Source organism: Mycobacterium sp. IS-1742, assembly GCF_001500125.1.
In the GTDB taxonomy this organism is placed as follows: Bacteria; Actinomycetota; Actinomycetes; order Mycobacteriales; family Mycobacteriaceae; genus Mycobacterium.
In genome coordinates this window covers 170,184-219,441 of the sequence record NZ_LQIV01000044.1, presented here as the reverse complement: position 1 = coordinate 219,441, position 49,258 = coordinate 170,184, and the positions used below count along the sequence as shown (strand labels likewise).

41 protein-coding genes and 2 pseudogenes (1 of these 43 running past the window's edge) are annotated in these 49,258 nt (G+C 69.5%); 14 read left to right on the top strand and 29 right to left on the bottom strand.

Annotation, left to right across the window (positions count from 1 at the left end):
* The 7 genes and pseudogenes from AU196_RS25715 to rpmF all read right to left on the bottom strand — a co-directional run.
* Positions 1-76 (bottom strand): annotated as a pseudogene (locus AU196_RS25715) (MspA family porin); the annotation flags it as partial.
* A gap of 386 nt (positions 77-462) precedes the next feature.
* Complete coding sequence (locus AU196_RS25935) at positions 463-621, bottom strand: hypothetical protein (protein WP_197415883.1); 159 nt, start codon at positions 619-621, stop codon at positions 463-465.
* 156 nt (positions 622-777) lie between these two features.
* Entirely contained in the window at positions 778-1,323 is a 546-nt protein-coding gene (locus AU196_RS24015) for a MogA/MoaB family molybdenum cofactor biosynthesis protein (RefSeq protein WP_172800610.1), read from the bottom strand.
* Between the two features lie 23 nt (positions 1,324-1,346).
* Entirely contained in the window at positions 1,347-2,678 is a 1,332-nt protein-coding gene (locus AU196_RS24010) for a S1C family serine protease (RefSeq protein ID WP_059097578.1), read from the bottom strand.
* Between the two features lie 90 nt (positions 2,679-2,768).
* Positions 2,769-4,295, bottom strand: a complete 1,527-nt coding sequence (locus tag AU196_RS24005; protein WP_059097577.1) for a HAMP domain-containing sensor histidine kinase — start codon at positions 4,293-4,295, stop codon at positions 2,769-2,771.
* Positions 4,295-4,981: a response regulator transcription factor gene (locus AU196_RS24000; RefSeq protein WP_059097576.1), complete on the bottom strand. Its 687-nt coding sequence runs from the start codon at positions 4,979-4,981 to the stop codon at positions 4,295-4,297. Before AU196_RS24000 ends, AU196_RS24005 begins: the two co-directional genes overlap by 1 nt.
* Before the next feature lie 67 nt (positions 4,982-5,048).
* Positions 5,049-5,222, bottom strand: a complete 174-nt coding sequence (gene rpmF, locus AU196_RS23995; protein WP_059097575.1) for a 50S ribosomal protein L32 — start codon at positions 5,220-5,222, stop codon at positions 5,049-5,051.
* 251 nt (positions 5,223-5,473) lie between these two features.
* Between rpmF and AU196_RS23990 the strand changes: the two genes are divergently transcribed.
* From AU196_RS23990 to AU196_RS23960, 7 genes are all read left to right on the top strand, one after another.
* Entirely contained in the window at positions 5,474-7,162 is a 1,689-nt protein-coding gene (locus tag AU196_RS23990) for an acyclic terpene utilization AtuA family protein (protein WP_157546637.1), read from the top strand.
* Complete coding sequence (locus tag AU196_RS23985) at positions 7,159-8,337, top strand: acyl-CoA dehydrogenase family protein (protein WP_059097573.1); 1,179 nt, start codon at positions 7,159-7,161, stop codon at positions 8,335-8,337. The genes AU196_RS23990 and AU196_RS23985 overlap by 4 nt, the downstream gene beginning before the upstream one ends.
* 79 nt (positions 8,338-8,416) lie before the next feature.
* Positions 8,417-10,009, top strand: coding sequence for an acyl-CoA carboxylase subunit beta (locus tag AU196_RS23980; RefSeq protein ID WP_059097572.1), 1,593 nt, complete (start codon positions 8,417-8,419; stop codon positions 10,007-10,009).
* Positions 10,010-10,100: 91 nt separating this feature from the next.
* Positions 10,101-12,068 carry an acetyl/propionyl/methylcrotonyl-CoA carboxylase subunit alpha gene (locus AU196_RS23975; RefSeq protein WP_059097571.1) on the top strand — a complete coding sequence of 656 codons (1,968 nt, stop codon included), beginning with the start codon at positions 10,101-10,103 and terminating at the stop codon, positions 12,066-12,068.
* Positions 12,065-13,234: an acyl-CoA dehydrogenase family protein gene (locus AU196_RS23970; RefSeq protein WP_059097570.1), complete on the top strand. Its 1,170-nt coding sequence runs from the start codon at positions 12,065-12,067 to the stop codon at positions 13,232-13,234. Before AU196_RS23975 ends, AU196_RS23970 begins: the two co-directional genes overlap by 4 nt.
* Before the next feature lie 13 nt (positions 13,235-13,247).
* Positions 13,248-14,015: an enoyl-CoA hydratase family protein gene (locus tag AU196_RS23965; protein ID WP_059097569.1), complete on the top strand. Its 768-nt coding sequence runs from the start codon at positions 13,248-13,250 to the stop codon at positions 14,013-14,015.
* A gap of 253 nt (positions 14,016-14,268) precedes the next feature.
* Complete coding sequence (locus AU196_RS23960; protein ID WP_059097568.1) at positions 14,269-14,862, top strand: DUF1707 SHOCT-like domain-containing protein; 594 nt, start codon at positions 14,269-14,271, stop codon at positions 14,860-14,862.
* Here AU196_RS23960 and AU196_RS23955 read toward each other — a convergent pair.
* From AU196_RS23955 to AU196_RS23940, 4 genes are all read right to left on the bottom strand, one after another.
* Complete coding sequence (locus tag AU196_RS23955) at positions 14,859-16,166, bottom strand: PE-PPE domain-containing protein (protein ID WP_231737696.1); 1,308 nt, start codon at positions 16,164-16,166, stop codon at positions 14,859-14,861. The genes AU196_RS23960 and AU196_RS23955 overlap by 4 nt on opposite strands.
* 236 nt (positions 16,167-16,402) lie before the next feature.
* Positions 16,403-17,740, bottom strand: a complete 1,338-nt coding sequence (locus AU196_RS23950; protein WP_059097566.1) for a PE-PPE domain-containing protein — start codon at positions 17,738-17,740, stop codon at positions 16,403-16,405.
* Positions 17,741-17,845: 105 nt separating this feature from the next.
* Complete coding sequence (locus tag AU196_RS23945; protein WP_059097565.1) at positions 17,846-19,831, bottom strand: VWA domain-containing protein; 1,986 nt, start codon at positions 19,829-19,831, stop codon at positions 17,846-17,848.
* A gap of 53 nt (positions 19,832-19,884) precedes the next feature.
* Entirely contained in the window at positions 19,885-21,267 is a 1,383-nt protein-coding gene (locus AU196_RS23940; protein ID WP_059097564.1) for a sigma 54-interacting transcriptional regulator, read from the bottom strand.
* A 79-nt stretch (positions 21,268-21,346) separates the two neighbouring features.
* On the opposite strand from AU196_RS23940, the gene AU196_RS23935 reads away from it, so the two are divergent.
* Positions 21,347-23,083, top strand: coding sequence for an LpqN/LpqT family lipoprotein (locus tag AU196_RS23935; protein ID WP_059097563.1), 1,737 nt, complete (start codon positions 21,347-21,349; stop codon positions 23,081-23,083).
* A gap of 100 nt (positions 23,084-23,183) precedes the next feature.
* The gene (locus tag AU196_RS23930; RefSeq protein ID WP_059097562.1) at positions 23,184-24,302 is read left to right on the top strand and encodes a GGDEF domain-containing protein; all 1,119 of its coding nucleotides are present in this window, start codon (positions 23,184-23,186) and stop codon (positions 24,300-24,302) included.
* A 10-nt stretch (positions 24,303-24,312) separates the two neighbouring features.
* On the opposite strand, the gene purH is transcribed toward AU196_RS23930, so the two are convergent.
* The 5 genes from purH to sfnG form a co-directional block, all read right to left on the bottom strand.
* Positions 24,313-25,884: a bifunctional phosphoribosylaminoimidazolecarboxamide formyltransferase/IMP cyclohydrolase gene (gene purH, locus AU196_RS23925; protein WP_059097561.1), complete on the bottom strand. Its 1,572-nt coding sequence runs from the start codon at positions 25,882-25,884 to the stop codon at positions 24,313-24,315.
* Complete coding sequence (gene purN / locus AU196_RS23920) at positions 25,881-26,510, bottom strand: phosphoribosylglycinamide formyltransferase (RefSeq protein WP_059097560.1); 630 nt, start codon at positions 26,508-26,510, stop codon at positions 25,881-25,883. Before purN ends, purH begins: the two co-directional genes overlap by 4 nt.
* 19 nt (positions 26,511-26,529) lie before the next feature.
* Positions 26,530-27,930 carry a cell division protein PerM gene (locus AU196_RS23915; protein ID WP_059097559.1) on the bottom strand — a complete coding sequence of 467 codons (1,401 nt, stop codon included), beginning with the start codon at positions 27,928-27,930 and terminating at the stop codon, positions 26,530-26,532.
* 56 nt (positions 27,931-27,986) lie between these two features.
* Positions 27,987-28,874 (bottom strand): DUF5336 domain-containing protein, encoded by an 888-nt coding sequence (locus AU196_RS23910; RefSeq protein ID WP_059097558.1) that lies wholly within the window; start codon positions 28,872-28,874, stop codon positions 27,987-27,989.
* 145 nt (positions 28,875-29,019) lie between these two features.
* On the bottom strand, positions 29,020-30,177 hold the full coding sequence (gene sfnG / locus AU196_RS23905; protein WP_059097557.1) for a dimethylsulfone monooxygenase SfnG: 1,158 nt from the start codon (positions 30,175-30,177) through the stop codon (positions 29,020-29,022).
* A gap of 110 nt (positions 30,178-30,287) precedes the next feature.
* On the opposite strand from sfnG, the gene AU196_RS23900 reads away from it, so the two are divergent.
* Complete coding sequence (locus AU196_RS23900) at positions 30,288-31,136, top strand: LLM class F420-dependent oxidoreductase (protein WP_059097556.1); 849 nt, start codon at positions 30,288-30,290, stop codon at positions 31,134-31,136.
* On the opposite strand, the gene AU196_RS23895 is transcribed toward AU196_RS23900, so the two are convergent.
* From AU196_RS23895 to sucC, 3 genes are all read right to left on the bottom strand, one after another.
* Positions 31,137-32,696, bottom strand: a complete 1,560-nt coding sequence (locus tag AU196_RS23895; RefSeq protein WP_059097555.1) for an acetyl-CoA acetyltransferase — start codon at positions 32,694-32,696, stop codon at positions 31,137-31,139.
* A gap of 122 nt (positions 32,697-32,818) precedes the next feature.
* A complete protein-coding gene (gene sucD / locus AU196_RS23890; RefSeq protein ID WP_059097554.1) occupies positions 32,819-33,721 on the bottom strand; it encodes a succinate--CoA ligase subunit alpha in 903 nt (300 codons plus the stop codon).
* 12 nt (positions 33,722-33,733) lie between these two features.
* Positions 33,734-34,897 (bottom strand): ADP-forming succinate--CoA ligase subunit beta, encoded by a 1,164-nt coding sequence (gene sucC, locus AU196_RS23885; RefSeq protein WP_059097553.1) that lies wholly within the window; start codon positions 34,895-34,897, stop codon positions 33,734-33,736.
* A 263-nt stretch (positions 34,898-35,160) separates the two neighbouring features.
* Here sucC and AU196_RS23880 point away from each other — a divergent pair, with 263 nt between their 5' ends.
* Positions 35,161-36,243, top strand: a complete 1,083-nt coding sequence (locus tag AU196_RS23880) for a M23 family metallopeptidase (protein ID WP_059097552.1) — start codon at positions 35,161-35,163, stop codon at positions 36,241-36,243.
* On the top strand, positions 36,244-36,900 hold the full coding sequence (locus AU196_RS23875) for a hypothetical protein (RefSeq protein ID WP_059097551.1): 657 nt from the start codon (positions 36,244-36,246) through the stop codon (positions 36,898-36,900).
* Here the strand turns inward: AU196_RS23875 and pcrA are convergent.
* Positions 36,897-39,257, bottom strand: coding sequence for a DNA helicase PcrA (pcrA, locus tag AU196_RS23870; RefSeq protein WP_059097550.1), 2,361 nt, complete (start codon positions 39,255-39,257; stop codon positions 36,897-36,899). The genes AU196_RS23875 and pcrA overlap by 4 nt on opposite strands.
* Positions 39,258-39,455: 198 nt before the next feature.
* On the opposite strand from pcrA, the gene AU196_RS23865 reads away from it, so the two are divergent.
* Positions 39,456-39,752, top strand: a complete 297-nt coding sequence (locus AU196_RS23865; RefSeq protein ID WP_059097549.1) for a chorismate mutase — start codon at positions 39,456-39,458, stop codon at positions 39,750-39,752.
* Between the two features lie 63 nt (positions 39,753-39,815).
* Here AU196_RS23865 and AU196_RS23860 read toward each other — a convergent pair whose 3' ends face one another.
* Complete coding sequence (locus tag AU196_RS23860; protein ID WP_059097601.1) at positions 39,816-41,885, bottom strand: SGNH/GDSL hydrolase family protein; 2,070 nt, start codon at positions 41,883-41,885, stop codon at positions 39,816-39,818.
* Between the two features lie 108 nt (positions 41,886-41,993).
* Positions 41,994-43,442 carry an NAD-dependent succinate-semialdehyde dehydrogenase gene (locus AU196_RS23855; protein ID WP_059097548.1) on the bottom strand — a complete coding sequence of 483 codons (1,449 nt, stop codon included), beginning with the start codon at positions 43,440-43,442 and terminating at the stop codon, positions 41,994-41,996.
* 62 nt (positions 43,443-43,504) lie between these two features.
* Here AU196_RS23855 and pgi point away from each other — a divergent pair, with 62 nt between their 5' ends.
* A complete protein-coding gene (pgi, locus tag AU196_RS23850) occupies positions 43,505-45,157 on the top strand; it encodes a glucose-6-phosphate isomerase (RefSeq protein WP_502687286.1) in 1,653 nt (550 codons plus the stop codon).
* Positions 45,158-45,168: 11 nt separating this feature from the next.
* Here pgi and AU196_RS23845 read toward each other — a convergent pair whose 3' ends face one another.
* The 7 genes and pseudogenes from AU196_RS23845 to AU196_RS23820 form a co-directional block, all read right to left on the bottom strand.
* Positions 45,169-45,909 carry an SDR family oxidoreductase gene (locus tag AU196_RS23845; protein WP_059097546.1) on the bottom strand — a complete coding sequence of 247 codons (741 nt, stop codon included), beginning with the start codon at positions 45,907-45,909 and terminating at the stop codon, positions 45,169-45,171.
* Positions 45,910-45,978: 69 nt separating this feature from the next.
* Positions 45,979-46,446: a zinc finger domain-containing protein gene (locus AU196_RS26230; protein ID WP_231737699.1), complete on the bottom strand. Its 468-nt coding sequence runs from the start codon at positions 46,444-46,446 to the stop codon at positions 45,979-45,981.
* A 153-nt stretch (positions 46,447-46,599) separates the two neighbouring features.
* A pseudogene (locus tag AU196_RS26225) lies at positions 46,600-46,842 on the bottom strand (DNA-formamidopyrimidine glycosylase family protein); the annotation flags it as partial.
* 16 nt (positions 46,843-46,858) lie between these two features.
* The gene (locus AU196_RS23835; protein ID WP_059097544.1) at positions 46,859-47,254 is read right to left on the bottom strand and encodes a phage holin family protein; all 396 of its coding nucleotides are present in this window, start codon (positions 47,252-47,254) and stop codon (positions 46,859-46,861) included.
* 18 nt (positions 47,255-47,272) lie between these two features.
* Positions 47,273-48,010 (bottom strand): precorrin-6A synthase (deacetylating), encoded by a 738-nt coding sequence (gene cobF, locus AU196_RS23830; RefSeq protein ID WP_059097543.1) that lies wholly within the window; start codon positions 48,008-48,010, stop codon positions 47,273-47,275.
* A 27-nt stretch (positions 48,011-48,037) separates the two neighbouring features.
* Positions 48,038-49,090, bottom strand: coding sequence for a YihY/virulence factor BrkB family protein (locus AU196_RS23825; protein WP_059097542.1), 1,053 nt, complete (start codon positions 49,088-49,090; stop codon positions 48,038-48,040).
* Between the two features lie 88 nt (positions 49,091-49,178).
* Positions 49,179-49,258: the 3' end of a thiamine pyrophosphate-requiring protein gene (locus AU196_RS23820; RefSeq protein WP_059097541.1), read on the bottom strand. It continues 1,645 nt past the right edge of the window; 80 of the gene's 1,725 nt are visible here — the last part of the coding sequence; its start codon lies off the right edge, out of view — the gene reads right to left on this strand; its stop codon occupies positions 49,179-49,181.

The window sequence follows — 49,258 nt, the reverse complement described above, 5'->3', positions numbered from 1 at the left end:
TGGAGGTGCCCGTGCTCGTGAACAGAGCCGCGATGGCCGCAACCAACGCGATCAACACCCGACTGATTGCCTTCATGTTCTCCCTAGCTGTTATGGACGGTGACGTGCGCACCGAGTTGTTGTTGGGTGCCTGGCCCTACCGCTCCACCACACACCTTGCAAGTGCAACTTGTGGGGAAAATTAGAGACCCCACAGATTGCTCTTACGCCTAGCTCATCGTTGACACGAGAAACATATAGGTGGACCTATGGAGCGGCAACGCGGGCGGTGCGGCGGCCGAACCGGGGCTGCATGCGGATCAGTATTTGCTGGGTATCCGCGGTCGACCCCGCCCATCGCCGCCCCGTGCACGCGCCCGGCGTGCGTCCCAAGATCCGTGCACTCGCAGCTACCAGGAGCGGTGCGCCGGGTGGGAGATTCCTTCACCAGGCATATTCCGCCGAATCGTACTAATCCGGCCTTCAATCATGGTGAGGCGGAATGTTGTCGCGCAGCCAGCGGTCGTGCTGGGCCTCGTCCTCGCCCGCCCGGTCGTCGCGTTCGTCGGACGACGTCTCGGGCAGCGTCTCGCCGAAGATCTTGTTAACTGAATCCCGGGAGGGCTTCGCATGCTCGGTCACGGGAATCCTTGTCTGTGGTCAAGATCACAAATGGTATGGGATTTCTGTTCACCTGCCCGTAACGCTGCAGACAGTCGCCGTAACGTAGCGAACCAAAAAGACGCCGGACGACGCTGAAGGGGCGTCGTCGCGGCGTCTTGGCAGGACGAAGAGACGTCAGATTTCCAGGCTGGATAGCTGTCCGATGATTTGCACGGCCAGCGGGCTCAGGGTGGCCATGCCGTCACGCACCGCGGCCCGCGAGCCGGCGATGTTGACCACCAGGGTGCTGCCCGAGATACCGGCCAGCCCGCGGGACACCCCGGCGTCGACGATGCCGGCGGACAGTCCCGATGCGCGCAGCGCCTCGGAGATACCGAGCAACTCGCGGTCGAGGATGTCCCGGGTGGCTTCCGGAGTCACGTCACGCGGCGTGACACCCGTGCCGCCGACCGACACGACGAGGTCCACGCCGCCGATCACGGCGGTGTTCAACGCGTTGCGGATCTCCACCTCGTCGGCGGAGACCACGACGACACCGTCGACGACGAAACCCGCCTCACCGAGAAGCTCGGTGACCAACGGACCGCTGTGATCCTCTTCGTCGCCATGGGCGGTGCGGTCATCGACGACGACGACGAGCGCGCGGCCCACCAACTCCCCTGGCTGTTCCATGACCTCAACCGTATATGTGGGCACGGACAGCGGCGCAGCCACTCGCAGTGTTCCCGGTCGGGTGCCGGTGGTCACTGCTGCATCTTCCCGAGCGTCACCTGCACGCTCTGCGGCTTACCCGACGGGTCGAGGTACGTCAGCGTCACCTTCTCGCCCGGTGCCTTCGACCGCACGGCCGCCACCAGCGCGTCGGCGCTGTTGATCACCCGGTCGTCGACCTTGGTCACCACCACGCCGCTGGGCAAACCCGCGGCGGCCGCGGCGCCTCCGTCGTTGACCTCGACGATCTTCGCGCCGTCGGTGGCGGCGTCGTTGCTGACCTGCACCCCCAGCGAAGCATGCGAGGCGCTGCCGTTCTGGATCAACTCATCGGCGATGCGCTTGGCCTGGTCCACCGGGATCGCGAAGCCCAGGCCGATCGAACCGCTCTGCGCCTGCGCCGAGTCACCGCCCATGGTGGCGATCGCCGAGTTGACGCCGACGAGCTCACCGTTCATGTTCACCAGTGCGCCGCCCGAGTTGCCGGGATTGATCGCGGCGTCGGTCTGGATGGCGTCGAGAACCGTGTTCTGGTTGCGCGTGTCGCCGCCTGCGGCGACCGGCCGGTTCAGCGCGCTGATGATGCCGGTGGTGACCGTCCCCTCCAGGCCGAGCGGCGACCCGATGGCGACCACGTCCTGACCGACGCGCAGATCGCTCGACGACCCCAGCGTGATCGGCGTGAGGCCCGAGACGTTCTCCGCGCGGACCACCGCGATGTCGCTGCTGGGATCGGTGCCGACAACGGTGAACGACGCGCTGCGGCCGTCGGAGAAGATCACCTTGGTCTGCGCGCCGCCTGGTGCACCGGGCCGGTCGGCGGCCGCGGCCACGACGTGGTTGTTGGTCAGGATCAGACCATCGGAGGTGAGGATGATCCCCGAACCCTCCTCGGAGGCCCGCCCGAGGTTCGTCTCGAGCTTCACCACGCTCGGCACCACCTTGGCGGCCACCTGTTCGACCGAGCCGGCAGGCAGGGCCGCGGCGGGCACGCTCGGCGCCGCACCCGTGATCGAACTGCCGAAGGAGGGCCGGTCTTGCTGGACCATCGTCGCCACACCGCCGCCGATACCGGCGGACACCACCGCCACGGCGAGCGCACCGGCCGTCAATGCCCCTGCGCGTGAACGCTTTTGGACAGGACGCGGCTGCGGCACCACCGCGGTCGGCTGGGCGGCGCCGCGGTAGGGGTCGTACGGTGCCCGGAACTGCTGCTGCGGTTGGGCCGCGTACCGCCAGTCATACGGCTGTTGCTGCGGATACGCGTCCGGCCGCTGGGCATGCGGGTACCCCGTGTCAGGGCCGACCTGTCGATGATCCGGCTGCTGTTGCGGCGGCGGCGAATACCTCGGGTGGTTCGTCATGTCGCGTCGATGCTCTTCCTCGTATGTGATCCAACAGTTCGTTCAACGAAGGACTTGCTCCCACAGTGCCCAGCGGGACTGAGAATCCACTTAGAGTTCCCTGGAAGCCTGCCGGGACCGGCCGTTGGCCGACTTCCCGTTCGGCGAGGCCTCGTGGATCCCCTGCGGCATCGGGCCGGTTCCGTCGCCGCCGTCCACCGACAACGGACGGCCCGGCAGCATCACGTAGAACGACGTGCCCGGCGGGTTGCCACCGGGCACGGTGTCCGCGACCCGCAGGGCGCCACCGTGTTTGAGCACGACCTGTTTGACGATCGCCAGCCCGAGTCCCGAGCCGGGCATCGCGCGTGCGGCGGTCGACCGGTAGAAGCGCTCGAACACCAGCCGCCGCTCGGCCTCCGGGATGCCCGGGCCCTGGTCGGAGACGACGAGTTCGGCGTGCACCGGATCCGTCTGTGTCAGGCGCACTCCCACACGACCGCCGGGCGGGCTCCACTTCGCCGCGTTGTCGAGCAGATTGAGCACGGCGCGCGCCAGACCCGCCGCGTCGCCGTAGACCTGCCAGCCGACGATGTCGACGTCGAACTCGATGTCGTTGCGCCGCCGCCGAACTCGCTCCAGGCTGCGATCCACCACGTCGGCCATGTCGACGGTCTCGTAGACCACCCCGCCCGCGTCGTCGCGGGTGAGGTCGACGAGATCGCCGACCAGGGTGGACAGTTCCTCGATCTGCGCGATCACGTCGGAGCGCAGACCGGCCATCTCCTCCTCGGGCAGCCGAGGGGCGCCCGGCGCCTGCGAGGCCATCAGGAGTTCGACATTGGTGCGCAGGGACGTCAGCGGTGTGCGCAGTTCGTGGCCGGCGTCGGACACCAGCCGCGCCTGCCGTTCCCGCGACTCCGTCAACGCGCGCAGCATCATGTTGAAGGCCTCGGTGAGACGGGCGAGTTCGTCGCTGCCGAACACCGGGATGGGTCGCAGGTCGTCGGTGCGGGCCACCCGTTCGGCAGCCTGGGTCAACCGGCCGACCGGCCGCAGCCCCGCTCTGGCGACCATCCCGCCCGCGATGGCCGCGACCGCGACCCCGACCCCGCCGACGATCAGCAGCACCGTGCCGAGGCGGCCGAGCACCTGGCCCGTGGGCGCGAGGCTCTTGGAGATGAGCAGTGAACTGCCGTTGGTGAGGTGGACCGCCAGGATGCGCTGATGATTCGCGGTGCGCAGCGACAGCAGCAGCTCACCGGAGATGACGTCCTTCTCCGCCTCACCGAGCGGCAACGTCTGCCCTTGCTGGTTGGCGGTGTAGATGGACCGGCCGGGGTTGACCAGCATCGCGTTGACGTCGGAGTAGGCGGTGCCCTCGATCGCCTTACCGGGGTCGGCCGCCAGCGACCCGCTCTCGATCAGCAGCCGGGCGCGGCTGTGCAGTTGGTTGTCGATGTCGTCGTAGAGGGCACGGGAGACGACGGCGTAGACCGCGACGGACATCAGCACGACCACCATCGCCACCATCGACATCGCCAGCAGCATCACCCGCCACCGCAACGACAACGAACTGGTGTTGCGCGGCGGTTTGAGCCGCGTAGGCGGAGGGACGGGAGGATGCGGCAGGGTCATCAGGGCGGCGTCTCGCGGAGCACGTACCCGACACCGCGCACGGTGTGGATGAGTCGCGGCTCCCCGGACGCTTCGGTCTTACGGCGTAGATAGCCGATGTACACCTCGAGTGCGTTCCCGGAGGTCGGGAAGTCGAAGCCCCACACTTCCTCGAGGATGCGGCTGCGGGTGAGCACGCGGCGCGGGTTGGCGATGAGCATCTCGAGCAACGCGAACTCGGTGCGGGTGAGGCTGATCTGCCGGGAACCCCGGGTCACCTCCCGGGTGACGGGGTCGAGGGTGAGATCCAGGAACGTCAGCGCGGGCGAGTCCGGGCCCTCGTCGGGCGAGGTGCGCCGCAGCAGGGCCCGCATCCGCGCGAGCAGTTCCTCCAGCGCGAACGGTTTGGGCAGGTAGTCGTCGGCGCCGGCATCCAGTCCGGCGACGCGCTCGGACACCGAGTCGCGGGCGGTCAGCACCAGGATCGGCAGGTCGTCGCCGGTGCTGCGGAGCTGCCGGCACACCTCCAGGCCGTCGAGCCGGGGCATCATGACGTCGAGCACGACGGCGTCGGGCCGGTCGTTGGCGATCAGGTCGAGAGCTTCGACGCCGTCCTGGGCCAACTCGACCGAGTAGCCGTTGAAGGACAGGGACCGGCGCAGGGACTCTCGCACCGCACGATCGTCGTCGACGACAAGAATGCGCACAGGCACAGTTTCACCTCAACGCCTGAGAGAGCGCTGAGAGGCGCGCCGCTACGGCCCCGAGTTCGTGTCAGCGACGATCGAGGTCGATGAGGCCGAGGCGGGCGGCCTTGAGCAGGCGACGCGGCACCTTGTGCTGCTGACCGGCGACGGTCACACCGACGAGTTCGGCGGGCTTGGCCTTCCACTGCGCGCGACGGCTACGAGTGTTCGAACGCGACATTCTGCGCTTGGGCACAGCCATGATCGAGCTTCTCCTCTGACAGGTATTGGGTGCCACGCGGAACCCGGTTGAGGGCGGGGCGCCGGCAAGTGCTCTTCAGGATAGCCGGTGAGCTGCGCCGCCTCCAAAACCCCGGGCGCCGGGGACGGCCCCGGGGACACCAATCGCGGCCAAAACCTTGACCTGGGACCGGCAGTACCGGCTAACCTACCGGTTGGTTGGCAGGTCGATGACGATGGGAGCCGGCATGGGAGTGCGGATTGGCTGATCCGGTGCGCATCGGCAACTGCTCGGGCTTCTACGGGGACCGGCTGGCCGCGATGCGCGAGATGCTCACCGGCGGCGAGCTCGACTTCCTCACCGGCGACTATCTCGCCGAACTGACCATGCTCATCCTGGCGCGCGACCGGGCGAAAAACCCCGACCGCGGCTACGCCAAGACGTTCCTGGCGCAGCTCGAGGACTGCCTCGGCGTTGCCGTCGAGCGCGGGGTGCGCATCGTCGCCAACGCGGGCGGCCTCAACCCGGCCGGGCTGGCCGCCGCGGTGCGCGGGCTGGCCGACCGCCTCGGCCTGTCCGTCAACGTCGCCCACGTCGAGGGCGACGACCTGATCGGCCGCGCCGGCGAGCTCGGGTTCGGCACGCCGCTGGCGGCCAACGCCTACCTCGGGGCCTGGGGCATCGTCGACTGCCTCAACGCCGGCGCCGACGTGGTGGTGACGGGCCGCGTCACGGACGCCTCGGTGACGATAGGGCCCGCCGCCGCGCACTTCGGCTGGACACCCACCGACCACGACGCGCTCGCCGGAGCCGTCGCCGCGGGTCACGTCATCGAATGCGGGGTGCAGGCCACCGGCGGCAACTACTCCTTCTTCACCGAACTCGCCGATCTCGCCCACCCCGGTTTCCCGATCGCCGAGATCCACGCCGACGGCTCGTCGGTGATCACCAAACACCCGGGCACCGGCGGCGCCGTCACCGCCGAGACCGTCACCGCACAACTTCTCTACGAGATCTCCGGGGCGCGATACGCCAACCCCGACGTCACGCTGCGCGTCGACTCGCTGCGGGTGGACGACGACGGGCCCGACCGGGTCCGCATCAGCGGGGTGCGCGGCGAACCACCACCTTCGACCCTGAAGGTGTCGCTCAACACCATCGGCGGGTTCCGCAACGCGATGACGTTCGTGCTCACCGGGCTCGACATCGATGCGAAGGCCGGGCTCGTCCGGACCCAGCTCGAGGCGGGGCTCACGACGCGGCCTGCCGAACTCGAATGGACACTCGCGCGCACCGACCACCCCGACGCCGACACCGAGGAGACGGCCAGCGCCCTGCTGCGCTGCGTGGTCCGCGACCCGGACCCGGCCGTGGTGGGACGCCAGTTCTCGGCTGCCGCAGTCGAACTCGCGCTCGCCAGCTATCCCGGCTTCCACGTCACCGCCCCGCCCGGCGACGGGCAGGTCTACGGCGTGTTCACCGCGGGCCGGGTCGACGCCGCCGAGGTCCCCCACATCGCCGTGCACGCCGACGGCACCCGCACCGACATCCCCGCCGCCACGGACACCCTGGAGTTGGCGCCGGTCGACGAGCCCGCACTGCCCGAACCGCTGCCGGCCGGGCCGACGCGGCGCACCCCGCTGGGACTGATCGCCGGCGCGCGCAGCGGGGACAAAGGCGGCAGCGCCAACATCGGGGTGTGGGTGCGCACCGACGAGCAGTGGCGCTGGCTCGCCCACACCCTGACCATCGACCTGCTGCGCACACTGCTCCCCGAGACCGCCGACCTGCCGGTGACCCGCCATCTGCTGCCCAACCTGCGGGCGATGAACTTCGTCGTCGACGGCATCCTCGGACAGGGCGTGGCGTACCAGGCGCGGTTCGACCCGCAGGCCAAGGGACTCGGCGAATGGCTGCGCAGCCGTCATCTCGACATTCCCGAGGAGGTGCTGCCCCGGTGAGCATCTGGCACACGCCCGAGCGCGACGCGTTGCGGAAGACGGTGCGCGCGTTCGCCGAACGCGAGGTGCTGCCGCACGTCGACGAATGGGAGCGCGCCGGCGAGTTGCCCCGCGACCTGCACCGCAAAGCCGGTGCGGCGGGCCTGCTGGGGGCCGGCATGCCCGAATCGGTCGGCGGCGGTGGCGGCGACGGCGCGGACGCGGTGATCATCTGCGAGGAGATGCACCACGCCGGCGCCCCCGGCGGGGTGTTCGCCTCGCTGTTCACTTCCGGCATCGCGACACCGCACATGGCGGCATCCGGCGACGAGCGGCTGATCGACGCCTACGTCCGGCCGACGCTGCGGGGCGAGTTGATCGGCGCGCTCGCGATCACCGAACCGGGCGGCGGTTCCGACGTCGGGCACCTCACCACGCGGGCCGAACGCGACGGCGACTCGTACGTCGTCAACGGGGCCAAGACCTACATCACGTCGGGGGTGCGCGCGGACTACGTCGTCACCGCGGTGCGCACCGGCGGCCCGGGCGCCGGCGGGGTCTCGCTGCTCGTGGTGGACAAGGGCACACCCGGATTCCAGGTCACCCGCAAGCTGGACAAGATGGGCTGGCGGTCGTCGGACACCGCCGAACTGTCCTACACCGACGTCCGCGTCCCGGCCGCAAACCTCGTCGGCGCGGAGAACACCGGTTTCCTGCAGATCGCGGGCGCATTCGTCTCCGAGCGGGTGGGCCTTGCGGCGCAGGCGTATTCGAGTGCGCAGCGCTGCCTCGACCTCAGTGTGCAGTGGTGTCGCGACCGCGAGACGTTCGGGCGGCCGCTGATCTCGCGGCAGTCCGTGCAGAACACGCTGGCCGAGATGGCGCGGCGCATCGACGTCGCCCGGGTGTACACCCACCACGTCGTCGAGCGGCAGCTGGCCGGAGCCGCTGCGGCGGCGACATCGGAACCCGGCGAGGCGAACCTCATCGCCGAGGTCTGCTTCGCCAAGAACACCGCCGTGGAAGCCGGCGAGTGGGTGGCCAACCAGGCCGTGCAACTGTTCGGCGGCATGGGTTACATGGCCGAGAGCGAGGTCGAGCGGCAGTACCGCGACATGCGGATCCTCGGCATCGGCGGCGGCACCACCGAAATCCTGACCGCACTGGCCGCGAAGACGCTTGGATACCAGTCATGAACCCCGCGAACGTGCACCCACTGCGAAAGATCGCGGCAGATCTCGCAACAGCCGCACGCTCGGCGACGCAGGAGGCGCAATGGCGCTGAAGTCCACGCTCGATCCCTCGTCGCCGGGCTTCGTCGAAGCCGCCGACGCCATGGCCGCCAAACTCGCCGAACTCGAGTCCGAACACGCCAAGGCGCTGGCAGGCGGCGGCACCAAGTACGTCGAACGCCACCACGCCCGAGGCAAACTCACTGCCCGCGAACGCATCGAGCTGATCCTCGACCCGGATTCCCCCTTCCTGGAACTGAGCCCGTTGGCCGCGTGGGGCAGCGAGTTCACCGTGGGCGCCAGCGTGGTCACCGGCATCGGCGCGGTCAGCGGCGTCGAATGCCTGGTGGTCGCCAACGACCCGACCGTCAAGGGCGGCACCAGCAATCCGTGGACATTGCGGAAGATCCTGCGTGCCAACCAGATCGCGCTGCAGAACCGGCTCCCGGTGATCTCACTGGTCGAGTCGGGCGGGGCCGACCTGCCGACGCAGAAGGAGGTCTTCATCCCCGGGGGGCAGATGTTCCGCGACCTCACCCGGCTCTCGGCGGCGGGAATCCCGACCGTCGCCCTGGTCTTCGGCAACTCCACCGCCGGCGGCGCGTACGTGCCCGGTATGTCCGATCACGTGGTGATGATCAAGGAGCGCTCCAAGGTGTTCCTGGCCGGACCGCCGCTGGTGAAGATGGCCACCGGCGAGGAGTCCGACGACGAATCACTGGGCGGCGCCGAGATGCATTCCCGCACATCCGGTCTCGGTGACTACTTCGCGGTCGACGAACTCGACGCGCTGCGGATCGGCCGGCGCATCGTCGCGCGGCTGAACTGGCACAAGCAGGGTCCGGCACCGGCCCCGGTGACCGAGCCCCTGTTCGACAGCGAGGAACTGCTCGGCATCGTCCCACCCGACCTGCGGATCCCGTTCGATCCGCGCGACGTCATCGCCCGCATCGTCGACGGCTCGGAGTTCGACGAGTTCAAGGCGCTGTACGGCTCGTCGCTGGTGACGGGGTGGGCGCGGCTGCACGGCTACCCGATCGGCATCCTGGCCAATGCCCGCGGTGTGCTGTTCAGCGAGGAGTCGCAGAAGGCCACCCAGTTCATCCAGTTGGCGAACCGCTCGAATACGCCACTTCTCTTCCTGCACAACACGACCGGATACATGGTCGGCAAGCAGTACGAGGAAGGCGGGATGATCAAGCACGGCTCGATGATGATCAACGCCGTGTCCAATTCGACCGTGCCGCACCTGTCGCTGCTGATCGGCGCCTCCTACGGCGCCGGCCACTACGGCATGTGTGGACGCGCCTACGACCCCCGGTTCCTGTTCGCCTGGCCGAGCGCCAAGGCGGCGGTGATGGGCGGGACGCAGTTGGCCGGCGTGATCTCGATCGTCGGCCGCGCGGCCGCGGAGGCGCGGGGCCAGGTCGTCGACGAGGACGCCGACGCTGCACTGCGGGCGGCGATCGAGGCGCAGATCGAGGCCGAGTCGCTGCCGATGTTCCTGTCGGGTCGCCTCTACGACGACGGGGTCATCGATCCCCGTGACACCCGCACCGTGCTGGGAATGTGCCTGTCCGCCATCGCCAACGGTCCGATCGAGGGGACGTCGAACTTCGGCGTCTTCCGGATGTGAGCGCCACAGTGGCCCGCGAACGTGAGCTCGTGCGCGAGATCTCCGACATCGCTCGCACACAAGCTCACGTTCGGCAGGCGGAAAGGCAGTCATGATCACCCGAGTGCTCGTCGCCAATCGCGGGGAGATCGCCCGCCGCGTGTTCGCCACCTGCCGCCGCCTCGGTGTCGGCACCGTCGCCGTGTACACCGATCCCGACGCCGGCGCGCCGCACGTCGCCGAGGCGGACGCGCGGGTGCGGCTGGAGGGCAACACCGGTTATCTCGACAGCGCCCAGCTGATCGCGGCCGCGCGCGCCGCCGGGGCGGACGCCGTCCATCCGGGTTACGGATTCCTCTCGGAGAACGCCGAATTCGCCGCTGCCGTGCAGGACGCCGGGTTGACGTGGATCGGCCCGCCGGTCGCCGCGGTCGCGGCGATGGGGAGCAAGATCGAGGCCAAGAAGATGATGGCCGCGGCCGGGGTGCCGGTACTCGACGAACTCGACCCCGCAAGCGTGACGGCCGATCAGCTGCCGGTGCTGGTGAAGGCGTCCGCGGGCGGCGGGGGCCGTGGCATGCGAGTGGTGCGCGACCTCGACACCCTCGCCGGTGAGGTCGAGGCCGCGCAGCGCGAGGCGCAGTCGGCGTTCGGTGACCCCACGGTGTTCTGCGAGCGCTACCTCGCCGCGGGCCATCACGTCGAGGTCCAGGTGATGGCCGACGGGCACGGCGCCGTGTGGGCGGTCGGCGAGCGGGAGTGCTCGATCCAGCGCAGGCATCAGAAGATCGTCGAGGAGGCACCGTCGCCGCTCGTCGAACGCACCCCGGGGATGCGGGCCAAGCTGTTCGACGCGGCCCGCCTCGCCGCCGAGGTGATCGGCTACACCGGCGCAGGCACTGTCGAGTTCATGGCCGACGCCGACGGCGACTTCTACTTCCTCGAGATGAACACCCGGCTGCAGGTCGAGCACCCCGTCACCGAGGCCACCACCGGACTCGATCTCGTCGAACTGCAGCTCCTGGTCGCCGACGGTCACCGGCTCGACCCCGAACCGCCTGTCGCACAAGGTCATTCGATCGAGGTGCGCCTGTATGCCGAAGACCCGTCGCGCAACTGGCAGCCTCAGGCCGGCACCGTGCACCGATTCGACGTGCCGGGCGCCGCGGTGCGGTTCGAACCGCAGCGGCGCGCCGGCGTGCGGGTGGACTCCGGCGTCGTCGACGGCTCGGTGGTGTCGATCTTCTACGATCCGATGCTCGCCAAGGTGATCTCCTACGCGCCGACCCGCAGGCAGGCCGCGGCGATCCTGGCCGACTCGCTGCTGCGCACCCGCTTGCACGGGGTCCGCACCAACCGCGACCTGCTCGTCAACGTGCTGCGACATCCGGCTTTCCTCGACGGGGCGACCGACACGGCGTTCTTCGACACCCACGGCCTCGCCGAACTCGCCGCGCCCACCGCCGACGGCCGGGCCGCCCGACTGGCCGTGCTGGCCGCGGCGCTGTCCGATGCGGCCCGGAACCGGGGTGAGGCAACGGTGTTCGCCGCCGTCCCGAGCGGCTGGCGCAACCTGTCCTCCGGTCATCAGACCAAGCGGTACCGCGACACCGCGGGCGAGGAGCACGAGGTGCGCTACCGGTTCACCCGCAGCGGTGTGGAGTTCGCCGGCCACGACGACGTGCACCTGGTGTCGGCGACCCCGCAGCGGGTGGTGCTGGCCGCAGGCGGCGTCGAATTCCCGTTCGACGTCGCCCGCCACGGTGACGCGGTGTTCGTCGACTCGGCGCTGGGCGCCGCGGAGTTCGCCGCGTTGCCGCGCTTCCCCGACCCCGAGTCCGCCGTCGCGCACGGCTCGCTGATCGCGCCGATGCCCGGCGCGGTGGTGCGGGTCGGTGCGGCCGTCGGGGACACCGTCACCGCGGGCCAACCACTCGTGTGGCTCGAGGCCATGAAGATGGAGCACACGCTGACCGCCCCCGGCGACGGTGCGCTCGCCGAACTGACCGTCACACCAGGCCAGCAGGTCGAGGTCGGTGCCGTCCTCGCCCGCGTGCAGACCGAAGGAGAAACCCCATGACCGGCTTCGTCGAGACCGACGAGCAGCAGGCCCTGCGCCAGGCGGTGGCCGCGATGGCCGCCAACTACGGCCAGGACTACTACCTCGAGAAAGCCCGCGCGGGCGAGCACACCGATGAACTGTGGGCCGAGGCGGGCAAGCTCGGCTTCATCGGGGTGAATCTGCCCGAGGAGTACGGCGGGGGCGGCGCAGGCATGTACGAGCTGTCGCTGGTGATGGAGGAGATGTCAGCGGCCGGATCGGCGCTGCTGATGATGGTGGTCTCCCCCGCCATCAACGGCACGATCATCAGCAAGTTCGGCACCGACGAGCAGAAGCGGCGCTGGCTGCCCGGCATCGCCGACGGCTCGATCACGATGGCGTTCGCGATCACCGAACCCGACGCCGGGTCGAACTCGCACAGGATCACCACCACCGCGCGCCGCGACGGCGGCGACTGGATCCTCAACGGCCAGAAGGTCTACATCTCCGGCGTCGACCAGGCGCAGGCGGTGCTGGTCGTGGGACGCGCCTTCACTGAAGGAGCCCACAAGTCCGAATCTCTTCGACCCGCGCTGTTCGTCGTGCCGACCGATACCCCGGGCCTGAACTGGACCAAGATCGAGATGGAACTGATCAGCCCCGAGAACCAGTTCCAGCTGTTCCTCGACGACGTCCGCCTGCCCGCCGACGCGCTGGTCGGGTCGGAGGACGCGGCGATCGCGCAGTTGTTCGCGGGCCTGAACCCCGAGCGCATCATGGGCGCGGCGAGCGCGGTGGGCATGGGCCGCTTCGCGATCAACCGCGCGGTCGACTACGTCAAGACCCGGCAGGTGTGGAAGACGCCGATCGGCGCTCACCAGGGTCTGTCGCACCCGCTCGCGCAGAACCACATCGAGATCGAACTGGCCAAACTGATGATGCAGAAGGCCGCGGCGCTCTACGACGGCGGCGACGACGCCGGCGCCGCGGAGGCCGCCAACATGGCGAAGTACGCGGCGGGCGAAGCGTCGGTGCGCGCCGTCGACCAGGCCGTGCAGTCGATGGGCGGCAACGGGCTGACCAAGGAGTACGGCGTGGCGGCGGCGGTGACCGCATCACGGCTCGCCCGCATCGCCCCGGTCAGCCGCGAGATGATCCTCAACTTCGTCGCGCAGACGTCGCTCGGCCTGCCCCGCTCGTACTGATGGCGGCCCGCTGATGTCCGATCTGGTGCGTTACGCCGTCGACGGCGGCGTGGCCCGGCTGACGCTGGACTCGCCGCAGAACCGCAACGCCCTGTCGACGGTCCTGGTCGAGCAGTTGCACGACGGGCTGCGCCGGGCCGCCGCCGACGCCGGCGTGCGGACCGTCGTGCTCGGCCACACCGGCGGCACGTTCTGCGCGGGCGCCGATCTGCGCGAAGCCGCCGGACGGGAACCGGGTGACGTCGCGGTCGACCGGGCCCGGGAACTGACGGGGACACTGCGGGCGATCCTCGAGTCGCCGGTACCGGTGATCGCCGCGATCGACGGGCACGTGCGGGCCGGCGGTCTCGGCCTCGTCGGCGCCTGCGACATCGTGGTGGCCGGACCGGCCAGCACGTTCGCGCTCACCGAGGCCCGCATCGGCGTCGCGCCGTCGATCATCTCGATGACCCTGCTGCCGAAGATGACGCCGCGGTCCGCGGGCCGGTACTTCGTGACCGGCGAGACGTTCGGCGCGCAGGAGGCCGAGCGCATCGGGCTGGCGACCGTGGCGACCGACGACGTCGAGTCCACGGTCACGGAGTTGGCCGCACAGATCGGCCGGGGATCACCCCAGGGCCTGGCGGCGTCCAAGGCGCTGACGACGGCCGCGCTGCTGCGGGCGTTCGACCGTGACGCGGCGGCGTTGGTCGAGCAGTCCGCCGCGCTGTTCGTCTCCGAGGAGGCCCGCGAAGGGATGCTGGCCTTCCTCGAGAAGCGCCCGCCGCGATGGCGGATCTGACGCGGCGCGGCGCGTGGACGGCGATCGCGGCGAACAATGTGGTTGAAATCGCAGCGATCCGGAAGCGTCGAGGCGCGTTACACATCGGGCCTCGAATGACGCCGATAAGCCCAGCGTACGAGGATGGCTTTGCGGCGGGACCACCGCGAGGCGGCAGCAACTTCGACGGCCTAGATGGTTCGCCGTCACGAGTGAGGGCACAGTTTAGCCAACACTGTTGCATGTGCCAGCGTTCGTCGTAGGCTCGTCTCTGATGAGCACACCTGCAACGCCGCGGAACGGGTCGAAGCGCGCTGCCGACACCGATCGAATTCAGGTCGCGCAGTTGCTCACTGATGCCGCGGCGCAGGGACGCCTCCAGATGTCCGAGTACGAGAGCCGCCTGACCAAGGCGTACGCCGCCCAGACCTACGACGAGCTCGCGTCGTTGAGCGCGGACCTGCCGGGTGCGATGACCACACCGCGCGGTACCGGCCCGTGCCGTCCTGCGCCGTCGACAGTGTTGCTGGCGATCATGAGCGGGTTCGAACGACGCGGCCGGTGGAACGTCCCGTGTCGGCTCACCACCCTGGCGTTCTTCGGCGGCGGTGTCGTCGACCTGCGCTATGCGGACTTCACCGCCCCCGAGGTGGACATCCGGGCGTACTCGGTGTTCGGGGGGCAGACGATCCTGGTGCCGCCGGAGGTCAACGTCGACCTGCGCGGCGTCGCGGTCATGGGCTCGTTCGACCACAGCGTCTCCGGCGACGGCACCCCAGGGGCGCCGTGCGTGCGGATCGGTGGATTCGCGCTGTGGGGCAGCGTCGCGGTCAAGCGCAAGAAGCGCAAGCAGGCCGCCGCCGGCTAATCCGTCTCGTCGCCGTTGGCCGCGTCGTCGGTCTTCGCCGCGGTCGACGCGCCGCCGGTCACCTTCTTGACCACGTCGTTCAACCGGTCGGTGAATCGCTGGCCGAGCTTCTTCGCGGGCGTCTCGGATCCCGAGGAGGAACCGTCGTCGTTGCCCTCGTCGTCCTCGGGCAGGACTTCCTCGGCGTCCTTGTCGGTGAGTTCAGTCGTCGAACGCTCCGTCGTCGGCTGCTCGACGAGCGTCGACAGCACCGGCAGGTTGGCCGCTTCGTCGACGGGTTTGGTCACGAAGTTCGTCGGCTGGGAGAAGTCCTCCCGCGCCGTCTCCGCACCGTCGCTCAGGCCCTCGTCGATCGAATCCGGAACGCCGCCCAGGTTCAGCAGCGATGAACCGGGTTGCATCGGTCGGACCACGGTGGGGTCGACCGGAATCGCCGGGTTGTCCTCCATACCCAGGCCGTCGGCGTAGCCGGCGTTGACCAGTTCGGTCAGGGTGGGCTCCAGCGCATCGGCCACGATGTCGCCACCGGGCAGCAGGCGCAGCGGACGCACCAGGGGCAGACCGTCGGATTCGAAGGTCACGTAGGTGGTGGTGCCGTCCACCGGCGTCTGGCTCACGATCTCGCCGTCGGAATTCAGGACGTAGTGGTAGTGGGGGCCGTCCGGAGTCTTCGCTTCCGTCATGATCGCGTCCGGAACTTCCGCGGTCTGCTGCGCTCCGTAGCCGTAGAGGTAGGCGACCAGGCTGTTGCCGAGGGCGAACGGGTTGAGCGGATCGACCGGGGCGCTCGAGTTGATGTTGTACTCGTACGCGACATCCAGCACGGGAACACCCGTGTCGGTCGGCGTGGGTGCGGCCGAGGTCAGCAGCAGCGGCGCGAACGGCGAGTACGTGGTCCAGAAGCCACCGCCCGCGCGGTTGGTGTTGTTGTCGAGGATGACCAGGTCGATGTTGTCCCGGTCCTCTTCAGAGAGCATCCCCAGCGCGGTGCCCGTCTGGCCGGCGCCCCAGCCCGACGACAGCACGACGGTGCCTCGCGGGTCGTCGTCGGCGGCCCTGATCGCGTCCGCGATGCCCTGCGGCCCGAGGAAGAACGGGACGATCTGCTGTTCGCCGTAGCCGTCGTCGGCGTAGTCATTGCCGTAGTACGTGGTGCCCGCGAAGATCTGCGACGTCGAGTTGGCGGGCGTGATCAGCGCGATCAGATCGACCGACGGCGCGACAGCCGTCGTCGCCCCGGTCATCAACGCCGACGACAGGCCGGTGGCGCCGACCGCGGCGGCGGCGAGACCACCGGGGGCCATGAGCCGCCCGACCGATGACCGACGTCCGGATGTGCGCACAGTGCGATGCTTCGCCATCGAATCCCCTCAAGAAGCTGCGATCCGTCCCGTGGGCCTCCCACTTCCTCACCGGACGGCGTGAATTGAGCAAACGGTAGCGCAGCTGAGGCGATGATCAACAGAGGTGAACGCGAACCGAAAATGCGATGTGCGCGTAGTCAAATAAATTGCCGTCCGCGCGACGGACCCGAGAACCGCTACTCCGTCGCGTCGTCGGTGTCCGCGGCCGGCTCGGACGATTCGGCAGACTCGTCCACCGCGCCGGTGTCCCGCGTGCTCGTCTTCTTCGGCGCCGGCTTCGTCCACTGCTTGATCGTGTTCCGGATGACGGTGCCGACAGGGTTCGACCGCCGGGGCCGCGGTGCGGTGGAGTGCGCGGCGTCGGTGTCCGCATCGACCTCTTCCACTGCGGCGGACAGGTCGTCGGCCGTCGTCTCCGGCGTGACGGTCGTCGTGACGGTCCGCCTGCGGTTGTTGTCCGGATCGGCGAGGTTGCGCAGGAACGTCGCGGTCTCCCGCGGTGTGGGCAGCAGCGCGGCCGGCCGGTAGACGTCCGGATCGGCCAGCGGATCGTTGCCCGGGTAGCCGAAGTTGACGAGGTCGGTCAGCGGATCCTCGATCGCGTCGGCGAACCGGTTGCCTGCCTCCCCGCCGTAGGTGCGCAACGGCTGGAGCAACGGCAGCCCGTCGCGGCGGTAGCTGATGTAGGTGGTCTGGCCGACCTGTTTGACGACGACGGTCTCACCGGACTCGAGCACCACCGTGGTGTCCTCACCACCCTCGATCGACGCCCGGCAGATGCTGTCGCACTCCGCGTCGGTGAGGTCGAGATCGCCGTCCGCGGTGACCGGCAGGTCGACGTCGTTCTGGTTCAGCCGGTTGTCGAAGTAGGTCGCCAATGAGTTCGCCATCGCGAACGGGTTGAGCACATAGGCCGGGGTGTTGCCGTTGATGTCGTACTCGTAGCCGATGTCGATCACCGGCGCGCCCGGCGATGTGGGTGTCGGCAGCGGGTTCACGCCGATGACCGCGAACACCGGGTAACGGGTGCCGAAGCCGCCGTTGGGCCGTGCCACGCTGTTGTCGAGGACGTAGACGGCGTTGGTGGCGACGCCGTCGACGCCGCCGGTCGCGTCGAGATAGGTGAGCAGCAGGCTCACGTTGGCCGCCCCCCAGCCGGAGGACATGACGACGTTGTGCTCGTCGGGGCGCGCGCGGAGCGCGTCGTACACGCCGAACGGTCCGGTGAAGAAGTTGACCGTGATCCGGTCACGTCCCTCGGCGAACGTGCCGCCGTAGAAGTCCTCGATACCGGCGCCGGTCGGGTTGGTCGAACTGCCCTCGGTGATCAGGGCCGACAGCTCGTACATCGACGAGGCGACGGTCTCCGGGCTCACGACCGCGACGCCGCCCGCGGTGGCGACGCTGGCGACGATCACACCGCTGAGCGCAGCGGGTAGCGCCGCCCGACGAAGGCGTCCCGGCGGGGTGCGCTCGGCGCTCCGTCGACACGGTTGGGCGCGGTGGTTCGCCATCGATTCCCCTCAGGCCTGTGACAGTCCGCCACGGGCCTTCCCCACCCGACCGGACGCTGCGAAGTCAGCAAACAATAGCGCACAACGTCCGGAAGTGCGTAGGAGTCACCGCCTCCGGCGTGAGGTGAGGTAGTCGCCGACCACGGCGGCACCGAGTCCGTCGAGGTCGGGCTCCACCACCCGGCCCTGGACCCGGCGGGCCACCTGGTCGATGAAGCGGGCCAGGCCGGGGTCGCTGCCCAACCGGAAAATCGTGACCTGGGCGCCGAGGCGGGCGACTTCGTCGAAACCGCGCACGGTGTGGGCGATGGTCCGGGGGTGCGGCGGGTAGTCGAAGAACACCTGGGCGCCGTTGCCGCCCGCTCCGAAGTCCTCGAGGTGGGCGGTCGGCTCCCCGTCGGTCACCACCAGCACCACCGGCTGGGCGTTCGGATGCCGGCGCAGGTGCCGGGTGGCCAGGGCCAGCGCGTGGTGCAGGTTGGTGCCCTGTTCGTAGACGCCCTCCAGACCGGTCAACTCGGCGGCGCTGACAGTCCGCGCGTACCGTCCGAACGCGACGATCTGCAGCGCGTCGGAGCGGAACCGGGTGCTCACCAGGTGGTTGAGCGCCAGCGCGGTCCGCTTCATCGGCAGCCACCGGTTCTCCATCACCATCGAGAACGAGGTGTCCACCAGCAGCGCCACCGCGGCCTGCGTCCTGGTCTCGGTCTCGGAGATCTCGACGTCCTCGACGGTGATGCTCAACGGAATCTCGCGCTCACCCGTACCGGCCTGGCGCAGTACGGCATTCGTCAGCGTGCGGGTGACGTTCCACGGCTCGGTGTCCCCGAACTGCCAGGCACGCGTCGCTCCCGTCAACTCGCCCGCGGCCCCGGCCCGCCGGGTGTCGCGCTCCCCGTGCCTGCCGGAGAGCTGTTGGGCCACGTCGCGCAGTGCGGCCTGGCCGAGCTGGCGCATCGCCTTCGGCGAGAGCCGCCACTTGCCGTCGGATCCGCGGTCGAGGAACCCCTGGTTCATCAGGGCGCGTTCGAGTTCGGCCAGCGTCCGCGCGTCGACGGCGGCCTGGTCGCCGAGCTGGCGTGCCAGCGCGTCGAGGTCGACATCGTCCATCGAGGCGCCCGCGTAGCTCTGCGACAGCTGCTCGGCGAGCTGTTCGAGCTCACCGATGTCGGCCAGCGCCTGCGCCCCCTCCCCCATCCCCAGCGGGTTGTCGCCGGAGAACTCCGACGACCCCGTCCAGTCCTCGCCCGGACGGGCGGCCTGCAGGTGCGAGTCGAGCCGGTTGAGCGCGTTCATCAGCGACGGCGACCCGAATGCCTGCTGCGCCAGCGCGTCCAGTTCGGCGCGCTGGTCGGGTGAGAGGCTGTTGCGGAAGCGCTGTGCGGCCGCGGCGCGTTTGGCCAGCGAGTCGAGCAGTTCCTCGACGTTGCGCGGGTTCTCCGGGAAGAACTCCCCGTGCTTGGCCATGAAGTCCTGAAAGTCTTCGGGGGAGTCCTGGCCCTTGGCGTGTTTGTCCAGCAGATCGTTGAGGTCGTCGAGCATGTCGTTGACGCGCTGGCGGTCCTCGTCGGTGGCGTTCTCCAACGCCTCCTTCATGCCCGCGAAGCGCTGGTCGAGCATCTCGCGGCCGAGCAGATCCTTGATCTGGTCGTACTTCTCGCGCGCTTCGGGGCTGCGCCACTGGTAGTCGGACAGCTCCTGGACGGCCTTGGCGGGCGACGGGGACAGCGACTCGATCTGCATCTCGGAGAACCGCGCGTCGTCGTCGAGGGCGCGGGCGAGCTCCTTGCGTTCGGCGAGCACGGCCTCGTCGAGCAGCTTCTTGATCTCCTGCAGGGTGCCGTCGAGGTTGTTGCGCTGCAGCAGCTCCCGACGCCGCCGGTTGGCTTCGGCGGCCAGCCGGTCGGCGCCGCGCATGTTCTTGGTGCCGCGGCGCAGCAGCTCGGACAGGGCGCGCCGGGGTGAGCTGCCCTCCATCACGTCCTCGCCGATCTGCTCGAGCGCCTCACGCAGGTCGACCGGCGGGGCCAGCGGATCCGGCCCGCCGGTGTAGCGGGAGTACCGGGAGGAGCGCCCGTGCCGCTCAGCCATGGCCGCACTCCTCAACGCGGCTCGTCCCTCGCCGCTTGATCGTCGTACGGCTGTCAGCCATAGACGGTTTCGCCTTCGCCGGAGACCTTGTCAATCCGCTTCGCCAGGTACAGCGCCTCCAGCGCCAGCTCGACGGCCGCGGCCCGCTCACCGTCGGTCTGCGCGTCGAGCCGGGTGGCGATCGCGTCGATGACGGGCAGATCCGGCAGCGCGGCGAGAACGTCCTTGGCCGAGACCCGCTCACCCGTCGTCACCGGGGATCCCTCCTCGACCGCGGCGACCAGCGGTCCGACGTCGAGTCCACCGAGCAACCGCTGCGCGGTGTCGGCGGTGGCGCGGCGCAGCAGATGCTCGAGCACCGCCTGTTCACGGCCCTCCTCGCCGGATTCGAATTCGAGCTTGCCGCGCAGGACGTCGATGACCGTGCCGAGGTCGACCACGCGGGCAACCGGCTCCTGCTCGCCGAGGATCGTCGACCGGTGCCGGGCGGCCGCGGCGACGGTCTCGGCCGCGGCGATCGCGAACCGCGCGGAGACACCCGAACGCTGGTCCACCGACTGCGATTCGCGCAGGTTGCGCGCGAAGCGGGCGAGGATCTGCAGCAGGTATTCGGGCACCGACGCCGCGAGTTGCGCCTCCTGGGTGATGACGCCGACCTCGGCGTCGAGCCGCAACGGATAGTGCGTGCGGATCTCCGCGCCGAACCGGTCCTTGAGCGGGGTGATGATGCGGCCGCGGTTGGTGTAGTCCTCCGGGTTCGCGCTGGCGACGACGAGAACGTCCAGCGGCAGCCGCAGGGTGTAGCCGCGGACCTGGATGTCGCGCTCCTCCATCACGTTGAGCATCGACACCTGGATGCGCTCGGCGAGGTCGGGCAGCTCGTTGACGGCGACGATGCCGCGGTGCGCACGCGGGATCAGACCGTAGGCGATGGTCTCCGGATCGCCGAGGCTGCGGCCCTCGGCCACCTTGATCGGATCGATGTCGCCGACGAGGGCGGCGACGCTGGTGTCGGGGGTGGCGAGCTTTTCGGTGTAGCGCTCGCTGCGGTGCCGCCACGCCACCTTCAGGTCGTCACCCGAATCGGCGACCCGCCGGATCGACTCCGGGGTGATCGGGCTGTACGGGTGCTCGCCCAGTTCCGAACCCTCGATGACGGGCGTCCACTCGTCGAGCAGTCCGGTCAGTGCGCGCAGGAGCCGGGTCTTGCCCTGGCCGCGCTCACCGAGCAGCACGATGTCGTGTCCGGCGATCAGTGCCCGCTCGAGTTGCGGGATCACCGTGTCCTCGAAACCCAGGATTCCGGGCCACATGTCCCGGCCTTCGGCCAGTCCGGCCAGCAGATTCTCCTGGATTTCCTGTTTGACGCCCCGCTCGCGATGGCCGGAGGCGCGTAGCTCACCGACGGTCCGGGGCAGATCATGAGGTTGGGTCACCTCTCCACGCTACGACTGCGCGCCGGATGCGGCACCGCTTCCCCCGTGAGCGAACTATGACGGCCGGTAGTCTGCGCCCATGCCGTTGGAAACCGGTCAGGTCTTCGCGGGGTACACCATCGTTCGGCTGGTGGGCACCGGCGGCATGGGCGAGGTGTATCTCGCGCAGCATCCTCGACTGCCGCGGCAGGACGCGCTCAAGGTGCTGCCCGCCTCGTTCTCCGCCGACGACGAGTACCGGCACCGCTTCAGCCGCGAGGCCGATCTGGCCGCCGCGCTGTGGCATCCGCACATCGTCGGGGTGCACGACCGCGGGGAGTACGACGGCCGGCTGTGGATCTCGATGGATTTCGTCGACGGCCACGACGCCGCCCGGCTGCTCGTCGACCGGTTTCCGAACGGGATGCCCGCCGCCGACGTCGTCGAGATCGTCACCGCCGTCGCGGACGCACTGGACTACGCCCACCAACGGCAGCTGCTGCACCGCGATGTGAAGCCCGCCAACATCCTCATCACCGGTCCGGACCGGGCGCATCGGCGAATCCTGCTCGCCGACTTCGGCATCGCCCGCCACGCCGAGGACAACACCGGCCTGACGTCGTCGAACATCGCCGTCGGATCGATGAGCTACAGCGCGCCCGAGCAGTTGATGGGCCACCCCATCGACGGCCGGGCCGATCAGTACTCACTGGCCGCGACGGCCTACCGGTTGTTCACGGGCAGCCCGCCGTTCCCGCACAGCAACCCCGCGGTGATCATCAGCCACCACCTCAACACCCCGCCTCCGCGACTCGGGGACAGCCGCCCGGAACTGCGGGTGTTCGACGCGGCGATGGCCCGCGCACTGGCCAAGGATCCCGCGGCACGGTTCCACTCCTGCCACGATTTCGCCGTGGCCCTGGCTCAGGCGGCCGATGGTCCTACCGCGCCGCCGTCGTGGGGCGCGTCGCCGACGGGGCAGGCGGGTCCGCCACCGGGCGTCTCCTACCCGGGGCCCCCGATCTCGGCGCCGCCCGCCCAGCCTTCCGCCGGGCCCCCGGGCCCACCGGTGCTGGTCTCGCCGTGGATGCCCACCGGCGCACCGCATCCCGGCGCGCAGTACGGGCCTGCGCCGGGGCGGCCGCCGAAGCGCCGCCGCAGGGGCCTGCTCGCCGCGGGCGTCGCGCTCGCCGTCGTCGTGCTGGTCGCGGCGGTGGTCTCGGTGGTCGCGCTGAGCGGGTCCGACGACGCCGCGCCGAACCCCACCCCGACGACCACCACCGCGCGGCCCCCCGCGACGTCGGTGCGCGCCGACGGATCGGCCTACACGATCGCCGACTACATCCGCGACAACCGCATCGTCGAGGCGCCGATCCGCCGGGAGACACCCGACGCCCCGGTCGTCACGCTGCCGATCCCACCCGGCTGGTCCGACGCGGGGTCCCGCGCGCCGTCCTGGGCGTATTCGGCGATGGTGTTCGACGGGCTGCCCGCGAACGTCGACCCGCCGACGGTGATCTCGCTGATGTCCGAACTGTCCGGTGACGTCGATGCCGCCCGGATCCTCGAGTACGCCCCGAACGAACTGAGGACCCTGCCCGCCGCCAGGACGGGTGCGGCCACCCCCGTCACCCTCGCCGGATTCGGCGGGGTGCAGGTCGAGGGCACCTATGAACGCGACGGCCGCCCGCGGGCGACCTGGCAGAAGACCGTCGTCCTCGACACGGCCGACGGCCTGTTCATCCTGCAGGTCAACGGCGACGCGCCGGCGGCCGAGAGCCGGCTCATCACCGATGTGGGCGCGGTGGTCGACCGGCAGACCACGATCGCACCCTGACCGCTCGCGCCCGACAGTTGCGCCGGCGCGTTTGCCGGGCCAAGCTGCAGTTGTCGACGTCATCAACAGGTTGAGGTCGACCGTCAGCTCGAGGGGGTTCATGACGAGCGCAGTGCGCGAATGGTGGCGCCAACCCGACCACTATTACTGGCTCACCGCATTCCTCGCGGCGCGAGGCGCGCAGCGCGGGATCTGCCGGGTGGTGGCGGGGGCACTCGTCGGATTCGCCGTCGTCCTCCTGGTGTCGCTGGCCAGCCCGGCGGGCCCGACCGGCACGGGCGGACGCATCGCGACCGTGGTCATCTCGCTGGCCCTGGTCGGCATGGCGATCGGCTGGCTGCGGGAGGGCTGGCCCACCCAGCGTCAGTCGGCCGGGTTCGTGGTCGCGGCGGCCCTGGCGATCAGCGCGGGGTGTCTGGTCAAGAACGATCCGTTCAACGGCATGTTCGGCGCGGCGACGTTCGCGGTCCTCGCGGGGTACATCGCGTTCTTCCACACACCGCGGATGATGGCCTTCAACTTCGTCGTGGCGCTGCTCACCACAACCGTGCTCGCCCTCCGGGTCGCCCTCGACGGGGATCCGGCGCTGGCGATCTCGACGCTGGTCTTCCTGGTCATCGTCTACCTCGCCACCCCGTCGGTCTGCCATGCGCTGGTGCACCTGCTGGGTATCGACGTGCTGAACGCCGACATCGATCCGCTGACCGGGCTGTACAACCGCGACGCCTTCGACCGCGCCGCCGCGGCGTACATCAGCTCCCGCAACCGCGACGACGACCGCTTCTTCGTCCTCGTCGTCGTGGACCTGGACAACTTCGCCCTGCTGACCCAGGCCAAGGGCAGGCAGGCCGGCGAACGGGCCCGCGTCGCCGCCGCGCAGACCCTGCGCGAGACCACCCGGCAGAACGCGGTGATCGCCCATCTGCCCGAGACGGAATTCCTGATCGCCGACAGCTTCCCGACGACCGACAGCTCAGCGCTCGTCGAGCGGGTGCGCGGCGCGATCCGCACCACGCCGCCGCGGACGTCGGCGAGCATCGGGGTGGTCAGCACGCCGATGCAGGCGCTCGCCGAACGCCCGCCGGAGCAGGTGCTCGAGGAGTTGCTCGAGATCGCCCGCTCGGCCGTCGTCGTGGCCCGCCGCGCCGGGGGCAATCAGGCGCACCACATCGAATGTCCACCGCTGCGGGCACTCAAGGACGACGAACCGCCGCTGTAGCGGCGGGCGATCAGTGCGCGAAGTGCCGCGCGCCCGTGAGGTAGAGCGCGACACCGGCCTTGGCCGCCGCATCGGTCACCACGTCGTCGCGCATCGAGCCGCCGGGGTGCACGATCGCCTTCACGCCCGCGTCGGTGAGCGTTTCCAGCCCGTCGGGGAACGGGAAGAACGCATCCGAGGCGGCGACGGAGCCGCGCACCCGGTCACCGGCGCGCTGCACGGCCAGCCGCGCCGCGTCGACCCGGTTGACCTGCCCCATCCCGACGCCCACGGTGGCGCCGTCGGCGACCACGACGATGGCGTTCGACTTCACCGCCCGGCAGGTCCGCCAGGCGAACGCGAGGTTGGCCAGGGTGGCCGGGTCGGCCGGGTCGCCGGTCGCGAGTGTCCAGTTGACCGGATCGTCGCCCGCGGCGTCGAGCGCATCGCGCTGCTGCACCAGCAGGCCGCCGCTGATCTGTCGCAGTTCGGTTCCGGCGGTGGGAGGTTCGGACGCCACCAGGATGCGGATGTTCTTCTTGCGCGACAGGATCTCCACCGCGCCGGGCTCGTAGGCCGGGGCGATGATGACCTCGGTGAAGATCTCGGCGACGGTTTCGGCCATCTCGACGCTGACGGCGGTGTTCGTCGCGATCACCCCGCCGAACGCCGACAGCGGGTCGCACTCGTGGGCCTTGCGGTGCGCATCGGCCACCGACACCGACGAGATCGCGATACCGCACGGGTTGGCGTGCTTGATGATCGCGACGCAGATCTCCTCATGGTCGAATGCGGCGCGCCACGCCGCGTCGGCGTCGGTGTAGTTGTTGTACGACATCTCCTTGCCGTGCAACTGCTCGGCCTGCGCCAGCCCCGGCCACGCGGTGGCGTCGCGGTAGAGCGCCGCCTGCTGATGCGGGTTCTCGCCGTAGCGCAGCACGGCGGCGCGCCGCCAAGTGCCGCCCACCCACGCGGGCAGCTGCTGGGCGGGCTCCTCCGGCGCCAGCGTCGAACCCATCCATGACGCGACCGCCACGTCGTATTCGGCGGTGTGCCGAAACGCCAACGACGCCAAGATCTTTCGCTCGGCGAGCGTGAATCCGCCGGACCGCACCGCGGCCAGCACCCCGTCATAGCCGTTCGGTTCCACGACCACCGCCACGCTGGGGTGGTTCTTGGCGGCTGCGCGCACCATCGACGGGCCGCCGATGTCGATCTGCTCGACGCACTCGTCGACCGACGCGCCGGACTCGACGGTCTCGCTGAACGGGTAGAGGTTGACCACCACGAGGTCGAACGCTTCGACGCCGAGCTTCCTGAGCGCCGCGACGTGTTCGGGTTTGCGCAGATCGGCCAGCAGTCCGGCGTGCACGTGCGGGTGCAGGGTCTTGACGCGGCCGTCGAGCACCTCGGGGAAGCCGGTCACCTGCTCGACCGGGGTGACCGGGACCCCGGCGCCCGCGATCGTCTTCGCGGTCGAACCGGTGGACACGATGGCGACGCCGGCCTCGTGCAGCCCGCGGGCCAGTTCGGTCAGCCCGCTCTTGTCGTAGACGCTGATCAGTGCGCGCCGGATCGGCTTCTTCGTCCCGTCATCGCTCATCCTATGGTCGCCTTTCGTCCGGTCCAGGTCACGCCGCGCTGCGCCATCGCGGCCAGGACATCCACCAGCAGTCGTCGTTCGACCACTTTGATGCGCTCGTGCAGGGTCGCCTCGTCGTCACCGTCGCGCACCGCCACACTCTCCTGCGCGAGGATCGGGCCGGTGTCCATCCCGGCGTCGACCAGGTGCACGGTGCAGCCGGTCACCCGAACGCCGTAGGCGAGGGAGTCCGCGACGGCGTGCGCCCCGGGGAAGGCGGGCAGCAGGGCGGGGTGGGTGTTGACCACCCGGCCGGGGAAGCGGCCGAGGAATTGCGGCCCCAGGATCTTCATGAAGCCGGCGGACACCACGAGGTCGGGTTCGTGTTCGGCGGTCGCGGCGGTGATCGCGGCGTCCCACGCCCCGCGGTCGGGGTGGTCCCCCAACCGGACCGTGTAGGTGGGCACCTCGGCGTCGGTGGCGATGTCGAGTGCGGCGCATTTCCGGTCGGTCCCGACGGCGACGACGCGCGCCGGATAGTCGCCGACGGCGGACTCGAGCAGCGAGGCGAGCAGCGATCCGGTGCCCGAGGCGAGCACGACCAGCCGCGCAGGTGCGCTCGGAGGCACGCGAAGCGGTTGCTGCACGCGCAGCAGCCTAGTCGGCTCAGCGGCGCGGTTCGTCGTCGGTAGGGGCACGGCCGGTGGGGGCACCTCCGGCGCCGGCGTCGTCGGCGATGAAGTGCTCCTCGGGGTCGAACGCCGCCGCGGAGTCATCCGATGCGGGCGGTTCGGCATCCGGCAGGGGGTCTCCGGGGGTGTCAGTGGTCTCGGGGTCCGGGTCGAGGATCGGCCCGGTCTCGGCGTCGCCGAGGTCGCGCTCGGACGCCGGCTCCGGATCGGGATCGGGTGCGGGGTCGGCTACACGGACGCGCCGCGGCCGACGGACGATGCCGCCGGTCATCGCGACGGTCAGCCCGCCGATCACCGTGAACCACAGGAAAACCCCCGGTCCGAACGTGGTCTGGTCGACCCCGACGTGACCGAAGTTGCCGAGCCGCCCGCTGCCCGCGGCGCCGAGCAGCGCCATGGTCAGGGCGGCGAGGGCCGACGCGACGACGAGCTTCGCCGCGGCGACGTGGATCGGTGCGGGCCGGCGGGCGACCTGCTGACCGACGGCGACCGCGGAGGCGGCGCCGATGATCAGCAGCGCCACCCAGACCGGTCCCAACGGCGGTGTCGGCACCGCGGCCAGAATGGGCAGCGCCGGGACGTCCCCACCCAGCACGGTGAACGAACTGAACGTCGCCAGGCCGATGTGCGCGCTCGACCCGACCGCGACCGCGGCCGCGCCCACGACGACGTTGGGCAGGTACAGCAGCGACAGCACCGTCAGGCTGAACTGGCCGAAGACCGAATCGGTGATCGCGAACAGCTCGTGCATGGTCGACCAGTGCACGATCAGTGAGCCTGTGGTGACGACGCCGCACAGACCGGCGAGCGCCAGCACACCGGCCGCGGCCGCGCGGAACGCGTCGGGCAGCCAGTCGGGCAGCGGCGAGGTCTGCACCGTGCGGCGACCCACCTTCGACGCCACCCCGATCGCCGCGCCGATCAGGTGGACGGCCAGCACCCCGCCGAACGCGCGCAGCGCCGACGGGGTCTGCAGCTCGGTGAGCACCGAGGCGGCGTCATGGATGACGGCCAGTGCGATCGCCGCGATCAGCAGCGGCCCGCCGAGCGCGGAGGCGACCACCCAGCGGGTGACGAACCACGAGCCGTACGGCGACGTCGCCGCCGCGGTGGTGCGGGCGGTCCCCCACACCATCATCAGCACGGGCAGCAACGGCATCGCGCCGAGTTCCCGGCCGCCGATGGACACCGGTACCTGGTGCACGCCCAGCCACATGCTCGCGATGGCGCCGAAGGCACCCGTCATATCGCTGTTCGCGATGAGCAACTGCAACAGCGTCACCGCCGCGATGACGACGAGCGCCACGACGGACGGCCCGAACGCGACCCGCAACAGTTCGCGGGCCTGGCGGGTGCCGACCGGCCGGTTGTCCACTAACTGGGCCCCTCGCACAGGCTGGCGTGCGCGCTGTTCACGCACGCGCGGTCAGGTTACGAGGGGTTCTGGCCGGACTGCTGCTGCGTCGACGGCGGCTGCTGGCCTTGGCCGGAACCGCCGCCCTGCTGCTGCTGAGGCTGACCGTAGGTCGGGAAACCGGTGGGAGGGGTCGGCGGACCGCTCTGCTGTCCCGGGGTCTGGAAGCCGCCGGTCGACGGTCCCCCGCCGCCCGGGTAGCCGCCGCCGTACTGCGACGGGTAGCCCGGGCGCTGCTGCTGCGGCGCCTGCTGGTGCGAGCCGGTGAGGTGCTGCTGCGGCTGGTGCGCTCCGGAGTGCGGCTGACCGTAGTAGCCGCCGGGTCCACCGGGACCGCCGTACTGGCCGTACTGCTGCTGTTGCTGGTCGTACTTGGGCCGCGGTGCGGGCGGGGTGAGGACGCCGGTGTCGAAGAGCAGCGCCGCGACGGCCGCCCCGGCCTGCAGCAGCGACAGGATGATCAGTGCGTAGAGCGCCCAGCCGATCGAGGCCTCGGACGGCTTGTTGATCAGTTCGGCGATCACCAGCAGCAACGCCAGCACCGACAGCACGGCCGCGATCGCGACGTAGGTGCGCCCCTTCGACAACAGCGTCACCCCGGCCAGCAGGCCGGCGGCCAGCGCCGAGATCACCGCCAGCCCGATGCCGAGCGTCGAACCGCTGACGGTGCCGCCCTGGCCGAGGAAGTCCGAGGCGCTGACCTCGAAGATCGGCCCGAAGTTGCAGAGGTAGACGAGCAGGCCGAGGGCCGCGACCACCATGAGCAGGTAGGCGGGCAGCTTGTTCGGGCCTTCGCCGGAGGCAGGCGGCTCGGGCAGCTTGCCGAAGTGCTGCGTCGGCGCCGAGAACTGGGTGGTGGGCTGATTGGCCGGTGGATATCCGGGGCTACCGGGTGAGTAGGTCATGACCTCTCCTGTGCTGATCGGGCGTCTGACGTGGGCAACGCGTGCGCATGAACACGGACCACCTGAGCAATTCGCTCTCCCACGCTAGCGCACCCACGCTCGTACCCGGCGCACGACGGTGTCTAACCCCGCCGCCGCCGCCGCCTCACACGGCCGCGAGCGCCGGGCTGTCCGCCGAGGACGCTTCGGACGCCTCGATCTCACGCACCAGCGGCAGCACCCGCGCACCGAAGTACTCGACCTCCTCCTGGAAGTGCAGGAAGCCGCCGAGGATCAGGTCGACGCCGCGTTTGCGGTATGCCGCAATGCGTTCCGCGATCTGCTCGGGTGTGCCGATCAGCTGGGTGCGGAAGCCGTCGTTGTACTGGACCAGATCCTCGAACGACGAATCCGCCCACATCCCCTTCTTGTCGGCCGTCGAGTTCCCGGCCTGCTGCACGGCGTTGCGGAAACCCTCCACGGCCGGCTTGTTGGCCTTCTCGACGATCTCCTCGAGGACGTCCCTGGCCTCCCGCTCGGTGTCGCGGGCGATGATGAATCCGTTGAGCCCGACCTTGACCTCCCGGCCCGCGCCTGCTGAATTGCCGGCACCGCCGGCAGCCCGGGCGTGGTCGCGCACCTCGACGATCTGTTCGGTGATGCCGTCGAAGTCCTTGCCGTTGGAGAAGTACCAGTCCGCGTAGCGGCCGCCGTTGCGTCGCGCGGCGGTCGAGTTGCCGCCCTGGAAGAGTTCCGGGTTGGGCCGCTGGGGGGTGTTGACGGGTTTCGGCTTGAGGGTGAAGTCGTGAATCCGATAGAAGTCGCCCCGGAAGTCCACGTCGTCCTCGGTCCAGATCTTGCGCAGCACCTGCAGGAACTCGGCGCTGCGGCGGTAGCGCTCGTCGTGTTCGAGCCACGGCTCGCCGAGGTGGGTGAACTCGTCCTTGAACCAGCCGGAGACGACGTTGACGGCGAACCGGCCGTTGCTCAGCTGGTCGGCGGTGGCGCCGAGCTTGGCCAGGACCGCGGGGTGCCACAACCCGGGGTGGACGGCGGCGATGACCTTGAGCCGCTCGGTGGCCAGCAGCAGGGCCAGGCTGAAACTGGTCGACTCGTGCTGGAACTCGGCGCCGTAGCTGGCCTCGTACCGGACCTGGCTCAGCGCGTATTCGAAGCCGTTGTTCTCCGCTGTCTGCGCGAGTTTCCTGTTGTATTCGTAGTTCCAGTCGGTGCGCTGCTCGATGTCGCTGGTCACCAGGCCGCCACTGACGTTGGGCACCCAGTAGGCGAACTTGACGTGGTCGGCGATGCGTTCGGTGCTCATGGATACATGGCAGCAATCGCCCCATCCGTCGTCACGTATATGGATCGGCGCGATCCGAATGGCCCACTTTCGCGCTTGCCCTTCTTACTAGAACACGTTCTAATTCGTGCATGGACTTCGGGCTCGTACTCTTCACCAGCGACCGCGGCATCGCCCCGGCCACGGCCGCAAAATTGGCCGACGATCACGGCTTCCGCACCTTCTACGTGCCCGAGCACACCCACATCCCGATCAAGCGCGAGGCCGCCCACCCGACCACGGGCGACGAGACGCTGCCCGACGACCGATACATGCGCACGCTCGACCCGTGGGTGTCGCTCGGCACGGCGTGCGCGGTGACGTCGCGGGTGCGGTTGTCCACGGCGGTGGCGCTGCCGGTCGAACACGATCCGATCACGCTGGCGAAGTCGATCGCGACGCTCGATCATCTGTCGGGTGGCCGCGTCAGCCTCGGTGTCGGATTCGGTTGGAACACCGACGAACTCGCCGACCACAAGGTGCCGCCCGGCCGCCGGCGCACCATGCTGCGGGAGTATCTGGAGGCGATGCGGGCGCTGTGGACGCAGGAGGAGGCGTCCTACGAGGGCGAGTTCGTGAACTTCGGGCCCTCGTGGGCGTGGCCGAAGCCCGTGCAGTCCCACATCCCCGTGCTCGTCGGCGCGGCGGGCACGGAGAAGAACTTCAAGTGGATCGCGAAGTCCGCGGACGGCTGGATCACCACACCGCGCGACTTCGACATCGACGCCCCGGTGAAACTGCTGCAGGACACCTGGGCCGCGGCCGGTCGCGACGGCGCCCCGCAGATCGTCGCGCTGGACTTCAAGCCGGACCCCGACAAGCTGGCGCGCTGGCGGGAGCTCGGGGTGACCGAGGTGCTGTTCGGGCTGCCCGACAAGGGCGAGGCCGAGGTGGCGGCGTACGTCGAGCGGTTGGCGGGCAAGCTGTCGGCGCTGGTGTAGCTACGCCAACGTCGCGCGGTTCCTGTCGCCGTCGGCGCGCACCTCGATCGCCGCGCCGAGCGGATCGCCGTCGCTCATCAGCGCGACGAGGTCCTCGTCCTCGGTGATGGCCATGAACCGCGACCCGTCCTCGTCGAGGCGGCCGATGACGATGCCGGTGCGCACCGGCCAGTCGTAGCGCACCGTATACGTCTCGACGGTGCCGCGGCCGTCGACGTGACGGGCCACCGGCACCGTCGGCAGTGCGGCGATGTCGGCCTGCAACTCCTTGCTCCGGTCGGCGGCCCAGTCGGCGGGTTCGGTCGAGTACACGCCGACCGAATACTTGCTCATCACACCGCCGTTGGCGCCGACGAGCCCGAACGCACCCGGGGTGTCCCGCATCGCGACGACGGTCTCGGCGATCGCGTGCAGCGAGTAGCTGTTCCCCGGCCCGCCGAAGTACGGCAGCCCGCCGGTGAGTGTCAGACCGCGCGGATCGTCGGCGTCGAGCCCGAACTCGTCGCACACCGCGAACACCGGGAACGGAAAGCAGCTGTACAGGTCGAAGGTCGCCACGTCGTCGATGTCGATACCCGCCACCCGAAGCGCTTCGGCCACAGCCTGTTTCGCCGAGATGCTGACCCCGATGTGTTCGCGGTCCAACAACGCCTGTTCGGTCTGGTCGGCGTGCCCGCGCAGGTAGACCCACTTCTCCTCGGGCACCCCCAGCCGGCGGGCCGCCTCCACCGACATGACGATCGCGGCCGCGCCCTGGTTCACGGTGTCGCGGGCGACGAGCAGCCGCGGGTACGGATCGCAGATCATCCGGTTCTCGTCGGTGACCGTGACGATCTCGTCGACCGAGCGCTCAACCGGTGAGGACGAGTACGGGTTCTTCGCGGCCACCGCCGAGAAGGGGGCGAACAGTTCGGCCATCTCCCGCCGGTACCCCGAGACCCCGAGACCCCGGGCCGCGCGCCGCGCATTGTCGAGCAGCCCGTACTGGACGGGCGCGCCCGTCAGTCCGTGCGCGACGGTGTAGTCGCTCATGTACTGCTCGAACCCGTAACCGCGGTCCTCCAGCTGGCCGCCGACGTGTTCGGTGAAGTCCGGCTTGTCGAACTTCTCCCCCGTCGCTTCGCTCGCCCTGGCACGACTGGAGAAGTACTTCGCCGTCGAGCCGGGTTCCGAGCCGACGACGAGCGCCGCCTCGATCTCACCGGCCGCAATCGCCCCGGCGAACTCGGTCATCAGTTTCTGCGGGCCGTTGCCGCCGATCGGTTCGAGGACCGCCCGCGCCGGATCGGCGCCCACCCGTCGGGCCACCGAGCGCAGGTAGTTGTCCGAGGCGCCGAGCGGCGGGTCGGCGAACGGCGTGCAGATCTCGAACTGCCGCAGCCCGGCGAACACCTCGATCGCCCGCGCGACGGCGGCGGTGTCGGCGCCGGTGTCGGCCAGCGCCGCGCGGGTGGCCTCGGTGGCCAGGTCGACCGCCGACATGCCGCGGTAGCCGTCGTCGTCGATGCGTTCGGTAAACTGCCCGACCCCGACGATGACCGGCGTGCGCGGATCGACCATGACAAACCTCCTGGCAGGTGTTACTTCGGCAGGCTAATAGACGCAGTGCCCCCAGACGAAACTGCGGCCAGATCACGAACCCCGGAGGGAACGCGATCTGGCCGCAGTCTGGGCGTGAGTGGTTACTGGTTCTGCAGGATCTCGCGGGCGAGCTGCGCCGTCTCCGACGGGGTCTTGCCGACCTTCACACCGGCCGCCTCGAGCGCTTCCTTCTTCGCCGACGCGGTGCCCGACGAACCGGACACGATCGCACCGGCGTGGCCCATCGTCTTACCCTCGGGGGCGGTGAAACCCGCCACGTAGCCGACGACCGGCTTGGTGACGTTGTCCTTGATGTAGTCGGCCGCACGCTCCTCGGCGTCGCCGCCGATCTCGCCGATCATCACGATCACCTTGGTGTCGGGATCCTTCTCGAACGCCTCGATCGCGTCGATGTGCGTGGTGCCGATGACCGGGTCGCCGCCGATGCCGATCGCGGTGGAGAAGCCGAAGTCACGCAGCTCGTACATCATCTGGTAGGTCAGCGTGCCGGACTTCGACACCAGGCCCACCGGACCCGAGTCGGTGATGTTGGCGGGCGTGATGCCGGCCAGCGCCTCGCCGGGGGTGATGATGCCGGGGCAGTTGGGGCCGATGATGCGGGTCTTCTGCCCCTTCTCCACGTTGTAGGCCCACGCGTATGCGGTGTCCTGCACCGGGATGCCCTCGGTGATGACGACCAGCAGCGGGATCTCGGCGTCGATCGCCTCGATGATCGCGTCCTTGGCGAACTTCGGGGGCACGAAGACCACCGACACGTCGGCGCCGGTCTCCTTCATCGCCTCGCCGACGCTGCCGAAGACCGGCAACTCGACGTCCTTTCCGTCCTTGTCGACGTGGCTGACCGTCGTGCCCGCCTTACGCGAGTTGACGCCGCCGACCAGCTGGGTGCCCGCCTTGAGCATCAGCGCGGTGTGCTTGGTGCCCTCACCGCCGGTGATGCCCTGGACGATGACCTTGGAGTCCTTGTTCAGAAAGATCGACATGTGGCAGGTCCCTTACTTGTTCGCCAGCTCGGCGGCCTTGTCGGCGCCTTCGTCCATGGTCTGCGCGAGCACCACCAGCGGGTGGTTGGCGTCGGCGAGGATCTTGCGGCCCTCCTCGACGCGGTTGCCGTCGAGGCGCACCACGAGCGGCTTGTTGGCTTCCTCGCCGAGGATCTCGAGTGCCTTGACGATGCCGTTGGCGACCGCGTCGCACGCGGTGATGCCGCCGAAGACGTTGACGAACACGCTCTTGACCTGGCTGTCATTGAGGATGACGTCCAGCCCGTTGGCCATCACCTCGGCCGAGGCGCCGCCGCCGATGTCGAGGAAGTTGGCCGGCTTGACGTTGTCGTGCTTCTCACCGGCGTAAGCGACCACGTCGAGCGTCGACATGACCAGGCCCGCGCCGTTGCCGATGATGCCGACCTGCCCGTCGAGCTTGACGTAGTTGAGGTCGTTCTCCTTGGCCTTGAGCTCCAGCGGATCGGTGGCGTCGCGGTCCTCGAACTCGGCGTGCTCGGGGTGCCGGAAGTCGGCGTTGGCGTCGAGGGTGACCTTGCCGTCGAGCGCCAGGATCTGATCGTCGGGCGTGCGCACCAGCGGGTTCACCTCGACCAGGGTGGCGTCCTCACCGACGAACACCTCCCACAGCTTGGCGATGGTCACCGCGGCGGCGTCGAGCACCTCGGCGGGCAGGTGGCCCTTCTCGGCGATCTCGCGGGCGAAGGCCTCGTCGACACCCTTGGTGGCGTCGACGGGGATGCGGGCCAGGCGGTCGGGCTTGGTCGCGGCGACCTCTTCGATCTCCATGCCGCCCTCGACCGAGCACATGGCCAGGTAGGTGCGGTTGGCACGGTCGAGGAGGAAGGAGATGTAGTACTCCTCGGCGATGTCGCTGGCCTCGGCGACCAGCAGCTTCTTCACCACGTGGCCCTTGATGTCGAGGCCCAGGATGTTCTGCGCGTGGTTGAAGGCGTCGTCGGCGGTGGCGGCGTACTTCACGCCACCGGCCTTACCGCGGCCGCCGACCTTGACCTGGGCCTTGACCATCACGGGTTTGCCGATCTCCTCGGCGATCGCCTTGGCGTCTTCGGCGGTGTCGGTCACCCGGCCAGGCGTGGTCGGGACGTTGTGCTTGGCGAACAGCTCCTTCGCCTGGTACTCGAAAAGGTCCATGGACTCACTGTCTGTCTGCGTTGACGGTCACGATATTTCGGAAGGTTTGCACCCAGGGGGCTCGTGGGAACTGTATCCACACCGGCTGAGCCGGTCGTCACCGCCCACCGCTGATGTGGGAGATCTCACCGCGCCGCGAACGTGATCCATCTCACAGTTCTCGATCACGCCCGCTCTCGGGTTGCCACGCTCATTGGGATTTGGTTAACGTGCCATCTGGTCTTGATAGGTAACGGTCAGATCACGACAAAGGATTCTTCAGGTTGGCAGCGCATCGTTCGTCCCGGTCCCGCGAGGGAGCCTCGACGAATGCTCGCCAGCGCCAGACGGTTTCGATTCCCGCCGAGCGCGCCGCCGAAGTCACCGACATCATCCCGTTCAACGAGTTCGGCGGCCTGGGTGACCTCGACTTCCGCGACAGCACCGCCTTCGATCGCGAGGCGCAGGTCATCGGCGCCCCCGAACTCGACGATCTGCACGACACCGACGACCTGATCCCGCTGCGGCTGGCAATCCCCGCGCAGTTCCGCGTCGAGGGCGACGCCGCCGCTTCCCGCCGGTCCCGCGCCTACCGCGACAGCCACACCGATGTCAGCGACGGCACCGCCGCCACCGACATCATCGACCTCCGCGCCCGCCGCGGCGCGCACCGCAAGGAGGCCGAGGGCCCGGTCAAGAGCCGCCTGATGATCGCCGCGATGGCCGCGGGCGCGACCGCCGCCGGCGCCTACTCGATGACCCAGAACACCGCTCCGGCCACCACCGACACGGTGCTGGCCTCGGGTGAGACCACCGTCGAGGGCGCGTCCATCACCGGATCCGTCGACGGCATGCAGATCGTGTCGGTCGCCTCGACCGCCAACGCCGCTGTGCACACCGAGGAGATCCAGAAGGCCGCCGCCTTCGCCCAGGAGCGCGCCGAGCGCGAGGCGCGCCAGATGAGGCCCCTCTACGTGATGCCCACGAAGGGTGTCTGGACGTCCGGATTCGGTTACCGCTGGGGTGTGCTGCACGCCGGTATCGACATCGCCGGACCGATCGGCACACCGATCCTCGCCGCCGCCGACGGTGTCGTCATCGACGTCGGCCCGACTGCCGGTTACGGCGCGTGGGTCAAGCTGCGCCACGCCGACGGCACGGTCACGCTCTACGGTCACCTCAACACCTGGTCGGTGAGCATGGGCGAGAAGGTCATGGCCGGTGACCAGATCGCGACGATGGGCAACCGCGGCAACTCGACCGGGCCACACCTGCACTTCGAGGTGATGATCGACGGTTCGAACCGGATTGATCCGGTGGGATGGCTGTCCAAGCGGGGCATCGCCACCGGCAGCTATGTTGGCTGAGTGAGCGCTGCTGACTCGACTGGCCACCCAGACGATCCGGCCCCTCAGCACGACCCGAAGACCGGCATCATCCGCCGGCATCCGACCGGTGAGATCCCGGTAGCCTCCCCCGCCCCACCGAGCGAATCCCCGACGGGCATCATCCGTCGTCACCCGACCGGCGGGCTGCCGACGGTGAGCGCCGAACCGCAGACCAGTTACATCGAACCGCCCGCGGTCGAAGACGGGACACAGACCTCCTACATCCCGCGGCCGCGTCCGGTGGAGATCCCGCCGACGGCGCTGACCGCGGACCCGCGCACGGCGGTCGCCGCGGCGGTGCTGGCGATCCTGTCCGGATGGGCCACCGCGGTGATCGCCACCGACCTCATCACCGGGTGGTGGAGCACCGACCGGTTGTTCTGCGTGGCGATCGGGTTCCTCACCACCATCTCGGCCGCCGCGTCGATCGGCGGGCTCGTCCTGCTGCTGCTGCGCCGCCGGATGAGCCGGCTGCTCATCGTCGTCGGCTGCGTCATCGGGCTGCTGATCTTCGGCAGCCTGTTCGTCGCCGGCGCGAAGTTCCCGTGGATCGTCTACGCGATACCGGTGCTGCCGCTGGCCGCGATCGTGCTGACCCTGCTGCCCAGCACCGGACGGTGGGCGCAGCCGGGCTAGAGCTTCTGCACCGGCGCGTGATTGTGCATGAGCTTGACGCGTCCGGCACTGCCGAAGTCGATCAGCGACATCGCGGACTCGCCGACGCCCGACACCTCTTCGACGCGGCCCAGCCCGTACTTGTCGTGGTTGATGCGGTCCCCGGGTTCGAGCACGATCAGCGGGCGCTTCCCCATCCCTGAGCGTCCGGGTGCGGGCCGGCGCTGCTCGGGTGCGCTGAACCGTCCGGCGCCACCACCGACCGGTGCGCCGAACGAGGGTCTTCTGCTCTCGGGATCGGTGCGCCGCCAGTCGATGAGCTCCTGCGGGATCTCCCGCAGGAACCGCGACTCGGGGTTGAGCATCGGTTGCCCCCACGACGAGCGCACCTTCGCGCGGCTCAGGTAGAGCCGCTGACGCGCCCGGGTGATGCCCACGTAGGCCAGCCGGCGTTCCTCGGACAGTTCGTTGGGGTCGCCCAGGGCCCGCATGTGCGGGAACATGCCGTCCTCCCAGCCGGTCACGAACACGACCGGGAACTCCAGCCCCTTGGCGGTGTGCAGCGTCATCATCGTCACCACCCCGGCGCCGTGTTCGGGCAGTTCGTCGGCGTCGGCCACCAGCGAGACCCGCTCCAGGAACTGCGCGAGCACACCGGTGTCGGGGACGTCCTCGTCGACCGGTTCGTCCAGATCCTCGGCCAGGGCCGCCGCGTTCGCCCGGTCGATGCTGAATTCGTGTGCGACGCTGACCAACTCGTTGAGGTTGTCCAGCCGCGCCAGATCCTGAGGGTCGTTGGACGCCTCCAGCTCAGCGCGGTAACCGGTGCGGTCGAGCACGGCCTCGACGAGTTCCCCCAGTTCGTCGCCGAGGCGGCCGCGCAGGTCGTCGAGCATCTCGACGAAGCTCTTGATGCACTTCTCCGAGCGGGTGTTGAGCATCGGCACCTTGCCCTCGGCGGCGGCCTGCAAGGCGTCGTCGAAGCTGCCGCCGGTGTTCTCGGCGTACACCGCGACGCACGCCTCGGCCCGGTCGCCGATGCCGCGGCGCGGGGTGTTGAGGATGCGGCGCATGCTCACCGCATCCCCGGGGTTGTCGAGTACGCGCAGGTAGGCGACGACGTCGCGGATCTCCCGGCGCTCGTAGAACCGGACGCCGCCGACCACCTTGTAGGGGATGCCTGCCCGGATGAACACCTCTTCCAGCGCGCGCGAGCTGTTGTTGGTGCGGTAGAAGACGGCGAAGTCGTTGTAACTGAATCCATCGTCGGCCAGCGCGTCGATCTCCTGCGCGACGAACCGGGCCTCGTCGTGTTCGTTGTCGGCGACGTAGCCGACGATCAGCTCACCCTGGCCGGAGTCGGTCCACAGCCGCTTCTCGCGCCGGCCGGCGTTGCGGGCGATCACCGAGTTCGCGGCGTTGAGGATGGTCTGGGTCGAGCGGTAGTTCTGCTCGAGCAGGATCGTCGTGGCGTTCGGGTAGTCCCGTTCGAAGTCCTCGATGTTGCGGATCGTCGCGCCGCGGAACGCGTAGATCGACTGGTCGGCGTCGCCCACCACGCACAGCTCCGCAGGCGGCACGCCGTCTTCGTCGGTGTCGTGGGCCCCGTGTCCCGCGAGCTCGCGCACCAGGACGTACTGGGCGTGGTTGGTGTCCTGGTATTCGTCGACGAGGATGTGCCGGAAGCGGCGGCGGTAGTACTGCGCGATGTGCGGGAAGCGTTGCAGCACGGCGACGGTCTCGCCGATCAGGTCGTCGAAGTCCAGCGCGTTGGCCGCACGCAGACGGCGCTGGTACTCGGCGTAGACGTCGGCGATGATACGGGCCAGATCGTCGGCGGCCTCGGAGGCCTCGGCCGCGGCCTGTTCGGGACCGATCAGCTCGTTCTTCAGGTTCGAGATGCCGTTGGACAGCAGGCGGGGCGAGTACTTCTTGGTGTCGAGCCCCATGTCCTTGCCGATCATCAGCAGCAGGCGTCGCGAATCGTCGGCGTCGTAGATCGAGAAGTTCGAGTTCAGGCCGGGCAGCAGCGAGGCCTGGTTGCGCAGGATCCGCACGCAGGTCGAGTGGAACGTCGCCACCCACATGCTGCGCGCCCGCGGGCCGATCAGCCCGGCGACGCGTTCGCGCATCTCGGCGGCGGCCTTGTTGGTGAACGTGATGGCCAGCACCTGGCCGACGCCGACGTCGCGGGCGGCCAGCAGGTAGGCGATGCGGCGGGTCAGCACGGCGGTCTTACCCGACCCCGCCCCCGCCACGATCAGCAGCGGCGAACCCTCGTGCAGCACCGCCTGGCGCTGCTGCGGGTTGAGGCCGTCGAGGAGGTCCTCGGCGCCGCCGTCACGCCGGGATCTCGGTTCAGTCACGTTCACACTCATGTCTGTCCCAACTTACCGCCGCGGGGTGACACTCTTTGCGCTGCCACGGCCGCAGGTGGCACACTGACAACCGTGCTTGACCAGAGCCGATTTTTTTACGGGTACCGGCCCGCGGTGCCCGTGGTCTAGCTGCTTCCTTCAGCCCCGCGGTCCGCGTCCGGATCCGGGGCTCTTCTCTTGTGTGAGGCCCGGAACCGGATGAGACCAGAACCCCCACACGAGGAGTCAGAGATGAGCATCGAAACGGATCAGTCGCTCGACATCGACGCCCTGCGTCAGGAGATCGACGAGCTCGACGCCGCCATCCTCGCCGCCGTCCAGCGGCGCACCGAGGTCTCCAAGCTCATCGGCAAGGCGCGCATGGCCTCCGGCGGCACCCGCCTGGTGCACAGCCGGGAGATGAAGGTCATCGAGCGCTACAGCGTGCTCGGCCCGGAGGGCAAGGACCTGGCGATGCTGCTGCTGCGCCTGGGCCGCGGCCGCCTCGGCCACTAGCGATTACCCACCCGCGAAACAGCATTCCCTGCTGCCAAGCGGCGCGCTTGACGACAGGGAATGCTATTTCGCGGCGGCGAGCGCTTCGGTCAGCCAGGGCGTCAGCCATTCGACGGCCTCCCTGGTCGGGTGGACGCCGTCGTCGCGCATCCGGATGCCCTCCACCCAGTTCGTGTAGTAGCCGCGGGGTGAGAGTTTGTCGTTGAGGTCGAGCACCGTCACGTTGCGCCGTGGCGCGGCGACCTCCCGCACGAGGTCGTTCCACGCATCGGCCCGGTCGGGGTCGTCCTCCGGGTAGAGGCTGCCGTCGGCCTGTTCGGCGCGCCGGTTGTAGGGCGCGGTGGTGACGACCACGCGTGCGCCCGTCGAGCCCAGGATGTCGAGCGCCCGGTTCAGCTCCCCGCGCAGGTAACCGTCGTAGGCTCGGTGGTTGGTGGAGTCGCCGACGTGGGTCCACCTGCCCTCGTTGATCCGGTCGACCAGCTCCCACCGGCCCACCATCAGCAGCACGACGTCGGGCCGGTCGTGATCGATGCGCTGGGCCCACCGGCTCGGCCAGGTGTCGCACTCCGGCTTCTGCGTCAGGGTCTGACCGGTCGTCTTGTAGGGGCCGCCGCGGGCGATGCCGCAGCCGATGGTCGTGTAGTTCGTGAAGTGCAGGCCCGGCGTCTCCGGCAGGTAGCGCATCAGCGTCCACGCCACCGAATCGCCGAACACCGCGACGCTGCGGGTGCCCGGCGGTCGCTGCACACCGGCGGCGCCGACGGGGATCGCCCGCTCCGGCAGCACCGCCGCGGCCGAGTTGATGTCGAGCAGGGCGCCGGGAGGCACGTCGTCGCCGGCGTGGCCGCCGACGGGTACCACCGAGATCGTCACGACGGCGCTCGTCGCCGCGGTGGCCAGCGCCAGGGGAAGCTGCGGCACCGTCGCGGGCCGCCACTGACGGATCGGCCGTTCCAGCAGCCAGTAGCTCAGCACCGCCACGGCGAGCGTCGCCGCGCAGCGGGCGGCCAGCAGCGGCCAGCCCGTCCACCCGGTGCGTTCGCCGTTGAGGAACAGGAAGATCGGCCAGTGCCACAGGTACACGCCGTAGGAGATCGCGCCCAGCCACACCAGCGGGCCGCAGGCCAGCAGTCGTGCGACCGGTCCGCGCTGGTCGAGCGCCACGGTGGCCACGACCAGGACGGCCGCCGCCGCGGCAGCGGTGAACAGGCCCATCCGGTACTCCGCGGGCGCCCCCGTCGCCCGGTGCGCGAGCACCGCCAGGCCGGCCAGCCCGGCCACCGACAGCACGCGCGCCGCCCAACGCCCCCACCGCGCACGGATCGGGGTGCCCATCGTGACCGTCGACCAGTCCCGCACCAGCAGCGCCGCCGCGGCCGCGCCGATCAGCAGGGCCTGCACCCGGGTGTCGGTGCCGAAGTAGACCCGGTTCGCCGCCGCGTCGCCCGCCTCCGACGTGATCAGCACCGCGGCCGCCGCGGACGCCGCCGCGCCGACCGCGGCCAACCCGAACACCCCCCAGCGCACGGCCCGCACCGTGGGCGCCGAGCGCCGCAACGCCAGCACCCCGACGACGGCCACCAGCAGCAGCGGCCACACGAGGTAGAACTGCTCCTCCACACCGAGGGACCAGGTGTGCTGCAGCGGGGACGGCGGGCTGCCCTGGGAGAAGTAGTCGGTCTGCTGCGCGACGAATGCCCAGTTGGCCACCCAGAAGAAGGCGGCGACGGCGTCGTCGCGCAGGGTGGTGACGGCGTCCGGCGGGAAGAACACCCGCGCGGCGACCACCGTCAGCACCATCACGAGCAGGGCGGGCAGCAGGCGCCGGGCCCGCCGGATCCAGAAGCCGCGCAGATCGATCCGGCCGGTGCGGCCGAGTTCGTCGAGCAGCAGCGAGGTGATCAGGAATCCGCTGAGGACGAAGAAGACGTCGACGCCGAGGAAGCCGCCCGAGACGCCGGGCACACCGCCGTGATCGGCGAGTACGAGGGCCACGGCGACGGCGCGGACACCGTCGAGCGCCCGGATCTCGCGGCGGCCGGCGGTCCCGCGCCGCGTCCTGCCCGCCACCGGCGCGACCCAGCGGCGGCGTGCGCCAACGCGGACCGGCGCCGCAGTCACGGCAGTCACGTCTCCGGCGCCTCCCATATCTGTTCCGAGCAAGGAATTCTATGGGCGGCGCGGCGCCGAATCGCGAAGGCGCGCCTGGGGATTACTTGGTCAAAAGCGATGTCCGCGCTAACGCGTTAGCGCAATGTACTTCGTCTCGAGATACTCCTCGATGCCCTCGGTGCCGCCTTCGCGGCCGAAGCCCGACTCCTTGATGCCGCCGAACGGTGCGGCGGCATCACTGATCACGCCGCGGTTGACGCCGACCATGCCGGATTCGATACCCTCGGCGACGCGCAGCGCACGGTCGAGCGACCGGGTGTAGATGTAGGCCGCCAGACCGTATTCGGTGTCGTTGGCCGCGGCGAGGCCCTCCTCCTCGGTATCGAATCCGGTGATCGGGGCGACGGGGCCGAAGACCTCCTCCTTGAGGATGCGGGCGTCGGCCGGGACGTCGGTGAGCACCGTGGCCGGGTAGAAGTTCCCCGGCCCGCCGGGGGCGACGCCGCCGACCGCGACGGCCGCGCCGCGCGAGACCGCGTCGGAGACCAGTTCGGTCACCTTCTGCAGCTGCTTGTTGTTGATCAACGGCCCGAGCGTGGCGGATTCGTCGAGGCCGTTGCCGAGCGTCACCTCGCTCATCCGCTTGACCAGCTTCTCGGTGAACTCCTCGCGCACGGCGTTGGCGACGTGGAAGCGGTTGGCGGCGGTGCACGCCTCGCCGCCGTTGCGCATCTTGGCCAGCATCGCGCCGTCGACGGCGGCGTCGATGTCGGCGTCGTCGAACACGATGAAGGGCGCGTTGCCGCCCAGTTCCATCGACGTGCGCAGCAGCTTGTCCGCCGACTGTTTCACCAGCGACTTGCCCACCCCGGTCGAGCCGGTGAAGGTCAGTTTGCGCAGCCGGCCGTCGTCCACGAGCGCCTCGGTGACCGGACCGGGGCTGCTGGTCGGCAACACCGACAACACGCCCTTGGGCAGCCCCGCCTCGGCCATGAGCTTGGCCAGGTACAGCATCGTCAGCGGCGTCTCCTGCGCGGGTTTGACGATCATCGTGCACCCCGCGGCGAACGCCGGGCCCATCTTGCGGGTGCCCATCGCGAGCGGGAAGTTCCACGGGGTGATCGCATAGCAGGGCCCGACGGGCTGTTTGGTGACGATGATGCGGCCGGTGCCCGCCGGGCTGGGCGTGAACCGCCCGCCGATGCGGACGGCCTCTTCGGCGAACCAGCGGAAGAACTCGGCGCCGTAGGTGACCTCACCCTTGCTCTCGGCGAGCACCTTGCCCATCTCGAGGGTCATCAGCGCGGCGATGTCGTCGGCCCGTTCGGTGATCGTCTCGAACACCGAGCGCAGGATCTCGCCCCGTTGGCGCGCGGGGGTGGCGGCCCATTCGGCCTGCGCCGCGCACGCGGCGTCCAGTGCGGCGACGGCGTCCTCGGCGGTCGCGTCCCCGACGGCCACCAGCACCTCGTCGTTGCTGGGGTCCAGCACGTTGAACGTCGATGTGGCCTGCCGTTCCTCACCACCGATCCACAGTCCGGTGGGAACCGAGTTCAGCAGCGCGGTGGTGTCCATACCTTCATCATTTACACCTCATTCAACGGCTCCGCACTAGGGTCGAAAACATGACCGCCCATATGCAGCTCACCGACATCTCCGCGTCCCCTGCCTGGCAGGCGTTGTCCCGTCACCACGGTGAGATCGGTGGGAGGCATCTGCGGGAGTTGTTCGCCGAGGACCCGTCGCGGGGCACGGAGCTGACGGTGTCGGTGGGGGATCTGTACATCGATTACAGCAAGCACCGGGTGACGCGAGAGACGTTGCGGCTGTTGACGGATCTGGCCCGCGCGGCGGGGCTGGAGGCCAAACGCGACGCGATGCTGACCGGGCAGCACATCAACACCTCCGAGGACCGCGCGGTGTTGCACACCGCGCTGCGCCTGCCCCGCGACGCCCAGCTGACCGTCGACGGCCAGGACGTGGTCGCCGACGTACACGAAGTGCTGGATCGGATGGGCGAATTCACCGACCGGCTGCGCAGCGGCCAGTGGACCGGCGCCACCGGCGAGCGCATCACATGCGTCGTCAACATCGGCATCGGCGGCTCGGACCTGGGCCCGGTGATGGTGTATCAGGCGCTGCGCCACTACGCCGACGCCGGCATCACCGCACGGTTCGTGTCCAACGTCGACCCGGCCGATCTGGTCGCGAAACTCGACGGCCTCGACCCGGCCTCCACGCTGTTCGTCGTCGCGTCGAAGACGTTTTCCACCCTGGAGACCCTGACCAACGCCACCGCGGCGCGCCGCTGGCTCACCGACGCCCTCGGCGACGCCGCGGTCGCCCAGCACTTCGTCGCGGTGTCGACGAACGAGAAGCTGGTCGACGAGTTCGGGATCGACACCGACAACATGTTCGGCTTCTGGGACTGGGTCGGCGGCCGCTACTCGGTGGACTCCGCGATCGGGCTGGCCGTGATGGCCGTCATCGGCCGCGAGCGCTTCGCCGAGTTCCTGGCCGGGTTCCATCTGGTCGACGAGCACTTCCGCACCGCGCCTCTCGAATCCAACGCGCCGGCATTGCTCGGTCTGATCGGGGTCTGGTACGCGAATTTCTTCGACGCCCAATCCCGGGCCGTGCTGCCCTATTCCAACGACCTGGCCCGCTTCGCGGCCTACCTGCAGCAGCTGACCATGGAATCCAACGGCAAATCCGTTCGCGCCGACGGCACCCCGGTGTCCACCGACACCGGCGAGATCTTCTGGGGCGAACCCGGCACCAACGGCCAGCATGCCTTCTACCAGTTGCTCCACCAGGGCACCCGCCTGATCCCCGCGGACTTCCTCGGGTTCTCCCAACCCACCGACGACCTCCCCACCGCCGACGGCACCGGCAGCATGCACGACCTGCTGATGAGCAACTTCTTCGCCCAGACCCAGGTGCTGGCGTTCGGCAAGACCGCCGAGGAGATCGCCGGTGAGGGCACACCGTCAGATGTGGTGCCGCACAAGGTGATGCCGGGCAACCGGCCGAGCACGTCGATCCTCGCCACCAAGCTCACCCCGTCGGTGGTCGGCCAACTCATCGCCCTCTACGAACACCAGGTCTTCACCCAGGGCGTCATCTGGGGCATCGACAGCTTCGACCAGTGGGGCGTCGAACTCGGCAAGACCCAGGCCAAGGCCCTCCTGCCCGTCCTCACCGCCGACGACTCCCCGGCCGAACAAACCGACAGCTCCACCGACGCCCTGGTCCGTCGCTACCGCACCGAACGCGGCCGCACCGCCTGAGCACGCCGAAGTCACGCGAACAGTCGGGCCGGCAGGACCCGCATGACCCGCACCAGCGGCGCCCACGGCCACCACGGCACCGCGGCGCGGCCGGCTTCCTTCTCGATGACGCCGACCATCGCCTTGACCCCGGTCTCGGTGTCGGTCATGAGCATGGTGGACGCGGATTTCGCGGTCATCTCCGATTCGATGTAGCCGGGTTCGAGGACGGTGACGCGGATCGGGCCCTTGGCGTACTCGGCGCGCAGGGACTCGCCCAGCGAAGAGACGCCCGCCTTGCTCGCGGCGTAGGCCGCCTTCACCCCGGGCACGCCCTTGTTGCCGAGCACCGACGAGATCAGCACGAGGTGCCCGCCGCCGCTGCGCTGGAACATCTCCAGCGCCGTCTCGATCTGGACGAGCGCGGCGACGAGGTTGGTCTCGATGGTCGCCTTGTTGGCCCACAGCTTGCCCGTTCCGAGCGGGGCGCCCTTGCCGAGACCGGCGTTGACGATCACCCGGTCGAGTCCGCCGAGTTCCTCGGACAGCGCGGCGAACACCTTCGGCACCTGTTCGTGGTCGTTGACGTCGAGCTCGGCGACCGCGACGGTGATACCCGGATACCGTTGTGTCAGTTCGGCTTTCAACGCGTCGAGCCGGTCGGTGCGGCGCGCGCACAGCGCGAGGTCGCGGCCCTTGGCGGCGAAGGCGCGGGCCATCCCGGCGCCCAGCCCGGAACTGGCGCCGGTGATCAGGATCTTCTGGCGGGTCATGCGGGCAGCGTAACGGGGCGATTTCGGCGTGCTCGGTCGCGCCCAGCGCGACTGAGCACGCCGAAACCGCTACTTGAGCAGCCGCGACATCCGGCGGTCGGCGAGCACGCGGCCACCGGTCTGGCAGGTCGGGCAGTACTGGAAGGACTTGTCGGCGAACGACACCTCACGCACCGTGTCGCCGCACACCGGACACGGCAGACCGGTGCGCGCGTGGACCCGCAGCCCGGACCGCTTCTCCCCCTTGAGCGTCGCGGCCTGCTGGCCCACCGACCGCGACACCGCATCGGTGAGCACCGAGATCATCGCGTCGTGCAGGGAACCCAGTTGCGCGGCGGTGAGTTTGTTGGCGGTGGCGAACGGCGACAGCCGCGCCACGTGCAGGATCTCGTCGCTGTAGGCGTTGCCGATGCCTGCCATCACCTTCTGGTCGGTGATCACGGTCTTGATGCGCCCGCTCTGCGCTTTTAACAGCGCGCCGAGATCCTCGGCGGTCAACTCGAGTGCGTCCGGGCCGAGCGTCGCGATCCCGGGCACCTTCGGGGGGTCGTCGACGAGCCAGACCGCCAGGCGCTTCTGGGTGCCCGCCTCGGTGAGGTCGAATCCGGGCGCGGCGCCGGGGGTGCCGAGGTGCACCCGCAGAGCGATCGGCCCCTTACCCGGTTTGAGCGGCGCGGCGGCCAGCTTGTCCGACCAGCGCAGCCAGCCGGCCCGCGACAGGTGGGTGATCAGGTGCAGGTCACCGGCCTGCAGGCCCAGGTACTTGCCCCAGCGGTGCGCATCGGTGACCTCGCGGCCATGCAGCGCGGTGATCGGCGGGTCGAACGTTTTGAGCACCGAGAACGCCGACACGTCGACGCGTCCGATCGGCAGTCCGACGGCGTGCCGCCGCAGGTGGTCGGCCAGTGCTTCGACCTCGGGCAGTTCGGGCATGTGTCCAGTGTGCCGGTCAGCGGCGGGAAAGCAGGCCGCCGCTGAGCAAAGACAGCACCCAGCTCACGATCGACAGCAGGATCCCGGCCCAGATCGCCGTCCACCAGAAGTCGTCGATGTAGAGCCCCCAGTGCGTGGTGTGCTCGGTGATCCACGCCGTCAGCCACAGCATCAGCGCGTTGACGACGACGTGGAAGAGTCCGAGTGTGAGGATGTACAGCGGGATCGACATGATCTGCACGATCGGTTTGATGATCGCGTTGACCAGCCCGAACACCACCGCCACGACGAAGATGATGCCGACGCGCTGCAGTGTCGTGTCGCCGCCGACGAACTCCATACCGGAGACCAGTTGGGTGACCAGCCACAAGGCCACACCGGTGACCGCGGCCCGCAACAGGAAGCTGCCCACGGGCTGATCTTCGCACGCTCAGGCGCGGAGCAGGTAGGTGTCCATGATCCAGCCGTGCCGTTCGCGCGCCTCGGCACGCAGTGCGACGATGCGCTCCCCCACCTCGCCGACGGTGCCCGACACGAGCAGTTCGTCGGCGGTGCCGAGGTAGGCGCCCCACCAGATCCGGGTCTGGGCGGGCATCTCGGTGAAGGCGCAGTCACCGTCGAGCATGACGACCGCCGTACCGGTCAGGCCCTGTTCGCGCAGCCGGCGGCCGGTGGTGACGAGCACGGGTTCGCCGACGTCGTTGAGCGGGATCCGGTGCCGGGCGGTGAGCGCCTGGATGGCGGTGATGCCGGGGATGACGTCGTAGTCGATGTCGACGTGGGCGGCCACCCGGTCGAGGATGCGCAGTGTGCTGTCGTAGAGCGAGGGGTCACCCCACGCGAGGAAGGCGCCGACCCCGTCGGCGGGTAGTTCGTTCTCGATCGCCTCGGCCCACAGCCGGGCCCGCGCGGCGTGCCACTCGTCGACGGCCTGGCGGTAGTCACCTGTCTTGGCGCGGACCGGGTCAGGCATCTCGACGAAGCGGTAACCGGGTTCGGTGATGAACCGCTCGCAGATCAGCCGGCGCAACGCGACGAGGTCGTCCTTCGTGTCGCCCTTGTCCATCGCGAAGAACACGTCGGTGTCGTTGAGCGCCGCGACGGCCTGAGCGGTCACATAGTCCGGGTCGCCCGCACCGATGCCGATGACGTGGATCCGTCGAGTCACGCAGGTGAGTATGCCGGGGCGCGTACGTCAACCGTCGTCGCGGCCCCGGCTGCGTCGCAGCGCCTTGGCGCGTTCCACGTCCTCTTCGAGCGCGGCTTCCTTCTTCTCGATGACGCGGGTGTCGCGCGGCGGTAGCTGCAGTTCACGTTCGGCGGGCAGGCCGGCCTGCAACTGGCGGCCCCGCTCGAGTTCGGCGTCGAGTTCCGCACCGAAGAGCAGCGCGAGGTTGGTGATCCAGATCCACAGCAGGAAGATGATGACCCCGGCCAGCGTGCCGTAGGTCTTGTTGTAGCTGCCGAAGTTCGCGACGTAGAAACCGAAGCCCACCGAGGCGACGATCCAGGTCAGGATGGCCAGCGCGGCCCCGAGGCTGATCCACCGGAACTTGGGCTGCTGCACGTTGGGGGTGGCGTAGTAGAGCACCGCGACGGCGATGATCACCAGCAGCAGGATCACCGGCCATCGGCCGATGCTCCAGGCGGTGACCGCCGCCTCGCCGAGACCGATCGCGTTGCCGACGGCCTCGGCGACCGGGCCGCTGACCGCCAGCATGAACGCCACGAGCGCGGCGCCGAGCAGGGCGGCGAAGGTGAGCACGAGTTGCAGTGGCCGCAGTTTCCAGATCGGGCGGCCCTCGGCGACCTCGTAGATCCGGTTCATCGCCCGGCCGAAGGCGCCGACATATCCGGACGCCGACCACAGTGCGGTGAGGATGCCGATCACCAGCGCGAAGCCCGCGGACGGCGAGTTGACGAGCTGCTCGATGGTGGGCCGCAGGGTGTCGACCGTCGAGGCGGGCGCCACGTCGGAGACGATCTCGAGCAGCGCGTCGGTAGTGCGCTTGCCCTGGCCGAAGACGCCGAGCAACGACACCATCACCAGCACGGCGGGGAACAGCGACAGCACGGCGTAGTAGGTGAGCGCGGCCGCGAGGTCGGTGCACTGGTCCTTGCCGAACTCCCGAGCCGTCTTCCGCAGGACGTACAGGGCCGACGGTTTGGTCAGGTCGGTCGGCGAATCCGGCTTGCGCGGATCGTCCGGGTGCGGGGCACGGTCTTTGGTGGACACTTCTTCGGCCATGACTCGGTCTCTACCCGGGCGGCGATGTCCCAAACTCGGGCGAACGTGAGCTCGTGCGTGAGATTCCGGCGAATCGTCGGTCACGAGCTCACGTTCGGCGCTCCTGCTGCAGCGCCTCGCGCACGGTGTCGGCTTTGCTGTCCGGCATCAGCGGTGGGAGCAGCGGGG

Coding starts and splice junctions, on each gene's coding strand:
- purH (WP_059097561.1), bottom strand. CDS start 25,884: ATGAGCGATGACGGGACGAAGAAGCCGATCCGGCGCGCACTGATCAGC.
- AU196_RS23950 (WP_059097566.1), bottom strand. CDS start 17,740: ATGGCGAACCACCGCGCCCAACCGTGTCGACGGAGCGCCGAGCGCACC.
- AU196_RS23945 (WP_059097565.1), bottom strand. CDS start 19,831: ATGGCTGAGCGGCACGGGCGCTCCTCCCGGTACTCCCGCTACACCGGC.
- AU196_RS23855 (WP_059097548.1), bottom strand. CDS start 43,442: ATGGACACCACCGCGCTGCTGAACTCGGTTCCCACCGGACTGTGGATC.
- sucD (WP_059097554.1), bottom strand. CDS start 33,721: ATGTCGATCTTTCTGAACAAGGACTCCAAGGTCATCGTCCAGGGCATC.
- AU196_RS23980 (WP_059097572.1), top strand. CDS start 8,417: ATGGCGCTGAAGTCCACGCTCGATCCCTCGTCGCCGGGCTTCGTCGAA.
- AU196_RS23910 (WP_059097558.1), bottom strand. CDS start 28,874: ATGACCTACTCACCCGGTAGCCCCGGATATCCACCGGCCAATCAGCCC.
- AU196_RS23955 (WP_231737696.1), bottom strand. CDS start 16,166: ATGGCCCCCGGTGGTCTCGCCGCCGCCGCGGTCGGCGCCACCGGCCTG.
- AU196_RS23895 (WP_059097555.1), bottom strand. CDS start 32,696: ATGGTCGATCCGCGCACGCCGGTCATCGTCGGGGTCGGGCAGTTTACC.
- AU196_RS23865 (WP_059097549.1), top strand. CDS start 39,456: ATGAGACCAGAACCCCCACACGAGGAGTCAGAGATGAGCATCGAAACG.
- AU196_RS23845 (WP_059097546.1), bottom strand. CDS start 45,909: ATGACCCGCCAGAAGATCCTGATCACCGGCGCCAGTTCCGGGCTGGGC.
- AU196_RS23900 (WP_059097556.1), top strand. CDS start 30,288: ATGGACTTCGGGCTCGTACTCTTCACCAGCGACCGCGGCATCGCCCCG.
- AU196_RS24005 (WP_059097577.1), bottom strand. CDS start 4,295: ATGACCCTGCCGCATCCTCCCGTCCCTCCGCCTACGCGGCTCAAACCG.
- AU196_RS23975 (WP_059097571.1), top strand. CDS start 10,101: ATGATCACCCGAGTGCTCGTCGCCAATCGCGGGGAGATCGCCCGCCGC.
- AU196_RS24010 (WP_059097578.1), bottom strand. CDS start 2,678: ATGACGAACCACCCGAGGTATTCGCCGCCGCCGCAACAGCAGCCGGAT.
- pgi (WP_502687286.1), top strand. CDS start 43,505: ATGCAGCTCACCGACATCTCCGCGTCCCCTGCCTGGCAGGCGTTGTCC.
- rpmF (WP_059097575.1), bottom strand. CDS start 5,222: ATGGCTGTGCCCAAGCGCAGAATGTCGCGTTCGAACACTCGTAGCCGT.
- sucC (WP_059097553.1), bottom strand. CDS start 34,897: ATGGACCTTTTCGAGTACCAGGCGAAGGAGCTGTTCGCCAAGCACAAC.
- AU196_RS23935 (WP_059097563.1), top strand. CDS start 21,347: ATGCCGTTGGAAACCGGTCAGGTCTTCGCGGGGTACACCATCGTTCGG.
- AU196_RS23960 (WP_059097568.1), top strand. CDS start 14,269: ATGAGCACACCTGCAACGCCGCGGAACGGGTCGAAGCGCGCTGCCGAC.
- AU196_RS23965 (WP_059097569.1), top strand. CDS start 13,248: ATGTCCGATCTGGTGCGTTACGCCGTCGACGGCGGCGTGGCCCGGCTG.
- AU196_RS23930 (WP_059097562.1), top strand. CDS start 23,184: ATGACGAGCGCAGTGCGCGAATGGTGGCGCCAACCCGACCACTATTAC.
- AU196_RS23970 (WP_059097570.1), top strand. CDS start 12,065: ATGACCGGCTTCGTCGAGACCGACGAGCAGCAGGCCCTGCGCCAGGCG.
- AU196_RS23825 (WP_059097542.1), bottom strand. CDS start 49,090: ATGGCCGAAGAAGTGTCCACCAAAGACCGTGCCCCGCACCCGGACGAT.
- sfnG (WP_059097557.1), bottom strand. CDS start 30,177: ATGAGCACCGAACGCATCGCCGACCACGTCAAGTTCGCCTACTGGGTG.
- pcrA (WP_059097550.1), bottom strand. CDS start 39,257: ATGAGTGTGAACGTGACTGAACCGAGATCCCGGCGTGACGGCGGCGCC.